Source organism: Streptomyces sp. NPDC094448 (assembly GCF_044763775.1).
Lineage (GTDB): Bacteria > Actinomycetota > Actinomycetes > Streptomycetales > Streptomycetaceae > Streptomyces.
Genome location: NZ_JBIWGU010000010.1, coordinates 46,629 through 104,299, shown reverse-complemented (window position 1 = coordinate 104,299; position 57,671 = coordinate 46,629). Strand labels below are relative to the sequence as shown.

The window sequence follows — 57,671 nt, the reverse complement described above, 5'->3', positions numbered from 1 at the left end:
CTCGGGTGCGTCCCGGACGTACCGCCACCAGGCGGCGATCTCCCACCAGCCGGGCGCCGAGAGCGACCCGCCGAACTCCTGCACGGAGAGCGCGGCCGTCAGCCCGGCGAAGGCCAGCCGGTCGGCGAGCGGCCAGCCCGCGAGCGTACCGGTCACAAAACCGGCCGTGAACACATCGCCCGCGCCCGTCGGGTCGAGGGCCTCCACGGCGATCGCGGGGACCTCGGCGCATTCACCGCTGCGGGCGTCGACCGCGTACGCCCCCTCGGCACCGAGGGTGACGACCGCCGTCGGCACGTAGCCGGTCAGGGCGTGCGCGGCGCGGCGCGGGCAGTCGGTGCGGGTGTAGCGCATGGCCTCCGCCGCATTGGGCAGGAACGCCTCGCAGTGCGCCAGGTCGGCGAGGCGGGAGGGGTCCCACCGGCCCGTCTCGTCCCAGCCGACGTCGGCGAAGATCCGGGTGCCCGCGGCGGCGGCCCCGGCGATCCACGGCGCCTGTCCGGGGCCCAGCGAGGCCACCGCGGCGCGGGCGGGCGGGCAGTCGGCCGCGACCTCCGGCGGGGGCGCCTCGTGGCCGTGGGAGACCATCGTGCGCTCTCCCTCGTAGGCCATGGAGACGGTCACCGGTGAGTGCCAGTTGGGCACGGTCCGCGACAGGCCGAGGTCGATGCCCTCGCCCTGTTCCAGCGCGTCCCAGCAGTAGTCGCCGTAGTGGTCGTCCCCGAAGGCCGCGGCCAGGGACGTCCGCAGGCCGAGCCGGGCCAGGGCGGTCGCCATGTTCGCGACCCCGCCGGGGCTCGACCCCATGCCGCGGGCCCAGGACTCGGTGCCGCGGACGGGCGCGGAGTCGAGTCCGGTGAGGATGATGTCGAGGAAGACCGTGCCGGTCAGATAGACGTCGCAGGGCGGGTCGCCGTCGGCCCGCAGCGCGGCGAGCGGGTCGAGCAGGCCCGGATGCCGCGCGGACGGGAGGCCGTCGCCGTGCATGGGCGGGTGCGGGGGGTGGGTGTGCTGCGCGCCGTGTCGGGTGGTCACCGTGCCGCTCCTGTGCGTGGTGCAGATCCGGCCAGTGTGCCAAATCCGGGCCGGGTCCGGTGTGATCACCGTAAGCCGGTACGGGGCCCGACGGGGCCGGCCGGGAGGGGTGCGGGCAGCCACCGGCTCCCGGACCCCTCGGGCGGCCCGGCGCTCAGTCCGTGAACTCGTACGCGTCCACCTCGGCGATCAGCTCCGCCCTGCGCTCCTCGTCGTCGTCGAGGAACGACGCCTCGAAGGAGTTGCGGGCCAGTTCGCGGAGCTGCTCGGGCCCCAGTCCCAGCGCCTCGCGAACCGCGTGGAAGGTGTCGCCGACGTATCCGCCGAAGTACGCGGGATCGTCGGAGTTCACCGTGCAGAGCAGCCCCGCGGCCATCATCCGCGGCAGCGGGTGCGCCTCCAGGATGTCGACGGCCCGCAGCCGGACGTTGGACAGCGGGCAGAGCGTCAGCGGCATCCGCTCCCGGACCAGACGGTCCACCAGTTCACCGTCCTCCAGACAGCGCAGCCCGTGGTCGATGCGCTCGACGCCCAGCACATCGAGGGCCTCCCGGATGTACGACGGCGGGCCCTCCTCGCCCGCGTGCGCGACCCGGCGCAGCCCGAGTGCCGCGGCCGCCTCGTAGACCTCCTTGAACTTGGCGGGCGGATGGCCCACTTCGGCCGAGTCGAGCCCGATGCCGGTGATCCGGTCCAGATACGGTTCGGCCGCCCGCAGGGTCTCCATCGCGGATTCGGCGGGCAGATCGCGCAGGAAGCACATGATCAGCCGGGTGGAGATGCCGTACCGCCCGGGTGCCGCGTCCAGGGCCCGGCCCAGCCCCTCGACGACGGTGCCCAGGGGGACACCGCGGGCGGTGTGCGCCTGCGGGTCGAAGAAGATCTCGGCGTGGCGGACGCCCTGGGCCGCGGCGCGGGCCAGATAGGCGTCGGTGAGTTCGGCGAAGTCGTCCTCGGTGCGCAGCACCGCCATCAGGCCGTAGTAGAGGTCCAGGAAGGACTGGAGGTCGTCGAAGAGATAGGCGCGGCGGAGTTCCTCGGTGTCCCGGTAGGGCAGGGCGACGCCGTTGCGGTCGGCGAGGGCGAAGGCGAGTTCGGGTTCGAGGGTGCCTTCGATATGGAGGTGGAGTTCGGCTTTGGGGAGCGGGAGCGGCACGGTCGGGTCTTTCCTGAGGTGGTACGGGTGGTACGGGTCGTGCGCGCGGTTCGGGCGCGGTGGTCAGGAGGCGCGTTTCGGTACGGGGATCCTCATCAGGTCCTTGGCGACGGTCAGTTCGCCCTCGTACCCGGCGGCGCGCGCCTGGCGTTCGAACTCCCCGGGGTCCGCGTACCGCTGGGAGAAATGGGTGAGGACCAGATGCCGTACGCCCGCGTCCCGCGCCACCCGGGCGGCCTGGCCCGCGGTCAGATGGCCGTGGTCGACGGCGAGCCGTTCGTCCTCGTCGAGGAAGGTGGACTCGATGACGAGCAGATCGCAGCCCTCGGCGAGGGCGTGGACGCCGTCGCAGAGCCGGGTGTCCATGACGAACGCGAACCGCTGTCCGCGCCGTTCCTCGCTGACCTCGGCGAGGGTGACACCGCGGACGCTGCCCTCGCGCTGGAGCCGGCCCACGTCCGGGCCGCGGATACCGTGTTCGGCGAGCCGCCCGGGCAGTATCCGGCGTCCGTCGGGTTCGGTCAGGCGGTAGCCGAAGGATTCGACGGGGTGGGACAGCCGACGGGCTTCCAGGGTGTACGCGGGGGTGGTGGCCAGCACTCCGTCACCGGCGACGGGCCCCTCCGCGAGGGAGACCGTCTCGCGGTAGGCGGTGGCGTACCGGAGCCGTTCGAAGAAGCGCCGGCCGCTCGCCGGGTAGTGGGCGGTGATCTCGTGCGGGACCCGGTCGAGGTTGATCCGCTGGATGACTCCGGCGAGCCCGAGGGAGTGGTCGCCGTGGAAGTGGGTGATGCAGATCCGGTTGATGTCATGGGCGGCGACCCCGGCGCGCAGCATCTGCCGCTGGGTGCCCTCGCCTGGGTCGAACAGCAGGCCTTCGGCGTCCCAGCGGAGCAGGTACCCGTTGTGGTTGCGGTGACGAGTGGGCACTTGGCTCGCCGTTCCGAGGACGACGAGTTCGCGTACGGACACGTTGTGCTGCCTGTTCTGTCGCTGCCGGGCGGAGGTTAACCAGGGGGCCAGGAGAGGCCGCGGCCGGCGAGCAGATGGGCGTGCGCGTGGAAGACGGTCTGCCCGGCGCCGGATCCGGTGTTGAAGACGATCCGGTAGCCGGAGCCGTCGGCCTTCTCGTCGGCGGCCACCTGTCCGGCCTCGGCAAGGACCTCGGCGGCGAGGTGGGGCGCGGCGGCGGCGAGGGACGCGGCGTCCGGGTAGTGCGCCTTGGGGATCACCAGGATGTGCGTCGGTGCCTGCGGGTTGATATCGCGGAACGCGACGACGTGCTCGGTCTCCCGGACGACGGTCGCGGGCACCTCACCCGCCACGATCTTGCAGAACAGGCAGTCCGCCTGCGGTTCTCCCGCCATGTCCGGGCTCCTCATCGACTTCTGGACGGTGATGGTCGTCAGCGCCTGCATCGTATCGACCATGGGCGGGTGGGCGCGGTCCGGTGCCCGGGCCCCGGCCTGCGCAGGAGGGCCGGGAGGGGCGCCGGGATCAGTTGCCGGGGGTCACGGTCCTGGTCTCGGTGACGGTGGCGGTGGCGGTGGCGGTGACCTCGACCGTCGTGGTGACGGCGGGGCGGGGCCGTTCGCCGGGGGTCCTGGTCGCCGGGGCGCGGGAGCGGCCCCTGTCGCACCGGCCGAGGTACTGGGCCTCGAAGACGAGCTTCCCGTCGACGCGGGCGTCGAGGTCGCCGCGGACGCAGGCGCCCGCGGTCTCGTCGGTGACCTTGCCCTTGAGGGCGACGGGCTGTCCGGTGCGGGTGCGGCCCTCGCAGGCGACGGTCGCCTGTCCGGGAGCGCCGGCGGGGACGGCCGAGGGGCCCGTACGGCCGCGTTCGCCCGGCACCGTGGCCGTACAGTCGAAACTGCGGATGTCGAAGCCGATCCGCTCCAGGGTGGAACGCGCGGTGTGTTCGGTGGTCATCGCCACGGACGACGAGGAGAGCGTCCGTTCCCGCGGTTCGCAGGCCGTGCCGGCCGCCGCGACCGCGGCGACCGCGACAGTGGCGGCGAGGGCCCGGAGCCGTACCGCCGCCGTACCGCCGGTGCCGCCCGTCGGGTGGGCGTGAGGGCGCCGCCGGCCCCGAAGTCCGTTCATGCAGGGAAGCGTGGCACCGCGAGGGCGGGAGGAAAAGACCGGTTGCGGCCAGGCTCACCCGTACGGGCAGGGCGCGGGCGAGCCGGGCCGGCGGGACCGGGGCCGGTCAGGACCAGCGGCCGGTGCGGGTCAGGAGCAGGGCCGTCGCCGCCGTACCCGCGGTGGAGGTACGGAGCACACTGCGGCCCAGCCGGTACGGACGGGCCCCGGCCGCCTCGAACAGGGCGATCTCCTCCGGCGACACCCCGCCCTCCGGTCCGACGACGACCACGACGGAGCCCGTGGCGGGCAGTCCGGCGGTGGCGAGGGGTTCCGCGCCCTCCTCGTGGAGGACGGCGGCGAAGTCGGCCTCGGCGAGGAGTTCGGCGACCCGGCGGGTGGTGGCCGGTTCGGTGATCTCGGGGAAGCGGAGGCGGCGCGACTGCTTGCCCGCCTCGCGTGCGGTGGCCCGCCACTTCGCCAGGGATTTGGCGCCCCGCTCGCCCCGCCACTGGGTGATGCAGCGCGCCGCGGACCAGGGGACGATCGCGTCGGTGCCGGTCTCCGTCATGGTCTCCACGGCGAGTTCGCCGCGATCGCCCTTGGGGAGCGCCTGGACGACGGTGATCCGGGGCGAAGGCTCGGGCTCATCGGGGAACGAGACCGGTTCGACGACCAGCCGGTCCTTGCCCTCGGTGCGCAGGACCCGGCCGGCGGCGCCGCGGCCGCGGCCGTCGGTGAGGACGACGTCCTCACCGGGCTGGAGCCGTTTCACGGAGACGGCGTGCCGGCCCTCGGGGCCGTCCAGGACGAGGGGGGAGCCGGGGGCGGCGCCGTCGAGGGAGTCGACGACGAACACGGGCGCGGTCATCAGGAGTCCGCCCGTCCGCCGGTGGAGCCGCCGACGGCAGCGGTACGGCCCGTTCCGCCGGGGCCGTCGTCGCCCGCCGGGTCCTCCGGGTCCGGCCGGCCGCCGTCCGGGCCCGGGGCGTGCTGTTCGGTGCCCTGCCAGACGGTGTGCTGCCATTCGGCGACGAGTGTGTCCACCAGTTCGGCGGCCGGGAGCGCACGGGCCATCCGGTGGCCCTGTCCGGCCCAGAGCGCCATGCCCTGCGGATCGCCCGCCTGCGCCGCGGCCTTCCGCAGCCCGGTCGTCAGATGGTGCACCTCGGGGTAGGCGGCCGGGGCGTACGGGCCGTGCTCGCGCAGGAAGCGGTTGACCAGACCGCGGGCGGGCCGGCCGGTGAAGGCGCGGGTCAGCTCGGTGCGGACGAACAGCGGATTGGTCATGGCCTGCTTGTGCAGCGGATTGGCCCCGGACTCGGGGCAGACCAGGAACGCCGTGCCGAGTTGGGCCGCGCTCGCCCCGGCCGCCAGCACGGCCGCGATCTGGCTGCCCCGCATCAGCCCGCCGGCGGCGATGACCGGCAGGTCGACGACGTCCCGGACGAGGGCGATCAGGGTCAGCAGCCCGATACCAGTACCGTCCGCCGCCGGATCGTCGCGGTGGGTGCCCTGGTGGCCGCCCGCCTCGATGCCCTGGACGCAGACCGCGTCGGCGCCCGCCCACTGCGCTGCCTGGGCCTCTTCGGGCGTAGTGACGGTGACGACGGTGTAGGTGCCCGTCCGGGCGAAGGACGCGAGGACGTCCGGGGCGGGGCAGCCGAAGGTGAAGGAGACCACCGGGACCGGATCGTCCCGCAGGATGGCCAGTTTGGCCTCGTAGCCGTCGTCGCGGCCGGACTCCGGATCGCCGAGCGGTGTCTCGTACCAGCTCGACTCGCCCGCGAGCTGCTGGCGGTAGACCTCGACGGCGCTCGGATCGGAGGTCCGGGGCTGCGGCATGAACAGGTTCACGCCGAACGGCCGTGAGGTGAGCCCCCGGATCTGCTTGATCTCCTGGTACATCCCGTCGGTGGTCTTGTACCCGGCGGCGAGGAATCCGAGGCCGCCCGCTTCGGAGACGGCGGCGGCGAGGCGCGGGCTGGACGCCCCTCCGGCCATCGGCGCGGCGATCACCGGTTGCCGGAGCAGATCGGAAAGGGCGGGGGAGCCGGAGGGCGCGGAGGACATGCAGGCATCGTGCCACCTGCGTACGTCCGTGACGAAACGGGCCCCGGGTACCTGCCCGCCGCAATGTCGTGCAAAGGGGTCCGGCGCGGCCCGGGGGCGGGACCCGTGGGGCCGGCGGCCGGCCCGGGGACGGGCCCCTTCGGGTCCGGCACCCGGAGCGGGGACCGGGCAGGAGGGTCCCCGAGGCGGCCGGGCGCCGCGGAGCCCCCCCCATGACCGGTCGGGCACGGTCTAACGGCCGTTGAAGGCGTCCTTCAGCCGGGAGAACAGGCCCTGCTGGCCGGGCTGGAACTGGCCCTGCGGCCGCTCTTCGCCGCGCAGCTTCGCCAGTTCCCGCATCAGCCGCTCCTGCTCGGGGTCGAGCTTCATCGGGGTCGTCACCTCGACATGGACGATGAGGTCACCGCGCCCGCCGCCGCGCAGATGCGTCACCCCGCGACCGTGCAGCGGGATCGACTGCCCGGACTGCGTACCGGGGCGGATGTCGACCTCCTCCAGACCGTCGAGGGTCTCCAGTGGCACCTTCGTACCGAGGGCGCCCGCCGTCATCGGAATGGTGACCGTGCAGTGCAGATCGTCGCCGCGGCGCTGGAACACCGGATGCGGCAGCTCGTGGATCTCGACGTACAGATCGCCGGCGGGGCCGCCGCCGGGGCCGACCTCGCCCTCCCCGGCCAGCTGGATACGGGTCCCGTTGTCGACGCCCGCGGGGATCTTGACCGTCAGCGTACGGCGGGAGCGGACCCGGCCGTCGCCCGCGCACTCGGGGCACGGGGTGGGCACGACCGTACCGAAACCCTGGCACTGCGGGCACGGCCGGGAGGTCATGACCTGGCCCAGGAAGGACCGCGTGACCTGGGAGACCTCACCGCGGCCGCGGCACATGTCGCAGGTCTGCGCCGAGGTACCGGGCGCGGCGCCCTCGCCGGAGCAGGTGGTGCAGACGACGGCCGTGTCGACCTGGATGTCCTTGGTGGTGCCGAAGGCCGCCTCGTTGAGTTCGATCTCCAGCCGGATCATCGCGTCCTGGCCGCGCCGGGTGCGCGAACGGGGGCCGCGCTGGGACGCCGTACCGAAGAAGGCGTCCATGATGTCCGAGAAGTTCCCGAAGCCGCCCGCGCCGAAGCCGCCGGCCCCGCCGCCGCCCGACTGGGACAGCGGATCGCCTCCGAGGTCGTAGACCTGCTTCTTCTGCGGGTCCGACAGCACCTCGTAAGCGGCGTTGATCTCCTTGAACCGCTCCTGGGTCTTCGGGTCCGGGTTCACGTCCGGGTGGAGTTCCCGGGCAAGTCTGCGGAACGCCTTCTTGATCTCGTCCTGGGAGGCGTCGCGGCGCACGCCGAGTACGGCGTAGTAGTCCGTGGCCACTTACGACTCCGCCAGGATCTGTCCGACGTAACGTGCCACTGCGCGTACCGCTCCCATCGTTCCGGGGTAGTCCATGCGGGTCGGTCCGACCACGCCGAGTTTGGCAACTGCCTCGTCGCCCGAACCGTAGCCCACGGTCACGACGGACGTTGCGTTGAGCCCCTCGTGGGCGTTCTCATGACCGATGCGCACGGTCACGCCCATGCCTCCGCCGGACTCCTTGGCCTCGCCGAGCAGCTTGAGGAGCACCACATGCTCCTCCAGCGCCTCCAGCACCGGCCGGATCATCAGGGGGAAGTCGTGTCCGAAGCGGGTGAGATTGGCGGTACCGCCGATCATCAGCCGCTCCTCGGTCTCCTCGACGAGGGTTTCGAGGAGGGTGGAGAGCACGGTGGTGACCGTGCCGCGGTCGTCCGGCTCGTCGAAGGAGTCGGGCAGGTCCTGCACCAGCGGCGGCACATCGGTGAACCGGCGGCCGACGACCCTGCTGTTGAGCCGGGCCCGCAGATCGGCGAGGGAGGCCTCGCCGAAGGGGGCGGGGCAGTCGATCATCCGCTGCTCGACCCGGCCGGTGTCGGTGATCAGGACCAGCATCAGCCGGGCGGGCGCCAGCGAGAGCAGTTCGACATGGCGGACCGTGGACCGGGTCAGCGAGGGGTACTGCACGATCGCGACCTGGCGGGTCAGCTGCGCCAGCAGCCGTACCGTACGGCCGACGACGTCGTCGAGATCGACCGCGCCGTCGAGGAAGCTCTGGATGGCGCGCCGCTCGGCCGCGGAGAGCGGCTTGACCCCGGCGAGCCGGTCGACGAAGAGGCGGTAGCCCTTGTCGGTGGGGATGCGCCCGGCGCTGGTGTGGGGCTGGGCGATGAAGCCCTCCTCCTCCAGCACGGCCATATCGTTGCGGACAGTGGCCGGGGAGACGCCGAGCTGATGGCGTTCGGTGAGCGCCTTGGAGCCGACGGGCTCCTCGGTGCCCACATAGTCCTGGACGATGGCGCGCAGCACCTCGAGTCTGCGTTCGCTGAGCATCCCGCGCACCTCCAACTGTTTCGTCCGACCGCTCTGTCCGCCCTCGGATCCCGGGGCGGACGGACGGTTCTCGGGATCGTTCCCCGGTGACCCATCTGGCACTCCACATGCGCGAGTGCCAAATCTTCCCCGTGCCAGTGTACGGCCGCCCGGTGCGGGCGGAGCAAGACGACCGGTCACGCTACCGTGCGCCCCGGCCGGGCGCTCCCCCGCCCGCCTCCGGTCCTTTCCGTCCGCCTCGTCCGTCCCATGCGCCCTGCCTGTCTCATGTCATGCGCCTTGTCCGTCTCATGTCATGCACCTTGTCCGTCGTATGCGCCTTGTCCGTCTTATGCGCCTCGTCCGTACCCGCCGGTCCGCTTCGCCGCGGTCCGCGGGTGGTCCCGCCGGCCGTCCACGGGTGCGGGGGCCGTGGCGATAGCGTCCCGGTATGGACATCGCTTGGGAAGACCACGGCTGGGAGCGGCTGGCCGAGGGGGTGGGCCGGTGCAGGCTGCCCGGGTGGGACGCGACCTGCGGGCTGATCGCCGGCCGGGACGGCGCGCTGCTGTACGACACGGGCTCGACGCTCGCGGAGGGTGCCGCGCTGCGGGCCGGGGCCGAGGCGCTGCTGGGCGGCCGCCGGGTGACGCATATCGCGCTCAGCCATCCGCACTTCGACCATGTGATGGGTACGGCGGCGTTTCCCGGTGCCGAGGTGTTCGGGGCGGTCGGCATGGACACGCTGCTGCGGCGGGACCGGGAGGAACTGCGGGCGGACGCGGTGCGGTTCGGGGTGCCGGAGGAGGAGGCGGCGCGGTCGGCGGAGTCGCTGGTGGCGCCGGGGCACACGGTCACCGGGGAGCGGATGCTGGACCTGGGCGGGCGCCGGGTGCTGCTGGCGAACGTCGGTCCCGGGCACACCGGGCACGATCTGGCGGTCCTGGTGCCCGGCGAGCCCGAGGTGGTGTTCTGCGGGGATCTGGTGGAGGAGTCGGGTGAACCGCAGGCGGGTCCGGACGCGGTCGGGGCCCGCTGGCCGGCCGCCCTGGACCGGCTGCTGGCGCTGGGCGGGGAGGACGCCGCCTATGTCCCGGGGCACGGGGCCGTGGTCGGCGCGGCGTTCGTCCGGGCGCAGCGCACTGCGCTGGCGGAGCGCTTCGCGGTGTCGTAGCGTCGGGCAAATGCGCAGCTACAGCCCTGATCTGACCCCGCCGTGGAAGAAGCGGGCGCCGGTGCCGGAGGTGCCCGCGGACCCCTCGGACCCCGATCTGGTGGTGGAGGAGGTCACCACGGGATTCTGCGGGGCAGTGGTGGGGTGCGAGGCGGGGACGGTGACGCTGGAGGACCGCTTCGGCAAGCACCGGGTGTTCCCGCTGGCGCCGCGGGGCTTTCTGCTGGACGGGCAGGTCGTGACGCTGGTACGCCCGGGGGCCGGGGCTCCGGCCCGCCCGGCGCGGACGGCGTCCGGTTCCCTCGCGGTGCCGGGGGCGCGGGCGCGGGTGGCGCGGGCGGGCCGGATCTATGTGGAGGGCCGCCACGACGCCGAGCTGGTGGAGAAGGTATGGGGCGACGATCTCCGCATCGAGGGCGTGGTGGTGGAGTATCTGGCGGGCATCGACGATCTGCCCGCGATCGTCGAGGAGTTCGCCCCCGGTCCGGACGCCCGGCTGGGGGTCCTGGTGGACCATCTGGTGCCGGGTTCCAAGGAATCCCGGATCGCGGCGTCGGTGACCGATCCGCAGGTGCTGGTGGTGGGGCATCCCTATATCGACGTATGGGGTGCGGTGAAACCGTCGTCGCTGGGCATCGCCGGATGGCCGCGGGTGCCCCGCGGCGAGGACTGGAAGACGGGCGTCTGCCGGGCCCTGGGCTGGCCCGCCAACACGGGCGCGGCCTGGCAGCACATCCTGTCCCGCGTCGGCTCCTACAAGGATCTGGAGCCGGAGCTGCTGGGCCGGGTGGAGGAGCTGATCGACTTCGTGACGGCCCCGGCGGCCCCGGGGTAGGGCCTTGTCTCCCGGACCGGGCCGGATCAGTGAGCGGAGGCCACTCCCCTCTCCCGCCGGAGGGCACTCCCCTCTCCCGGCCGCTGCCCGGTGGTACCCCCCCCCACCCGTGCCCGGAGGGCACAGAGGGAGGCAGCGGTGCCCGGGGCCCCGGGCGGTAGCCGGGGAAGGCAGGCAAGCCCGGCAGGATCCGAATGAGCGGCCGGACCGTCCCGGGCCCGCCCGCGGTTCGAGGCGTCCCGGTCCTCCGGGTGCGATTCCGGGGTCGGGCGGCCCGGTGCTCCGGGTCCGTCTCCGGGGTCGGGCGGCCCGATCGTCTGTCCCTCGCTTATCGGTCCGGGTCCCCGCTCCCCTGCCCTCCGCGGGGTGGCGGTTCAGTCGACCAGGTCCCGCACCACCCCGTCCGCCAGCAGTCTGCCGCGGAGCGTCAGCACCGCCAGCCCCTGCTCGTAGGCGCCGGGCTCCAGCAGCCCGTCCCGGAGGGAGCGTTCCGCGGCCCGCAGGCCCGCCGGGCGCAGCAGCGACAGCGGGGCGCCGTCGCGGAGGCGGAGTTCCAGCAGGATGCGTTCGATCCGGCGGTCGTCGGGGGTGAGGAGTTCCCGTCCGGCGCCGGGTGAGCGGCCCGCCGCGAGGGCCGAGGCGTAGGCCGCGGGGTGTTTCACGTTCCACCAGCGGACTCCGCCGATGTGGCTGTGTGCTCCGGGGCCCGCGCCCCACCAGTCCGCGCCACGCCAGTACAGCTCGTTGTGGTGGCAGCGGGCGGCGTCGGTGGTGGCCCAGTTCGACACCTCGTACCAGCTGAAGCCCGCGGCGGCCAGAAGCTCGTCGGCGATCAGATAGCGGTCGGCGTGGACGTCGTCGTCGGTCATCGGCACCTCGCCGCGCCGGATGCGGCGGGCCAGCTGCGTACCTTCCTCGACGATGAGCGCATAGGCCGACACATGGTCCGGCCCGGCGCCGACGGCCGCCTCCAGGGAGGCCCGCCAGTCGTCGTCGGACTCGCCGGGAGTGCCGTAGATGAGGTCCAGGTTCACATGGTCGAAGCCGGCGGCCCGCGCCTCGGCGACACAGGCCTCGGGGCGGCCGGGGGTGTGGCTGCGGTCGAGGACCTTGAGGACGTGCTGCCGGGCGCTCTGCATACCGAAGGAGATCCGGTTGAAGCCGCCTTCCCGCAGCTCCGCCAGATACTGCGGGCCGACCGATTCGGGATTCGCCTCGGTGGTGATCTCCGCGCCGTCCGCCAGCCCGAACTCGGTGCGCACGGTGTCCAGCATCGCCACCAGATCGGCGGCGGCGAGCAGGGTGGGCGTCCCGCCGCCGACGAAGACGGTCCGCACGGGCCGGGGGTCGTCGCCGAGGACCTTGCGGGCCAGCCGTATCTCCTCGGCGACGGTCGCCGCGTAGTGATCGCGGGAGGCCAGGACTCCGCCGGAGCCGCGCAGCTCGGTCGCCGTGTAGGTGTTGAAATCGCAGTAGCCGCAGCGGGTGGCGCAGTACGGCACATGGAGATAGAAGGCGAGGGGCCGCTCGGCGGCACCATCGAGGGCGGAGGCGGGGAGCGACCCGTCGTCGGGCACGGGCACGCCGTCGGGCAGTACGGAAGGCATACGCCCATTCTCCGGCACTCCGGGACATCCCGTGCCGCCCTGTGGATAACCTGGCCCGCCGGTACGGAAGGCCAGGTCGGAGGGGTTGGAGGGTGGCAGTGCGGGCCGGGGGGACACCGGGGGTCCGCCCGGTGGTGCGGGCCCGGGGGCCTTCGGCGGCCCGGTGCCGCACGCGGTCCGGGCGGCACCGGGCCGCCCGGACCCGTACCGTCATGCCTCGCGCTGGCCCTCGTACATCTCCTCGACGAGGTGCTGGAACTCGCGCTCGACCGCCGGGCGCTTCAGCTTCATGCTCGGAGTGAGATCGCCGTGCTCGACATCGAGGTCGCGCGGCAGCAGCCGGAACTTCTTCACCGTCTGCCAGCGCTGGAGCCCCTGGTTGAGCCGGTCCACATAGCCGGAGATCATCTCCCGGGTGGCGGGGGCGGCCAGCACCTCGGCATAGGTGCTGCCCTCCAGTCCGTGCTCGGCGGCCCAGCCGAGGACGGCGGGCTCGTCGAGGGCGATCAGCGCGGTGCAGTAGTTGCGGTCCGCTCCGATGACGACGACGTTGGAGACGAACGGGCAGATCGCCTTGAGCTGGATCTCGACCTCGGTCGGGGCGATGTACTTTCCGCCCGACGTTTTGATCAGGTCCTTCTTGCGGTCCGTGATGGTGAGGTAGCCGTCCGCGGAGAGTTCGCCCAGGTCTCCGGTGCGGAGCCAGCCGTCCTCCTCCAGTACCTCGGCGGTCTGTCCGGGCTGCCGGTGGTAGCCCTCCATGATCGCGGGGCCGCGGAGCAGGATCTCGCCGTCGTCCGCGATCCGCACCTCCAGACCGGGCAGCGGCTTGCCGACGGTGCCGGTGCGGTAGGAGCCGTGGCGGTTGACGAAGTTCACGGCGCTGGACTCGGTGAGGCCGTACCCCTCCAGGATGTGGATGCCCGCACCGGCGAAGAAGTAGCCGATCTCCGGGGAGAGCGCGGCCGAGCCGGAGACGGCGACCCTGAGCCGACCGCCGAAGGCCTCGCGGAGCTTGGCGTAGACGAGCCGGTCGGCGATCCGGTGCTGGGAGCGGAGCCCGAAGGGCGCGGTCGCCGATCCGGTGCGGCGGAAGTTGTCCTGGGTGGTCCGGGCGTACTCGCGGGCGACCTCCGCGGCCCACCGGAAGATCTTGTACTTGGCGGGGCCGCCGGCGCGCGCCTTGGCGGCGACACCGTTGTAGACCTTCTCGAAGATCCGCGGCACCGCGGCCATATAGGTGGGCCGGATGACCGGGAGGTTCTCCACGATCTTGTCGTGGCGGCCGTCAACGGCCGTGACATGGCCGACTTCGATCTGGCCGGAGATCAGGGCCTTGCCGAAGACATGTGCCAGCGGCAGCCACAGGTACTGGACGTCGTCCTTGTTGATCTGGCCGGTCCCGGCGATGGCCTTCGCCATGTACGACCAGTTGTCGTGCGGCAGCCGGACGCCCTTGGGACGGCCCGTGGTGCCCGAGGTGTAGATGAGGGTGGCGAGCTGGGTGGGCGTGATCGCGTGGATCCGCTCCTCGACGGCCGTGGGCCGGTCGTCGAGGAGCGCCCGGCCGCGCTTCTCCAGTTCGTCGAGGCCGAGCACGAAGCCGTCCGGCACGGAGCCGGTCGCAACATCGGCCACGGCATCGGTCACGGTCTCCGGCGCGGGGCCGGCCGGGTCGATGACCACGACATGGCGGAGTTCGGGCAGTTCCGCCCGCCGCTCCAGGACCTTCGCCAGCTGGGCCGCGTCCTCGGCTATGAGGATCCGGCTGCCGGAGTCGGTGAGGATGAACGCCGACTCCTCGGCGTTGGTGGAGGGGTAGATGGTGGTCGTGGCACCGCCCGCGCACATCACACCGAGGTCGGCCAGGATCCACTCGATGCGGGTCGAGGCCATCAGGGCGACCCGGTCCTCGGGGCGGATACCGAGACCGATCAGCCCGGCGGCGATCGCGTACACGCGCTCTGCCGTTCCGGCCCAGGTGAGCGACGACCAGACGGCCGGCGCGGGGGCGTCGTCCGCCGCGGCGGCTCCGCCGGGCGCACCGTCCGACGGCCCGGTGGACGGCTCCGCGGTCGCCGGACCCGGGGCGGTGGCACCGGCCGGTGCGAGGACCGGGTAGCGGAAGGCCTCGCCGTCCGGGGTCGCCGCCACCCGCTCGGTGAAGAGCATCGCCACCGAGGCCGGGCGGTTGTCGATCGTGGTCTGTGTGTCGCTCAAGACGTCCTCCGGGCCTGCGGCGGCGTACTGACCGTAAGGACGCCACTGAGCAGGCACTTTTCAACTGGCCGGGTACCCCCGGCCGGGCGCGATCAGCGTAGATCGCGTACCGCCGGTACGTAAGGGGCTTCCGCCCTCCGCTTCGATGCGTGCGGGTACGGACACGGACAGCGCCCGGCCGGTCCTGCCGGCCGGGCGCCCCGCGCAATCGCCCGCGGTTACTTCTTGGCCTTGCCGCCGCCGCTGTCGTCGCTGGAGAGGACGGCGATGAAGGCCTCCTGCGGGACCTCGACGCTGCCGACCATCTTCATCCGCTTCTTGCCTTCCTTCTGCTTCTCCAGCAGCTTCCGCTTCCGGGAGATGTCGCCGCCGTAGCACTTGGCGAGGACGTCCTTGCGGATGGCCCGGATGGTCTCGCGGGCGATGACCCGGGAGCCGATCGCGGCCTGGACCGGCACCTCGAAGGCCTGCCGGGGGATCAGCTCCTTCAGCTTGGCGACGAGCCGTACGCCGTACGCGTACGCCTGGTCCCGGTGCGTGATCGCGGAGAAGGCGTCGACCTTGTCGCCGTGGAGCAGGATGTCGACCTTGACCAGATGCGCGGACTGCTCGCCGGTGGGCTCGTAGTCCAGCGAGGCATAGCCGCGGGTCTTGGACTTCAGCTGGTCGAAGAAGTCGAAGACGATCTCCGCGAGGGGCAGGGTGTAGCGGATCTCCACCCGGTCCTCGGAGAGGTAGTCCATCCCGAGCAGCGTGCCGCGGCGGGTCTGGCAGAGTTCCATGATCGAGCCGATGAACTCGGTCGGCGCAAGGACGGTGGCGCGGACGACCGGCTCGAAGACCTCGCTGATCTTGCCCTCGGGGAACTCGCTGGGGTTGGTCACCGTGTGCTCGGCGCCGTCCTCCATGATCACCCGGTAGACCACGTTCGGCGCGGTGGCGATCAGGTCCAGGCCGAATTCGCGCTCCAGCCGCTCACGGATCACATCGAGGTGGAGCAGGCCGAGGAAGCCGACGCGGAAGCCGAAGCCCAGGGCCGCGGAGGTCTCCGGCTCGTACACCAGGGCGGCGTCGTTGAGCTGGAGCTTGTCCAGGGCGTCGCGCAGCTCGGGGTAGTCCGAGCCGTCCAGCGGGTAGAGGCCGGAGAACACCATCGGCTTGGGGTCCTTGTAGCCGCCGAGTGCCTCCGTGGCGCCCTTGACCTGCTGGGTGATGGTGTCGCCGACCTTGGACTGGCGGACGTCCTTCACACCGGTGATGAGATAGCCCACCTCGCCGACGCTCAGACCGTCGGCCGGGAGCATCTCGGGCGAGTTGGTGCCGATCTCCAGCAGCTCGTGGGTGGCGCCGGTGGACATCATCCGGATCCGCTCGCGCTTGCCGAGCTTGCCGTCGACGACCCGGACATAGGTGACGACGCCCCGGTAGGAGTCGTACACCGAGTCGAAGATCATCGCGCGGGCGGGGGCGTCGGCGACGCCTACCGGGGCGGGGACCTCGCGGACCACCCGGTCCAGCAGCGCTTCGACGCCGAGGCCGGTCTTCGCGGAGACCTTCAGGACGTCGTCGGGGTCGCAGCCGACGAGGTTCGCCAGCTCCTCGGCGAACTTCTCGGGCTGGGCAGCCGGAAGGTCGATCTTGTTGAGGACGGGGACGATCGCCAGGTCGTTCTCCATCGCGAGATAGAGGTTGGCAAGGGTCTGCGCCTCGATGCCCTGGGCCGCGTCGACCAGCAGGACCGTGCCCTCACAGGCCGCGAGGGAGCGGGAGACCTCATAGGTGAAGTCCACGTGCCCCGGGGTGTCGATCATGTTCAGGATATGGGTCCGGCCCTGGCCGGGCCCCTCGGTGGGGGCCCAGGGCAGCCGGACGGCCTGGGACTTGATCGTGATGCCGCGCTCGCGCTCGATGTCCATGCGGTCGAGGTACTGGGCGCGCATCTGCCGCTGCTCGACCACGCCGGTGAGCTGGAGCATCCGGTCGGCAAGGGTCGACTTGCCGTGGTCGATGTGGGCGATGATGCAGAAATTGCGGATCAGCGCCGGGTCGGTACGGCTCGGCTCTGGCACATGAGGAGGAGTCGCGGGCACGCAGGGTCCTGATTCTTGGGACGCTCCGGCGGCGCCGGACGTCCCGTCTGGAGGCGGTGACGGGTCTGTACGTAGCCCCTATCGTCCCACGCGTGAGGGACTGAGGCCGGTTTGGGCCGCCGGGAGCCCGGCTGGTACCGTGGCTGGCTGTGTGTCTCGCGCGCCTCCCCCGTGGGGGAATCCGCGCGGCAGGCACACCCATCACAGATCATCGAACCTGAGAAGGCTCTTTCGTGGCGAACATCAAGTCCCAGATCAAGCGGAACAAGACGAACGAGAAGGCGCGCCTGCGCAACAAGGCCGTCAAGTCGTCCCTGAAGACCGCGATCCGCAAGGCCCGCGAGGCCGTCGCCGCCGGCGACGTCGAGAAGGCCACCGTGGCGACCCGTGAGGCGACCCGCAAGCTCGACAAGGCCGTCTCGAAGGGCGTCATCCACAAGAACGCCGCCGCCAACAAGAAGTCGGCGCTCGCGGCGAAGGTCAACGCCCTCCAGGCCTGATCCACCCGGCACCGCATCCGGTGAGCCCCGTCACAGCGACGAGGCGGTCCACCGGACGAGGTGACCGCCGGGACGACGAGCGGGCCCTCTCTCATCCGCTCCCTTCCCGGCAGCTTCGGACACGCACTTGGTCCTGCGTTCGCCACGCGGGTGCGAGTCCACCGGCAGAACCTCCCGAAGGCCCCGGCCCTCCCGGCCGGGGCCTTCGGCATGCCCGCACAGCGGCATGCCCCCGGGCCCTGGGGCCCGGGGGCATCGCGGGAAGAGCGCCGTGGGCCCGGCCGGGTGCCGGAGCCGCAGGCCGTACGACGGGATCCGGCGGGGGCACGCGACCAACCGGGCTCGAACAGTCCGGGCAGACTTCCGGGGCCGTCACCGGACACGGCAGCGTGTACCGGGACGCACACCCCCGGCCGGGGGCAGCGCCCGGACCGGGGCCGCGGAGCGCGCCGACGGGTGGTCCGTGCCGTGCCCCGGCAGCCGCCGCATCCGATGCAGGAGGGCGGATGTCGGCGCCCTGCCCCCGCGCACAGTCGACGGGAGGTGCGAAGGGGGCCCGGGTCGACCGTGCCGCCGCCGGGTCACCGGCCTTCGGGCGCGGGTCAGCGCGGGGCGCGGCCCGAGCGGGCGGCGCGGGCGATGGTGACGACCGCCTTCTCCAGGGCGTACTCCGGGTCGTCGCCGCCGCCCTTCACCCCCGCGTCGGCCTCTGCCACGGCCCGTAGCGCCACGGACACACCGTCGGGAGTCCAGCCGCGCATCTGCTGCCGCACCCGGTCGATCTTCCAGGGCGGCATGCCCAGCTCGCGGGCGAGATCGGCGGGCCTGCCGCCGCGGGCCGACGACAGTTTGCCGATCGCCCGGACGCCCTGCGCCAGCGCACTGGTGATCATCACGGGGGCGACACCGGTGGAGAGCGACCAGCGCAGCGCCTCCAGTGCCTCCGCCGCCCGGCCCTCGACGGCACGGTCGGCGACGGTGAAGCTCGACGCTTCGGCCCGGCCGGTGTAGTACCGCCCGACGATCGCCACGTCGATGGCGCCCTCGACGTCCGCGGTGAGCTGGGACACTGCGGACGCCAGCTCCCGGAGATCGCTGCCGATGGAGTCCACCAGCGCCTCGCACGCCTCGGGCGTGGCGGATCTGCCGAGGGCCCGGAACTCCGAGCGGACGAACGTCAGCCGCTCGGCGGGCTTGGTCGTCTTGGGGCAGGCGACCTCCCGGGCCCCCGCCTTCCGCGCGGTGTCCAGGAGTCCCTTGCCCTTCGCGCCGCCGGGGTGGACGAGGACGAGGGTGATCTCCTCGACGGGCGCGGCGAGATACGCCTTGACGTCCTTGACGGTGTCGGCGGACAGATCCTGGGCGTTCCGGACGATCACCACCTTGCGCTCGGCGAAGAGGGAGGGGCTGGTCAGCTCGGCCAGGGTGCCCGGCTGGAGCTGGTCGGCGGTGAGATCGCGGACATCCGTATCGGCGTCGGCGGCCCGCGCGGCTGCGACCACCTGCTGGACGGCGCGGTCCAGGAGGAGGTCCTCCTGTCCCACGGCGAGCGTGACGGGGGCGAGCGGGTCGTCTGTCGAGTTCTTCCTGGTGGCCATCGTGAACCAGCATCCCACGCCCCACCGACACCCGGGCCCGGGGCGTGGTGCCGGTCCCGGTACCGGACAATGGCGGGGTGAGTGAGGGACGACATGTACTGGTGCTGCCGGACCGCGACGCCGCCGAGGAGGTGGCGGAGGAGCTGGCCGACCGCTTCGGAGTGACCGACGAGCCGCAGTTGGTCCGGGACGCGCTCGCGGGCGAGGACGATGCGGAGGACGCCCAGTGGCTGGTCGTCGTGGAGGATCCCGCGGACCGGCTCGACCCGGCCGCGCTCGACGCCTTCGCCGCCGAGTACGAGGGCTGGCTGGAGCCGCCCCGCTGAACCCCCGCCCGGACCCGCCCGCCCATGGCGCGGGGCCTACGGCACCCGGACCGGGGGGCACCCGGACTGCGGCACCCGGACGGGCTGCGACACCGGGACCGGGGGCACTCGGACCTGCGGCACGCGGATCGGGGGCGCAGCCGTCGGTCAGTTCCCGTCGCCGTCCTCGCCCCCGTCGCTCCGGCCGTCTTCACCGGCCCGGGGGTCGGTCGGGAGGCGGTCGAGCCGGATCCCGAAGTGGTCGCGGTAGGCGGCGAACACGGCCGGATCGTCGTGGAGGATCTCCTCGTGGCGCTCACCGCCCCGGGTGGTGACCAGCCGGCGGCCGCTGAGGGTGGTCCGGCCGTCGCCGCTGAGCCGGGAGCAGACCAGGGAGCGGGTGAAGCGGGACTCGGGCGAGGTGCTCTGCCACCAGGCACCGACCTGGAAGTCGGCCAGGTCCCGAGGCCGGGTTTCCAGCCGGAACTGCGGTTTGCCGTCCCGCAGCACATCGAGGTCCCCGTGGCCGTCCGCGTCCCCCGGGGCGTCCCGGCCGCCGGCGGGGACGATCCGGAACGTACCGGCCGGATCGTGCTGTTCCTCCCGCAGGTCGAAGGCGAGGGGGTGATGGCTGTGGTCGCCGAAGCCGACGTCCGCCAGCCACCGCCCGGCCCCGTCCTCCGTCTCGACGAGAAGGGCCAGATGGTCGTACGGGATGCCGAGGGTGCCGTCCGCGCCGAACACACGGGCCTGAAGCAGCTGGACCCGGAACCCGAGATCGCGCAGCAACGCGGCGAAGGCGCCGTTGAGTTCGTAGCAGATGCCGCCCCGGCCCGCCGATACGACCTTGTCCAGCAGCCGCTCCTCGTCCAGCACGATTCCCTCACCGAGATGCACGGCGAGGTTCTCGAAGGGCACGCTCCGCAGATGTCGTTCCTGTAGTTCCCGCAGGGCCGTGGCGTTCGCGTGCTCGGGCCTTTCGGCACCGATACGGCGGAGATAGGCGTCCATGGCCCCAGTGTGACCCGCTGCCGCGCCCCGGGGCACGGCCGTCGCACCGGCTTGGTCCCAAAGACCGACCCCGGTGGACCGTGCGGCCCGGGACCTGCGGCGGAGGCCGCTTCCCGGCCACGCGTACCACCCGGGGAACCCGTTTCCGACCGGACCGCCGGGGACCGGGAACCCGCTTCCGATCGGACCGCCGGGGACCGGGAACCCGCTTCCGGCCGGCCCGCCGGGGACCGGAGAGCGGCCAGTGGTGTGCCGGGCGGGCCATGGGACGCCCGTGGGAGCCCGGCCCGGCCCCGTGGCCGGAGGACCCGGTCCGGGATGGCGAGCCGTCTGCCCGGCGACAGCCGTCCCCAAGCGCGGCGGCGGCCGTCGCGGATCGCGGCGCGCAGCCCCTGTCCCGTGCCGGACACCGCGACCGGGCCGTCCTCGTCGGTGCGGAGCACCACGGCGCCCAGGCTCCGGAAAGCGGCGACGGTACGGGGCGCGGGGTGGCCGTACGGGTTGTCCCGGCCCGCGGAGATCAGTGCGAACGCGGGGCGCACCGCGCGCAGCAGCCCCGGGTCCTGGTGCGCGGACCCGTGGTGGGCCACCTTGACCACGTCCACCTCCCCCAGCGCGGGCCCGGTCCGCAGCAGGGCCCGCTGGGCCGGGGGCTCCAGATCGCCGAGCAGCAGCAGGGTGGGGCCTCCGGCGATCCGGACGAGCAGCGTCACGCTGGCATCGTTGGCATCGTCGGCGTGCAGCGGAGGGAAGGCCGCCCGGGGGCCGGTGTCCGGCCACAGGACCTGCCAGTCCAGCCGCCCGGCCCGCCGACGCTCACCCGGTCCCGCCCGGTGGAGGGGGACCCCTGCCGCGCCGGCGGTGCGGCGGACGAAGGCCGCCTGTGCGCGCGGCTCGTCGAGGACGGTGGTCTGCACGGCACCGACCGCCCGGCCGCGCAGCACACCGGGCAGCCCCCGGACATGGTCGGCGTGGAAGTGGGTGAGGACGACCATGGGCACCCGGGTGATCCCCAGTTCCCGCAGACAGCGGTCGGCGGCTTGCGGATCGGGGCCGGTGTCCACCACCACGGCGGTGCCCGGCCCTGTCGCCAGCACCATCGCATCGCCCTGGCCCACGTCGCACATCACCAGCGCCCACCCGGGCGGCGGCCACCCGGACAGCACCCGGGTCAGCGGAGCGGGCCGTACAACGGCGCAGAGCAGCACCACGGCACAGACCGCCGCCGCCCACGGACGGTGCGCCAGGCGGCGGATCAGGAGCACCACGAGCGCCCCGGCGGCGGCCAGCAGTATCCCGCCCCGCCATCCGCCCGGCCAGTCCGCCTGGGCGCCGGGCAGCGCCGACCCCGCACGGGCGACGGCCGCGATCCACCAGGTGAACCATCCGGCCGCGGTGGCCAGTGCGACGGCGACCGGCATGGCGACCCCGGCGGCGGCCAGCGCGGCGAAGCCGAGGACCGTGGCGGGCGCGGTCGCCAGCTCGACGGCCAGATTGCAGGGCACCGAGACCAGGCTGACCTTCGCGGTGAAGATCGCGACCACGGGTGCGGACACGGCCTGCGCCGCCGCCGACACGGCCAGTATCTCGGCGATCCTCGGCGGCATCCCCCGCCGTCGGAGCGCGGCGCTCCAGCCGGGGGCGATGAGCAGCAGGGCGCCGGTGGCGAGGACGGAGAGCAGGAATCCGTAGTTCCGGGCGAGCATCGGGTCGTACAGCACCAGCAGCAGTACGGCGGCGGCGAGTGCGGGCAGGAGTGAACGGCGGCGTCCGGTGCCGATGGCGAGGAGTGTGAGGGCGCCGCAGGCCGCTGCCCGCAGCACGCTCGGCTCGGGCCGGCACACCACGACGAACGCCAGGGTGAGCCCGCCCCCGGCCAGCGCCGTCCCCCGCAGGGTGATGCCCAGCCGGGGGGCGAGGCCGCCCCGCTCGGCGCGGCCGGCCCGGCCCGGGGGCCCGATCAGCAGTACCAGCACGATGGTGAGATTGCTGCCCGAGACGGCCAGCACATGGGTCAGATCGGTGACCTCGAAGGCATTCCGCAGCTCGGGGGTGAGCCGGGAGGTGTCTCCCACGGTGATCCCGGGCACCAGGGCCCGGGCGTCCGGCGGCAGGCTTTCGGTCGCCTCGCGCAGCCCGGCGCGGAGCCTCCCCGCCGTCCGCTGGACCCGGCTCGGAGCGCCGACCACCTCCGGCGCCCGGCCGGTGACCCGGAGGACGGCGGCGAACTTCTCGCCCCCGCTGACGGGCGGGGAGAGCCGCCCGGTGAGCCTGAGCCGGGTGGAGGGCAGCAGCCGCTGCCAGCCCGCCGCGCTCCGGGGCGCCGCCGCCGGGCGGACGATCACCAGGACCGGTGTCCGGGTCGCGGTGGTCCGGCCCTCGGGCCCGATGACCTTCACGGCCTCCGCGCCGATGACCACCACCCGGTTTCCGGTCCCGCCGCGCCCGGTGCGGGAGTCCGTGGTCCTGGGATCCGAGGTCACCGTGGCTTCGAGGGTCGTCGTGGCGTACCGCTCGGCGAGAGCGGGCAGCGGGCCGCGGCGCAGATCCGCGGAGTGCAGCCCGGCGGCGGAAGCACCCGCCGCCGCGCAGAGGAGAACCGCCGCGAGCGCCACGGCATGGGACCCGGGCCGCCGTCCCCCGGAGGCGGGTTCCGGGCGGCGGCGTCCGCCCGGGGCCGATGCGCTCCCCGGCGGGCGGGTGCCCCCGGCGGGGAGCGCCGTCGCTGCCCGGCCGCCCCGGTTCCGTATCCCTCGGACCGGGCCGGGCTCCCGCCCCCGCGCCCGTGGCAGGGCGCCGCTTGCGGCCCGCACCCGCCGGACCGCGCGGGCCTCCGGACCGGAACCCACCACCGTGCGCGCCGCGCGTCCCGCCCGCACCCTCCGGGCCGCGACCGGGGTCAGCAGCAGTGCCGCGGCCACCAGGCAGACCGTCACCGCGGCCGCAGTCCAGCGGCCCGGGACACCGACGGCGGCTGCGGCGGCCACCCAGGCAGCGGCGGCCGGTGCCACCAGCCGCAGATCGGCCGGGCCCTCCTGCCGTGGGTCGGCGGCCCCCAGCGGGTTGCCGGACGCGGCATGGACCGCCTGCCGTGCCCTTGTCTCCGTCATGGCCGCACCAGCGTCCGGAGTTCCGCGAACCGGCGCTCCCCGATGCCGTCGACCTCGCGCAGTTCGTCGACGGAGCGGAAACCACCGCTCCGGGTGCGGTAGTCCACGATGTGCCGGGCCAGCACGGGCCCGACGCCCGGCAGGGTGTCCAGCTCCTCCACGGTGGCCGTGTTCAGCCCGACCCGAGCGCCCGACCCACCGGAGCCGAGGCCAGGGCCGGGACCGGGACCGCCGGGAAGCGCGGTGGCCCCGGATCCGGGTGCGGCACCGTCCACCCCGACCACCACATGCTCCCCGTCCATCAGCACCCGCGCACGGTTCAGCCCGGTCAGATCGGTGCCCTCCTCCGCACCCCCGGCGGCCGTCAGCGCATCGGCGACCCGGGAGCCCGCGGGAAGCCTGAGCACCCCCGGCCGCCGCACCTTCCCGCTCACGTCCACCACCACCCGGCCCCGGGGCCCCGCCACGGCCCCGGGAGAGGGCACCGGCCCGGAAGCGAGGCCCTCCCCACCGGTCTCCCTCGGGGCCGCGCCCTGCCGCAGGGTCTCGGGCGGGCTCACGGTCTGCGGGCGGCCCGTCCAGAAGTGCAGCACGGCAAGAAGCCCCGCCGCCACCAGGACCACGGCGAGCGCGGCCAGAGTACGGGGTTCGAGACCGCACCGGAGCTGCAACCAGAGCGGCAGCCGCTCCCGCAAGGCCAGTCCGGCCCGCCGCAGCGAGCCGTCCCCCACCCCGGACTCCCCCGCCCCCGACTCCCCCATGCCGGACGCGGTCCCCGGACGGCCCGGACGCACACCGCCGGCGTTCAGCGCGGCGGCCACCCCGGCCGGGCCGCTCCTGCGCCCCCGGATTCCGCCCACCGGCAACTGCCCCGCCCCGAGGGCACCCACCGCGTCCGCTCGCGTCCGGACCCCGGCGGCACGGACAACGCCCCGCCCGGACCTGCTCCGCGCCGATCGCAGCGTCCGGCCCCCGGCCGTTGCGCCTCTGCCGGGCCCGGATCCCGCGCCCCCGCGCACCATCGGCGCCCCGGCCGCCCGCCGAACCGGGCGGGCACGGCTGTCGGATGCCGGGGCGCGGCCCGGCCCACTCGTCGCGGAACGTGATCGAAGAACCATGCCCTCGACCGTAGGCTCACCTCGGGGATCCCGCTCCAGCCGAGTAAGTTCCGTGGATAAAACCGCTGTTGTGGAAAACTCCCTCACTCCCAGGGGGTAACCCAGGGGGTAACAGTCCGCGACCGGACCCACTGGGATTGGGACAGCCGGTCCGCGGGCGCGGGATTCAGCGGGCCGAGACCACGGCCCCCAGCAGCCCCGGCCCCGTATGCGCTCCGATCACCGCGCCCACTTCGCTCACATGCAGCTCGCCCAGCCCCGGAACCCGTTCCCGCAGCTTCTCGGCCAGCGCCGACGCCCGCTCCGGCGCGGCCAGATGGTGTACGGCGATGTCCACCCCACCGGCGCCCGCGCATTCCACCGCCAGCTCCTCCAGCCGGGCGATCGCCTTGGAAGCCGTCCGCACCTTCTCCAGCATCTCGATGCGACCGCCCTCCAGTTGTAGCAGCGGCTTCACCGCCAGCGCCGAACCGAGCAGCGCCTGGGCCGCCCCGATCCGGCCACCGCGCCGCAGATAGTCCAGGGTGTCGACATAGAAGTAGGCGTGCGTCCCGGCGGCCCGCTTCTCGGCAGCGGCGACCGTCTCGTCGAGCGTGCCCCCGGCCCGTGCCGTTTCGGCCGCGGTCAGGGCGCAGAACCCGAGCGCCATCGCGATCATGCCGGTGTCCACCACGCGCACCGGCACCGGGGCGTCACGGGCGGCCAGCACGGCGGCGTCGTAGGTACCGGAGAGTTCGGCGGAGAGATGCAGGGAGACGATCCCCTGCGCACCGGCATCGGCGGCGGCGCGATAGGTTTCGGCGAAGATCTCCGGACTGGGCCGCGAGGTGGTCACCGAATGCCGCTTCTGCAGGGCCTGCGCCAGTGACCTGGCGGAGATCTCCGTGCCCTCCTCCAGCGCCTGATCGCCCAGGACGACCGTGAGCGGAACCGTCACGATGTTGTGCCGCTCCACCGCCGACCGGGGCAGATAGGCCGTTGAATCGGTGATGATCGCGACATGGCGGGACATGACCGGGAGGTTACCGGTCGCCGCCGGACGAGGGCAGCCCGGCCCGGTACACCCGCCGTTCGCACCCGTCAGTTCGTGGTCTCCGGACGCGCGCTCTTCTCCCAGGGGTACTGCGCCGTCCGCGGATCGCGCGCCGTGATCGCCCGCGGCCCCGCCTCGTCCGCCGGTCCGGCCGGCGCCCCCTCGCCCGCCGGCTGCCCCGCCGCACCTTCATAGGGGTGGGCCGCGGGCCGCTCGTACGGATGGGACGCCCCGGGGACGCCCGGCCCACCGGAACCAGCAGTGGCAGAAGGGGCCGCCGGGGCTTCTCCGGTCCCCGCGCTGTCCGTCCAGTGCCGCAGCGCACCGGCCTCCATGTCGATCTGCGCGCTCAGCGTGTCCAGATCGTCGTCCGCGAACCGCTGCGCCCGCTCGCGGGCCGCCCACCGCAGCGACTCCGCGGAGTGCACGATCTTCTCCACCCGCTCCCGGAGGTCCGGCAGTCCGGCCGAGACCGTCGCCCGGTCGGGCTCCCGCTCCAGACGGCGCAGTTCCGCGTCGAGTTCATGGCCGTGGGCGCTGAGCCGGTCGAAGAGTGCCAGGGACTCCGTCAGCGAGGCGTCCTCGGCGACCCCCGCCCGCAGGGCGTCCTGGGTGGCCCGCATGGACGTCCGCAGCGAGAGCCGGAGCTGCGCCAGCTCACCGGGAACTCCGAGCTGTCCCATGCTCTTGGCCCGCAGGGTGGTGTCCTCCACCGTACGGCGGGCCTGGGTGACCGTACGCTCCACGCCGCGTTTGGCGGCGCGTACGGCCTTGACGCCCGCATATGCCCCCAGGGCGACCAAGGCGACGAAAAGCAGCGCCAGCATCAGAATCGCGGCTTCCATGAGCAGCCCTTCGTCTTCGGCCTCGGAGGTGGTTCGCAGGTGCGGACGTCTCCACGGTCCCACGGTCGGTCGTCCGTCGTGACCCCACGCCCCACGCCGGATGGGTACCCGGTGTCTCCACGGTAAACGGAGCAGGCGGGTTGAGGGTTCCAGCGGAGCCCCCGACATGCCCGTAAGGGGAAACCCGGAGCCCCGGCCGACCGCCGACGGAGACCACGCGCCCCTTCACGACCGCCGACGAAGGCAGCGCGCCCTTTCACGTTCGGCGACGAAGGCAGCGCCCCGTTCACAGCCGCCGACGGAGGCCGTGAACGGGGCCTTTGTACGGTCGTACAAAGGCCCCGGGTCACCGAACATCGTCACGCGGTGACGATGTTCACCAGCTTCGGCGCCCGGACGATCACCTTCCGGATGCCCGCCCCGCCCAGAGCCGCCACCACGGCCGGATCGGCCAGGGCCAGCTTCTCCAGCTCCTCGTCGGAGATGGCCGGGGGCACCTCCAGCCGGGCCTTGACCTTGCCCTTGACCTGGACCACGCAGGTCACGGCCTCGTCCACCACATACGCCGGGTCGGCCACCGGGAACGCGCGGTGCACCACCGAGTCCTGGTGCCCCAGCTTGTGCCACAGCTCCTCCGCGATATGCGGCGCCAGCGGCGCGACCAGCAGCACCAGCGCCTCCGCGATATCGCGCGACAGCGGCCGGCCGGCCTTGGTCAGATGGTTGTTCACCTCGGTGATCTTGGCGATGGCGGTGTTGAACCGCAGCGCGGCCAGATCCTGGCCGACCCCGTCGACGGCCTTGTGCAGGGCGCGCAGCACGGTCTCGTCGGTCTCGGGCCCGTCGACGACCGTGACCTCGCCGGTCGCCTCGTCGACGATATTCCGCCAGAGCCGCTGCAGCAGCCGGTACTGGCCGATCACGGCCCGGGTGTCCCAGGGCCGTGAGACGTCCAGCGGCCCCATCGCCATCTCGTACAGGCGCAGGGTGTCGGCACCGTACTCGGCACAGATCTCGTCCGGAGTGACCGCATTCTTCAGGGACTTGCCCATCTTGCCCAGCTCGCGCTTGACCTGCTCGCCCTGGTACCAGAAACCGCCGTCGCGCTCCTCGACCTCGGCCGCGGGGACCGGGAAGCCGCGGCCGTCCCGGTAGACGTACGCCTGGATCATGCCCTGGTTGAACAGCCGGTGGAACGGCTCGGCCGAGGAGACATGGCCCAGGTCGAACAGCACCTTGGACCAGAAGCGCGCGTACAGCAGGTGCAGTACGGCGTGCTCAGCGCCGCCCACGTACAGGTCGACGCCGCCGTGCGGGATGCCCTCGCGCGGGCCCATCCAGTACTGCTCGACGGCCGGGTCGACCAGCTGCTGGTCATTGCGCGGATCCAGGTAGCGCAGCTCGTACCAGCAGGAACCGGCCCAGTTGGGCATGGTGTTGGTCTCGCGGCGGTAGCGGCGCGGCCCGTCGCCCAGGTCCAGGGTGACGTGCACCCAGTCCTCGTTGCGCGACAGCGGCGTCTCCGGCTCGGTGTCGGCGTCGTCCGGGTCGAAGGTGCGCGGCGAGTAGTCGTCGATCTCCGGCAGCTCCAGCGGCAGCATCGACTCCGGCAGCGCGTGCGCGACGCCGTCCTCGTCGTACACGATCGGGAACGGCTCGCCCCAGTAGCGCTGCCGGCTGAACAGCCAGTCGCGCAGCCGGAAGTTGATCGTCCCCTCGCCGATGCCCTCCTCGGCCAGCCAGGCGATCATGCGTGACTTGGCCTCGGCGACGTCCAGTCCGTCCAGGGAGATGCGGTCGTTGGCGGAGTTGATAGCCGGGCCCTGGCCGGTGTACGCCTCGCCCTCCCAGCCCTCGGGCGGCCGTACGGTCCGGATGATGGGCAGCTCGAAGGCCTCGGCGAACTCCCAGTCGCGCTCGTCCTGTCCGGGGACGGCCATGATGGCGCCCGTGCCGTACCCCATCAGGACGTAGTCGGCGACGAAGACCGGGACCCGGGTGCCGGTGACCGGGTTCACGGCGTACGCACCCGTGAAGACGCCGGTCTTGTCCTTGTGCTCGGTCTGCCGCTCGACGTCGCTCTTGCTCTGCGCCTGCTTGCGGTAGGCGGCCACGGCGTCGGCGGGCGTCGCCGCACCGCCGGTCCAGGCCTCCTTGACGCCCTGGGGCCACTCGGCGGGCAGGATGGAGTCGACCAGGCCGTGTTCGGGCGCCAGGACCATGTAGGTGGCGCCGAACAGCGTGTCGGGGCGGGTGGTGAAGACGGTGATCCGCTCACCGCGGCCCTCGACGGGGAAGTCCAGCCGGGCGCCCTCGGAGCGGCCGATCCAGTTCCGCTGCTGGAGCTTGATGGCCTCCGGCCAGTCCAGTCCGTCCAGATCGTTCAGCAGCCGGTCGGCGTAGGCGGTGATCCGCATGTTCCACTGGCGCAGCTTGGCCTTGAAGACCGGGAAGTTGCCGCGCTCGGACCGGCCGTCCGCGGTGACCTCCTCGTTGGCCAGGACCGTGCCCAGGCCGGGGCACCAGTTGACCGGGGACTCCGAGGCGTACGCCAGCCGGAAACCGCCCAGGACGTCGGCCCGCTCGACGGCGTTCAGCCCGGTCCAGGCGCGGTCCGTGCCGGGGACCTGGCGCCCGCCCTCGAACTCGGCGACCAGTTCGGCGATCGGACGGGCCCGGCCCGCCTTCTCGTCGTACCAGGAATTGAAGATCTGGAGGAAGATCCACTGGGTCCAGCGGTAGTACGCGGGGTCGATGGTGGCGACGGAACGGCGCTGGTCGTGGCCCAGGCCCAGCCGGCGCAGCTGCCGCTTCATATTGTCCATGGCCGCCTCGGTCGACACCCGGGGGTGGGTGCCGGTGGCGACGGCGTGCTGCTCGGCGGGCAGGCCGAAGGCGTCGAAGCCCAGGGTGTGCAGGACGTTGTGGCCGGTCATCCGCTGGTGGCGGGCGTAGACGTCGGTGGCGATGTACCCCAGGGGGTGGCCGACGTGCAGCCCCGCACCGGAGGGGTACGGGAACATGTCCATGACGAACTTCTTGGGCCGCGCGACGACGGCCGGGTCACCGGCCAGCTCGCCCACCGGGTTGGGGGCGTCGTAGGTGCCCTCGGCCTCCCAGGTGTCCTGCCAGCGTGCCTCGATATCGGCGGCGAGGGCGGCGGTGTAGCGGTGGGGTGCGGCCACGTCGCCGCCCGCCGGACCGGCGGGAACTGCGGGATTCGTCTCGCTCATGGTCTTCAAAGCTCCATCGATGTCTCTGCCCGGCGTTCGGAAAGGGCGCCCGGGCGGGGCACGGGCCCGCAAACAAAAGGACCCCTCGCACAGGAGGGGGAGCCGCGCCGATTCCGACCGGACTCTCATCCGTCGGGACTGATCAGCGCGGCCCGCTCAGCAGAAGGCGTACGGCACGCATGGCGTCAGGGTACCGCAGGGGGCATCGCGGCCGCGCGCGGCATCCGGGCCGCGCCGCGGGCGCCGGGGCGCGCGCCGGACCGCGGAAGGAAGCTCGGAGAGCGCGGAAAGAGGCGCCCGGGCGTCGAGACGAGCGGAAGCGGGCGCCGTATAGAACGGCATGAAGATCGTACGGCCGTCCGCGGCACGCCCCGGTGCGAGGGCGTCGTGGCTTCCCCGGGGCACGTCCCCGCGGAACCCGGCGGCCATGGCCGGCGGCCGGTTCACGGGCTCGCGCGCCCGACGCCGGAACCGCGAAAGTGCGGCACCGCCCGGCACGGGGCCACTTAGCATGCGTCAACGGGACCGCCTCCCCACCCTCGGAGTTGCCCCATGAAGCCACACCGCAAGAGCCGTTCGTCGGCGGTACCGGACCCCGGACCGGAGCGGGATCGCATGGTCCGGGGAGGGGCGGCCGCCGCGGTGGCGGCACTCCTCCCGCTGGCCGTCGTCGCCGGTGGCGACGGATTCCGCGCGGCGCTCGACTTCACCACCGGGGTCCTGTCCCTCCTCTCCCTGACCGCCGCGGTGGCCTGGGGGCTGATCGCCACCGACCGGCGGCTGCTCTCCCCCCGCCACCGGCTCGTCGCCCAGGCCGTGCACCGGGCGACCGCGGCGGCGGCGCTCGGATTCCTGGTGCTCCACGCGAGCGTGAAGCTGACGCTCGGCCATGTGGGGGCGGTCGCCGCACTGATCCCCTTCGGACGCGGATTCACCGGTACGGAGGGGCTGATCGGCTTCGGTGCGCTGGCCGGGGTGCTGATGGCGGTCGCGGGGGCCACGGGGGCGCTGCGCAGTTCGCTGGCGGGCCGGGTCCGGATCGCCGGGCGCTGGCGGGCCCTGCACATGCTGGCCTATCCCGCCTGGTGCGCGGCGCTGGTCCACGGGCTGTTCGCCGGGCGCCCGGCGGCGGGGTGGGTGGTCGGGATGTACTGCCTGGCGCTGCTGGCGGTCGGCGGCGCGGTCTCCCTGCGGCTGCTGCCCCGGCCCGTACAGCGGAAGCCGGCCGTCCGGATCGCCCGGCCGGCCTCGGACGGCAGGGCAGCCGCCGGTACCTCGGGCGATCCGTCGGGACGACCCGTACCGGAGGGTGTGCCCGGATCCGTACCGGAAGGGGGTACGGAGGCCGTCTCCGGAGGCCCCGCGCGCTCCGGGTCCGCGCCCTTCTTGCCGGGGCCGGTCCCCTCCGGCGCCGTCACCGGCCAGGACCGGCCGTGGACTCCGATGCTGACGCCGCCGTCGCCCCGGCTGTACGAGGCTCCGCCGCTGTACGGGGTTCCGCGGCGCCCGGACCCCGCGGCGCACACCGCCCGCGGTTTCGGGGACCCGGACTCGGACCCCGCGTACGCCCCGCCGGACACCGGTCACACCGTCACCACCCCCGGGGCAGGCACCGGGTTCGCCGCCGCGTACCACGCGGTCTCCCGCCCCGGCGGCCCCGGCCGCCCCGCACCACCCCGTACCGCGACCGGCTACCGAACCGGAACCGGAACCGGAAACCGAACCAAAAACCAAAGCGGAACCGGAGTACGGCCCGGGGAGGGAGCCGGAACCGGACCGATGAACGACAGCGGCCGGACCGTGCCGAACCTCTTCCCGCCGCGCTCCGGCGAACCCTGGAGCACGCCCGCAGGAGACAGAACGTGAACCTCCCCCTGCCCGAAGTCCCCGAGGTCCACGTCGTCGGCCTGCCCCAGCTCACCCAGGGGTTCGACCTCGTGGACCGGCTCGACCTGCCGATGCATCTGAAGGTGCACGGCCCGCTGGCCCCCGTCACGGGCGAACTGCTGGCCCGGCTCACCGAGGAGATCGCCCTGCGCGGCCGCGGCGGCGCGGGCTTCCCGTTCGCGCAGAAACTGCGCTCGGTCGCCCGGTCCGCGATCCGCCGGGGTGTGCGGCCCGTCGTCGTGGTCAACGGCAGCGAGGGGGAACCCGCCTGCCGCAAGGACAGCGTGCTGCTCAACCGGACGCCGCATCTGATCCTGGACGGCGCCCTGCTGGCCGCCGAGGCGCTCGGCGCCCGCACCCTGGTCACCGTCGTGACCCGCGACTCCACCGAGATCTCCGTACGAGCCGCCCTGGCCGAACGCGGCCTCACCGACCGGCGCGGGCAGGGGCTGCGCGCCCGGGTCGTCCGTACCCCCGAACGCATGGTCTCGGGCGAGGCGTCCGCGGTGATCCGCGCGATCAACGGCGGCCCCGCCCTGCCCCCGGGCCGCCGGGCCCGCGCGGCCGACACCGGAGTCGGCGGCGCGCCGACCCTGCTCTCCAACGCCGAAACGTTTGCGCAGCTCGCCGTGGCCGCCCGGCTCGGCGCCGCCCGTTGCCGCCGCTCCGGTACGGAATCGGAACCGGGCACGGTCCTGCTGACGGTCTCCGGCGCGGTGGCCCGCCCCATGGTGGTGGAGGTGCCCACGGGTGTGCCGCTGCGGTACGTCCTCCGGTCGGCGGGCGCGCCGCCACTGCCGCAGGGGGTGCTGACCGGTGGCTACCACGGGAATTGGATCGACGGGCCCGCGGTCGACCGGGCCGTGGTGGAGCGCGCTTCGCTGGCGGCCGTCGGCGGCTCCCTCGGCGCGGGGGCGATCCTGCCCCTGGGCCCGGAGAGCTGTCCGCTCGGGGAGGCGCTGCGGGTGGCGAACTGGCTGGCCGCCGAGACCGCCGGGCAGTGCGGCCCGTGCCGGCTCGGGCTGCCCGCGGCCGCCGGCGGACTGGCGGATGTGATCGGCGGCGGCGGGCCGGCCGCTCTGGAGGCGCTGCGCGAGGTCACCCGGGCCGTACGGGGCCGGGGCGCCTGCCGGCACCCCGACGGATCGGCCCGCTTCGTCACCTCCGCGCTGTCCGCCTTCACGGACGATCTGGCCGCCCATGTCCTGCGGGGCGGCTGCGGCCGGGAGACGACGGGGGTGCTGCCGCTCCCGCTGCCCGGCCACCGGGGGTCGGCGGAATCCGTTCCGAGCGGCGAGAAGGTGCTCGTCGACTGGACGCTGTGCCAGGGGCACGGGCTCTGCGCGGACGTCGTTCCCGAGTTGATCCGGATCGGTCCGGACGGCTATCCGGCGGTGGCCGACGCCGTCGTTCCGGTGCATCTGCGCGGCCGGGCCCAGCGGGCGGTACGGCGCTGTCCGGCGCTCGCCCTGCGTATCGAGCGGGCGGAGCTGCCGGCGCCGGGCACCGGGCGGTCCGCGCTGCCGTACCGCGGCGGGGGGCGGACGCCGGCCGGTGGCCGGGGCTGAACCGAACGGACGGCTCGGGCCCGGACTGCCTGCCTGTCTGCCGGTACGGCACCGGTCCCGGCGCAACACCGCGCCGCAGAGCCGGAGACAGCAGAAATCCCGCCGGACCGAAGGGTCCGACGGGATTCCGAAAGGAGTGGAGCTAAGGAGAATTGAACTCCTGACCTCCTGCATGCCATGCAGGCGCTCTACCAACTGAGCTATAGCCCCTTGTGAGATGCCGCCCGGTCGTTTTCTCTCCGTGTCCCGGCGACGTGGACAACATTAACGCCCTCGCGCCCGCATCACCAAATCCGTATCCGCCCCCGTCCGGAGACCGGCGGGGGCGGCGGAAACAGGCCCGCCGGCCGGGGCCACAAAGGAGCCGTGACCCGGCCGGGAGGGGGTCGGGGACAGGGGATGGGAACGGGTCCTACGCCGTGGCGAAGGAGTAGAAACGCTTCAGGGTGCAGTGTTCGTCGAGCAGACGGCCGTAGATCGGCTCGCCTTCGAGCTCGCGATACGTCTCGATCGGGTCGCCTTTTATGATCAACGCTCTTGCGCACTCCTCGCACCAGTACTGGTACTCGGGGTTGATCGGGTCCATGTCGCGGACGATGGGCGTACCACTGCCGCACCAGTCGCATTTACGCCTGTGTGCACCCATCAGTCAGTTCCAGTTGTGGCCGCAGGACGTGCACACGTAAGAGACTCCACCATTGTCGCCGAGGACCTGGGCGACATGCGCCGATCCGCAGGACGGGCAACTGAGGATCACACGGATGTCCGGAGCGGCGAGCTGGGTGCGGGGGTCCTGGCTCGTGCTGGTGGACATCGTGCTCCTTCCCGTACTGGCCGGTGTCCCCTCCGGCCGTCCGATTCTGCCACGACAGCACGAGCCGGGTCAGGAGCGTCTGCGGACGAGACCCGTCAGGGCTCCGGCGGCGGAAGCCGCGGCCAGGGCCGCGGCGACCCACCACCATGCCTCGGCGGAGCCCGTCGCGCCCGCGGCGCCGACCGGGCCGAACGCCTCCCTGCGGTCGAGGAAGAGCGCCCCGAAGGCCACGGCGGTGGGCAGGGACGTCAGTCCGGCGCGCAGGGCGCCGTATCCGAGGCCGCTCCGGAGGTGCGGGGTGAGGGCGAAGACACAGCCCGAGTTGATCGCCATGGCCAGGGCGATCCGGGCGACGGCCGTTCCGGTGCCGGGGGTCCGCAGCACCCGGGGGGCGATCAGCGGGGCGCCGCCGCGGCGGGCGAGCCGCGCCTCGTACACCAGGAAGGCCGCGAGGAGGACGGCCGCCGTGGCCGGGCCCAGCCAGGTCCAGGCCGGCCAGTCGTGCTCCTGCCCGAGGACCAGGGGCACGGTGAACAGCCCGACCACGGCGGCGAAGAGGACGAGACCCGGAAGGTCGAGGCCGCGGGGACGGCCAGCGGTGTAACCGGCGACGACGAGCTGCAACTCGGCGCCGGACGCCCCGGACTCCGCACGGATCGTGGGCGCGGCCACATGGACCACGAAGACGTCGAGGAGCGCCATGAACTGGGCCGCCGGCACCAGCGCCAGCAGCGCACCGGGGCGATTGTCGGTGCCGGGGTCTTTACTGGAAGCCGGGGAGCCGGACGGGGCCGGAGGCCGGGCGGAGGTCGCGGGCATGCCCCCGAGGCTCGTCCCGCCGGGATACGGGTAGTGAGAGCCCACCGATCCTGGTACCGGCACCACCTGGCAACAAGGGGCGTGGACACCGACGATGGGGTGTGACGGCGATGACGACCACGGGCGCGACGCCCTCCGCCGACTCTGACCGTCCGGTGCGACCGGGGCGGCGGAGACCGACGGAAAAGAGAGGGTGGAGCAGCAGAAACCCCGCCCTCTGAAGAAGGCGGGGTTTCCGGGCTGTGGAGCTAAGGAGAATTGAACTCCTGACCTCCTGCATGCCATGCAGGCGCTCTACCAACTGAGCTATAGCCCCGGGTGTTCTTCGCGCTCGGCGCTGCGAACAAGAAGAACTTTAGCCTGCGACCTGCCGGAAAGGGAAATCCGGGGGCGGGGCCGGGGGCGGCTCAGGTGTCGTCGCCGAGGACGGGCTCCGGGAGGGTGCCCGCGTTGTGCTCCAGCAGCCGCCAGCCGCGCGTGCCCTCGCCGAGGACCGACCAGCAGCAGTTGGAGAGGCCGCCGAGGCTCTCCCAGTGCCCGGACTCCAGACCGAGGAGCCGGCCGATGGTGGTGCGGATGGTGCCGCCGTGGCTGACCACGACCAGCGTGCCGTGTTCCGGGAGCTTCTCGGCGTGGTGGAGGACCACCGGGGCGGCCCGGTCGGCCACCTCGGTCTCCAGCTCGCCGCCGCCGCGGCGCACGGACTCGCCGCGCTTCCAGGCCGTGTACTGCTCGCCGTACCGCTCGATGATCTCCTGGTGGGTCAGCCCCTGCCAGACACCGGCGTAGGTCTCCCGCAGTCCCTCGTCGTAGGTGACGTCGAGGCCGGTGATCCCGGCCAGCTCGTCGGCGGTGGCGGCGGCCCGCTTCAGATCGGAGGCGATGATCGCGTCCGGCTTGAGGGAGGCCAGCAGCCGGGCGGCCCGCCGGGCCTGGGCGATCCCGGTCTCGGTGAGGGCGATATCCGTGGTGCCCTGGAAGCGGCGCTCCAGATTCCAGGAGGTCTGGCCGTGCCGCCACAGGACGAGGCGGCGGCCGGTGCGCTTGTAGGCGTCCTCGTTCAGTTCAGCTCACCGTCCGCACCGCCGGTCAGCTCCGCGTGCTCCTTGCCCTTGCCGCGGGTCTTGACCGCGTCCTCGGGGAGGGGCAGCTCGGGGCAGTCCTTCCAGAGCCGCTCCAGGGCGTAGAAGACCCGCTCCTCGCTGTGCTGGACGTGGACCACGATGTCGACGTAGTCGAGCAGGATCCAACGGGCGTCGCGGTCGCCCTCGCGGCGCACCGGCTTGGCGCCCAGCTCCTTGAGCAGCCGCTCTTCGATCTCGTCGACGATCGACTTGACCTGGCGGTCGTTGGGGGCGGAGGCGATCAGGAAGGCGTCCGTGATGGACAGCACATCGCTGACGTCGTAGGCGATGATGTCGTGTGCGAGCCGGTCGGCGGCCGCTTGGGCGGCGGCGTTGACAAGCTCGACGGAGCGCTCGGTTGCGGTCACTGGCTGGCTTTCGTCGGCGGTCGTGTACCAGACAAGGGTCTCACGGACGGCCGACATCCCTTTCCGGGTTTCCCGGGGCCGCGGTCTCCGTCCCGCCCCCGGGGCGGGACGGAGACCCTGCGTCCGGTCAGCCGGTCTTGTAGTCGCCGCCGAGGACCACGGTGATATCGGCGTTGGCGGCGGGTGAACCCTTCTTCACCGCGCCCGCGGGCAGCCCCAGGGTCTTGGCGATCTCGACGGCCTCCGCCTTGCGCGTATCGTCACCGTAGGTGATCGACGAGGTGTCCGCCGTATCCGCGCGACCGCCGTCGACGACCGTGTGGCCGCTGTTCACCAGGGAGACCCGGGCGGTCTCGGTCGCCGTGGGCTTTCCGGTGGCGTTCCTGATCCCGACCCGGGCCGCCGCGCCCTGCTCACCCTTGGTGACGGAGCCGCCGAGGACTTCCTTGACGACCTGGGTGATCGCCTGCTCGGTGGGCCGGCCGTCGGGCTGAACGGGCAGCAGCTCGGTGGCGTAGTCGCCGCCCTTGGCGTGGTCGGCGAGCTTGGCGAGGGATGCGCCGAGGTCCTTCTCGGAGAGCGAGGGGTCGAGGATCTGTCCCAGGGTCTCCACCGTGACGGTCGCGGACTCCGCGTCGCTCGGGAACTTCTTCAGCACGCCCTGCACGACCTGCCCGAAGCGCTGCAACTGCTTGGACTCGGGCTCCCCGGCGGCGAGATGGGTGGCGTAGGCGACGGCGGCCCGGCCGTTGAGGGTCTGGTTCTCGCCCTTCTTCACCAGGGGTGCGGCGCCCTTGGCCGGGCCGGGGACGTCGGTGTCGGTGGTGAGGTCGATCGTGCCGACGAGTTCGACGAGGTTCTCCAGGAAGGGGGTGTCGAGCCGCCAGGTGCCGCTGATCGGGGCGCCGAGGAGGGTGCCCACGGCGTCGCGGGTCCCGGCGGTGCCGTCGGCTTCGACGGATTGGCCGAGAGTGGTGCCGGCGCCGTCGTCGCCCGCGAAGGACAGGGCGTTGGGGAGCAGGACGGTGGTGCCCCGGCCGGTGGTCACGTTGTCGACGAGGAGGGCGGTCGAGGTGCCCTTCTTCTTCGTGTTGTGCAGATGCACCACGATCACATCGCGTTTCTGGGCCCCGGCGGAGACGCTCTTCGTCTTCTCGTCGTCCGACAGGAGCGCGGCCACTATCCAGCCGATGCCGGCCACCACGGCCAGCGCGACGACGACCCCGAGGGCGATCACACGGTGGCGTCCCCGGCGTTTGGCCTCCTCGCGCCGTTCCGAGCGGCTCTCGGTGAACTTCAGCCAGTCGATGACGTCTTCGGATTCCTCGTCGGGCTCCGCGATGAACGAGAACTGCTCGGTGCGGTAGTCGCGCTCCCCCGGCGGCTCGTCGCCGGAGCGCCGCTGCCCGGGGAGGGCGGCCTGTGCATCCGCTGCGCCGGGGGCTTCGGCGGGCTGCTGTTCGGCCTCGGGGGCGGGATGCTGCGCGGGGACGGTCCACTGCCGGGTCGAGTCGACGGCCGTGGGCAGGGTGCCGGTGTCGTAGCCGTACCCCTCCTGGCCGTGGGCACCGCCGTAGTCGTACGGCTGTTCCGCGCCGTGGGCGGCCTGTCCGCCGGGCGCGGTCTGGTCGTACGGGGGGTACGGCTCCGGGGCCCGGGCGTGGGGGTCGTAGCCGTAGTCCTGGTGGCCCGCGGTCCCGGTGGCCTGCTGGGCATAGGGGTCGTACGGCTGCTGGTACGGGGGCTCGTACCCCTGGCCGGGCTGCTGGTACGACGGATCGTACGGCTGCTGCGCTTCGTACTGCTGCTGCTCCTGGGGCTGTTGGGCCTCATGAGACAGCTGGGGCTGCTGGTAGACCGGCTGCCCGTACGCGTCGTAGCCGATGATCTGCGGCTGCGGCGGATAAGGGTCGTACGGATTCTGCTGGTCGTTCACCGGTGCCCCCTCTCCGGGCTCACTGACCGCGGTACAACTGGCGCTTGTCGATATAGCGCACGACGCCGTCGGGTACGAGATACCAGACCGGGTCCCCCTTGGCGACCCGCGCCCGGCAGTCGGTCGAAGAGATCGCCAGCGCCGGCACCTCCACCAGGGACACCTTGCCCTCCGGCAGCCCGTCGTCCGTCAGATCGTGGCCGGGGCGAGTGACCCCGATGAAGTGCGCGAGGGAGAACAACTCGGTCGCGTCCCGCCAGCCCAGGATCTGGGAGAGCGCGTCGGCACCGGTGATGAAGAAGAGATCGGTGCCCTCGTCGATGGCGGACAGGTCCCGGAGGGTGTCGATGGTGTACGTCTTCCCGGGGCGGTCGACGTCGATCCGGCTCACCGAGAACTGGGGATTGGAGGCCGTGGCGATCACCGTCATGAGGTAACGGTCCTCGGCCGGCGAAACGACCTTGTGGGTCTTCTGCCACGGCTGTCCCGTGGGGACGAAGACGACCTCGTCGAGATGGAACAGTGCGGCCACCTCGCTCGCGGCCACCAGGTGACCGTGGTGGATCGGGTCGAACGTCCCGCCCATGACACCGAGCCGCCGCCGGGCGGGACCGGCGCCCGGTTCCCCGGGCGCGGTGCCCGCCTGTTCTTCCTGCTGTCCCATGCGTGCAGAGCCTACTGGCACGTGCGTACGAGACGCCCGGCGAGACTCAGCGGTCGCGGTTGAAGCTGGTGGTGATGAAGAGCAGCAGCAGGAGCGCGGCCAGGGAGAGACCGCCGATGAGAAGGGGGCTGAGGCTTTCGTGGCCACCGCCTTCGGCCAGGGGGACCAGGGCGGCGGAGGTGCTGGTGAGGCTCATCTTCAGCGGACCTAACGATCGGGGGACAGGGCTGAGGGTCTTCGGGCACCCATCGTATGCGGGTGGGTCGGGCACGCTCACGCCGACTCGGACGTTGTGGTGGTCGCGGGGCCGTCGAAGTGGCGGCGGGTCGGTCGGCGGAGCCCGGGAAGTGCGGTGACGCGGACCGGAGTCGGGGTTGTCCACAGGCTCGGCCGCCTTGCGTCGCCGGCACCTACGCTGGGGACCGCGGGGCGAGCTGCCTCACCGCAGCGACGCACAGTTGCACCATCGGGCTATACGCACTCATTGGCTACGCAGGGGGCTGGAATGACCGAAAGCAGTCAGGAAAAAGTGCCGAGCAGGCAGCGCAAGCGGTTCCCCGGGATCTCGTCACGGGCGTACGAGCACCCGGCGGACCGTTCGGCGCTGGTCGCCCTGCGCAAGCTCAGCGGTTTCGACACCGTGTTCAAGGCACTGAGCGGACTGCTTCCCGAGCGCAGTCTGCGGCTTCTCTTCCTCTCCGACTCCGTCCGGGTGAGCGACGAGCAGTTCGCCCATCTGCACACGATGCTGCGGGACGCCTGTTACGTCCTGGACCTGGAGAAGGTCCCCGCGATGTACGTCACGCAGGACCCGCGGCCCAATGCCATGTGCATCGGCCTCGACGAGCCGATCATCGTGGTGACGACCGGTCTGGTGGAGCTGCTGGACGAGGAGGAGATGCGGGCCGTCGTGGGCCATGAGGTGGGCCATGCCCTCTCCGGCCACTCCGTCTACCGCACGATCCTGCTCTTCCTGACGAACCTGGCGCTGAAGATCGCGTGGGTGCCGCTGGGCAATGTGGCGATCATGGCGATCGTGACCGCGCTGCGGGAGTGGTTCCGCAAGTCGGAGCTGTCCGCGGACCGGGCGGGGCTGTTGGTGGGCCAGGACCTCCAGGCGTCCATGCGGGGCCTGATGAAGATCGCCGGTGGCAACCACCTCCACGAGATGAACGTGGACGCCTTCCTCCGCCAGGCCGAGGAGTACGAGGCGGGCGGCGATCTGCGGGACTCCGTCCTCAAGATCATAAATGTGCTGCCGCGTTCGCACCCGTTCACCACGGTCCGGGCGGCCGAGCTGAAGAAGTGGGCCGAGAGCCGCGACTACCAGCGGATCATGGACGGCCACTACCCCCGGCGGGACGAGGACAAGGACACCTCGGTGACCGGCTCCATCCGCGAGTCCGCCTCGCACTATGCGGACACCGTGCGCACCAGCAAGGATCCGCTGATGAAGCTGGTCGGCGACATCGCGGGCGGCGCGGGGGACCTGGGCGGCAAGCTCCGCGACAGGTTCACCGGCAGCGGCCGGGCCGACGGCAGCGGGTCCAAGGGCGGCAGCGCGGACGGCGGCAGCGGCGGGGCGGCGGCGTCCGGCGCCTGATCCGTTCGTACGGGAGCCCCCGCGGGCGGCCGGTCCGGCGGGGCAGTCCGGTGCCGTACCGGGCCGCGCCGTCCCACCAGGCGTCCGGGCCGGGGTCCCGCGTCCGGGCGGGGATCCGGCGTCCCGGGGATCCGGCGTCCGGGCGGGTCCGAGCGATGCGGTCGGGCGCCGGTCGGTCCGGTGGCGGGCCCCGCTGTCCGGTCGGCTGCCGGGCCGGCCGCGGTGTTGGCTGCACCGCCGGCCGCGACATTGACCGCGACATTGACCGAGGGTGACTACGGGGTCGGCAGGGCAGCCGGGGCGAGGGCGCCGCAGAGGCCCGCCGCCGGGGCCGTGGACGTGCTCAGGGCGTATGGATCGGTCCCCGCCGGGGCGCCCGGCGAGGCCCGTTCGCCCGCCAGCAGGGGCCGCAGGGCGCCGGTGGACTCGGAGCAGGACTGCGGTCCCGCCTGGAGGTGGCCGGCGACCACTTCGGTGCGGTGGCGCAGGATGTCCTCGTGGTCGAAGCGGAGCCGCAGCTCCCGGCGGGCGACGAAGAGGGACGCCGGATCCGTACGGGCCGGATCGACCGGCGCGGAGAGAGCCGAGGGCGGCCCGGAGGGACCCGGCGGGGCGGCGGGGCGGAGTGCGTAGGTGAAGGTGTGTCCCGCGGTGATCTCCAGGGTGTCGGCCCCGGATTCGGCGTAGCCCAGACTCCCCCGGACCCGTACAGCCGGATCCGCGAGGGCGACCCGCGCCGGGTCGAACCGGATCAGCCAGCCGCCGGACGCCGTCGTCCGCGCCCCGGCCCGGAAGCCGACGTCCCGGTCGAAAGCGCCGAGCTGCGCCGGGTCCAGCAGGACCCGTACGGGACGGACCGTGCTGCCGGTGAGCACCTCCGGATTCAGCGACGACATCACCAGATACTCCTTGGCCACCGCGAGCGCGGTCCGTACTTCGCTCTCGGTGAAGGCGGAGGTCCGCCGGATCGCGGGCAGGGTGATCCCGGCGGCGGCGATGCGATGACGGGCGGCCGGGCTGCGGTGGTAGAGATCGGCGGGCTCCCCGCCGGGGACGGCTCCGGAGGGCGCCAGCGGGATCACGGTCATCCGCAGCGGCTCGGCCCGCGGGGCGGCGGCCGGGTCGGCCGGGGAGCGGCGCAGCCCCATGTGGATCGCGGTGGCGAGGGAGAACGCCAGCAGCAGGGCCAGACCCATCACCACCCAGGCGCCGACGTTGCCGCTGCGGGCGCGCAGCACGGGCGGCGGCAGGGTGCGGACGGCCCGTGCGTCGGGTCCCGTCCGCTCCAGGGCCGAATACTCCTGCAGCCGGGCAGCACGGACGAACGATTCGTCGAAGACGACGGCTCCGTACTCGTCCTCTCCGCCGCCGGGGAGCCCCTCGGAAGTCCCTTCGGGCGGGTCGCCACGCCCAGCCATACTCTGAGGGTTGGTCCGCGGGGCCTCCGGTAAACGCGTACCGGGGCCCGAAAGTCCGCCGGGGTGCCGGAGATGCACCCGTACGGCGCCGGGTCGCCTCCGGCGGGGCCGGGGGAAGCGGTCCGGGTGCCCGCCGGGCCCTCCCTTCCCTCCCGGGTCACCGATGCCGCCGTCGGCCTCGCGGCCCCGGAGCGGCCCGCCGGTCCCGTTGCCCGTCTCCCGGCCGGGGCTCCGCGACACCGTGGCGCCGCCGGACCGGTGGCCAGTGCCGCGGCCGGGCGCGGGGTCTCCGGTGGATACGGCGGGCCTGCGGGCCCCGGCCGCGCGCGCTGCGAACGAGGCTCCTGCTGGAATCGGCCGGACGGTGCTCCGCGCCCGCCGGCCCCGGGGCCGGCGGCGCCCGGGCCGGGAGACCCTTCGCGGCCCGGGCACCGGTGGGACGTCCGTACAGGGAAGCGTTCCCGCAGGGGCGTTCAGGTGCGGGTGGGGTCCGGGGACGGGACCCGGTGGCGGAGGGTGTCCGGGGGTGCGACGCCTGCCGGGGCCGTCGGGGACCGGTCCACGCCCGCCGTCGCGGGCGGCGGGATCCGGTCCTGGCGGCTGCCCGCGGCACCCCGGTAGACCGCGGTGAAGGCGAGGGCGACCATGCCGATGCCCATCAGCAGCGCCAGTGCCCAGGCCACCGGGCGGTGCCAGCGCGCGGTGCCGCGATAGGGGCGCAGCGAGCCGCCGTGCGCGCCGTAGGGGTCGGACCAGTCGGCGTGGGAGCCGTGGAGGCCATGGGGGTCGCGGTCGGTGTCGTAGCCGCCGTACACCCCGCCGTAGGGGTCGTCATCGGGTCCCCCGGGGCCCCGCCCGGCGGCTCGGGCCGCCTCGGCCTCCGCGCGGGCCTCGGCGGCGGCCAGCAGCCGCTCCACCGCGGTGGGTTCGTGGAAGGTGGCCGCATGGACGAAGTCCTCGTCGAACACCACGGGGGCGAAGTCCTCGTCCGCGCCTCCGCGGTCGTCGTCGGGCTCCCAGCCGTCCGGGAACGGCCTGCCCCCCACGTCGTCCGGCACGTCTTTCAGAGTAGACCCGGGCGGTGCTTTTGGGCAGACGGAGGCGGCAACCTCCCCACCGGACCCGGCGGGACGGCCGGTTTCCGCCTCCGGGCCCGCCGGTCCGGGACTACCGGATGTGGCCGTCGCCGGTGAGGATGTACTTGGTCGAGGTCAGCTCGGGCAGCCCCATCGGTCCGCGGGCGTGCAGCTTCTGCGTGGAGATGCCGATCTCGGCGCCGAAGCCGAACTGGCCGCCGTCGGTGAACCGGGTCGAGGCGTTCACGGCGACCGTCGTCGAGTCCACCAGTCGGGTGAAGCGGCGGGCCGCGGCCTGCGAGGTGGTGACGATGGCCTCGGTGTGCCCGGACGACCAGCGCCGGATGTGCGCCACCGCGTCGTCGAGCGAATCCACCACGGCCGCGGCGATGTCGTAGGAGAGGTACTCGGTCTCCCAGTCCTCGTCGGTGGCCGCGACGACCGTCGCCTTGCTGTCGTCCCCGTACGCCGCCACGGCCTCGTCGCCGTGGACGGTGACCCCGGCCTCGGCGAGCGCGTCGAGGGCCCGGGGCAGGAACGCGGCCGCGATGTCCCGGTGGACCAGGAGCGTCTCGGCGCTGTTGCAGACGCTGGGCCGCTGGGCCTTGGAGTTGATCAGTACGGAGACGGCCATGTCGAGATCGGCCTCGGCGTCCACGTACACATGGCAGTTGCCGGTACCGGTCTCGATGACGGGGACGATGGACTGCTCCACGACGGTACGGATCAGCCCGGCGCCGCCGCGCGGGATCAGGACGTCGACGAGACCGCGGGCGCGCATCAGCTCCTGGACCGACTCCCGGGACTCCCCGGGCACCAACTGGACGGCGTCCGCGGGGAGCCCGGCCCCGGCGACGGCATCGCGGATCACCCGTACGAGAGCGGTGTTGGAGGCGTAGGCGGAGGAGGAGCCGCGCAGCAGCACGGCGTTGCCGGACTTGAGACAGAGCGCGGCGGCGTCGGCGGTGACGTTCGGCCGGGCCTCGTAGACGATGCCGACGACGCCGAGGGGCACCCGGACCTGGCGCAGGTCGAGGCCGTTGGGGAGGGTGGAGCCGCGTACCACCTCGCCGACCGGGTCGGGCAGCGCGACGACGTCACGGACATCGGCCGCGATGGCGCGGACGCGCTCCGGGGTGAGCGTCAGCCGGTCGACGATCGACTCGCTCGTACCGTTCTCGCGGGCCCGTGCGACGTCCTCGGCGTTGGCGCGGACGATCTCGTCCGTCCGGGCCTCCAGCGCATCGGCGACGGCGAGCAGGGCCGCGTCCTTGGCCGCGCGCGGCAGGGGGGCGAGCTGCTCGGCGGCGCTCCGGGCGAGCCGGGCGGCCCGGCCGACGGGGCTGGGGGACTCCTGCGGGGAGGGCGACGTCGTCATACCCGCAGGGTAATGCGCCCGGGAAGGTGTCTCATGCGCCGTTCCGCACTCCGAGACACACCGGATGCGGGGCCTGGGCCGGGGCTTTCCGCGCCCCCTGGGGGGCCTTACCCACGCCCCGGCGGCTCGCCGCATACCCCGGGGCCCGCGCCGCGTGCCCGGGAAGCCTCCTCCGCGGGCCCCGGGGCTTTCCGCGCGCGCCCCGCATGCCGTGGAGCCTGCGCCGCCGGCACCGGAACTCCGCCCCGCGTACCCCGCGTACGCCGGAACCCCGCGCGGGCCCCGGGGACCCGCGTACCTCAGAAGGGGTGGACGCCGACCCTGGCGGCCGGCGGCGGGCCGTAGCCCTCGGCCAGGCGCTGGTGGTAGGTCTGCCGGTCGATGACCTCCAGGCCGACGATCGTCCACGGCGGCAGCTTCGCCGTCGCCCGGTGCTCGCCCCAGAGCCGCAGCGCGACGGCCGCCGCGTCATGGAGGTCGCGGGCCTCCTCCCAGTAGCGGATCTCGGCGTGGTCGTTGGCGTAGCGGCTGGTCAGCAGGAAGGGATGGTCGTGGGCGAGCTGCTCCAGACCTCGGCGGACCTCCGCCAGCGGGGCCTCGGCGCCCGAGACGCTCAGCGTGATGTGCCAGAGCTTGGACGCGGCGGACTGGACCCGGTCCTCCGCAGGCGCCGGGGCCCGGTCGCCGACGCTCGTCAGGGTCCGTTCGGCCCGTACGGTGCGTCCGGCCGCCGGTGCGGGCCGCTCGGTGCCCGTCGCCGCGTGTACGCAGCGGACGCCGTTGTTCCCTCGGGGGGTGTCCCCCGGGCGCGCGATGGTCACAGGCGGCCTCCCGATTGCGTATGTCGTGGTGCTGCGCCCCCCGCAGTGCCCCGCAACAAAGTTGACCAGCCCCGGACCGGACGTGGGGCGGTTTTGGTAAAGGTCCCTGTTGGTTGACGGTGGTTTCAGCCGTTTCAGGGGTGCATCACCACGAGATCGTCCCTGTGTACGACCTCCCTCTCGTATTCCGGACCGAGTTCCCGGGCGAGTTCCCGGGTGGACCGGCCCAGCAGCGGGGGGAGTTCACGGGCGTCGTAGTTGACCAGGCCGCGGGCGACGGCCCGGCCCGCGGTATCGCGGAGTTCGACGGGGTCGCCCGCGGTGAAGTCGCCGTCGACGGCCGCGATCCCGGCCGGGAGCAGGGATTTACGGCCCTGGACGACCGCTCGGACCGCTCCGTCGTCGAGGACCAGGGCGCCGCGGGGGGTGGAGGCGTGCGCCAGCCAGAGCAGCCGTCCCGCGGCGCGGCGCCCGGTGCGGTGGAAGAAGGTTCCGGTGGCCCGGCCCGCGAGGGCGTCCGCGGCGCTCACCGCCGAGGTGAGGACGACCGGGACTCCGGCCTCCGTGGCGATCCTGGCCGCTTCGACCTTGGTGACCATGCCGCCGGTGCCCACGCCCGCCCGCCCGGCGCTGCCGATCTGCACATGCGCGATATCGGCCGGGCCGCGCACCTCGTCGATCCTGGTGGTGCCGGGGCGGGCCGGGTCGCCGTCGTACAGCCCGTCGACGTCCGAGAGGAGCACCAGCAGATCGGCCCGGACCAGATGGGCGACGAGGGCCGCGAGCCGGTCGTTGTCGCCGAAGCGGATCTCGTCGGTGGCGACGGTGTCGTTCTCGTTGATGACCGGTACGGCGCCCATGGCGAGCAGCTGGTCGAGGGTGCGGTAGGCGTTGCGGTAGTGGGCGCGGCGGCTGGTGTCGTCGGCGGTCAGCAGTACCTGGCCGACCCGGACGCCGTGCCGGGCGAAAGAGGCGGTGTAGCGGGCCACGAGCAGCCCCTGGCCGACGCTGGCGGCGGCCTGCTGCCGGGCGAGGTCCTTGGGCCTGCGGGCGAGGCCGAGCGGGGCGAGTCCGGCGGCGATGGCTCCCGACGAGACCAGCACGATCTCCTTCTCGCCGCCGCTGCGGACCTTGGCGAGTACGTCCACGAGGGCGTCGACCCGGTCGGCGTCGATCCCCCCCGCCGCGGTGGTCAGGGAGGACGAGCCCACCTTGACGACGATCCTGCGGGCCTGCGTCACGTGCTGTCTTGCCTCTGTCACGGACCGAATCTATGTCAGGGTGCGGCTTTCGTGCCGGGACTTCTCACCGGCTGGACAGCCGTGCGGACCGGGCGGGAGCGGCGGAAAGCGACGGCGGGGGCGGTACGGCTCGTTGCCGTACCGCCCCCGCCGTTCCGTTCCCCGCGGCCGGTTCACCGCCGTTCCCGTGCCCGGTCCGGCGGCGCTCCGTCGCCGTGGTCCGGTCCGCCGGCCGTCGCTCCGGCCGGTCCCCCGCCGGGCCGGGCGCCGCGGTCAGCCCGCGACGGGCGCCTCGGACCCGTTGGTCTCCTCGGCCACGGCGGACTCCTCCGCCGGGTCGTCGACCGGTACGGCGGCGGGCCGGGGCTCGGCGGGCTGCTCACCGGTCCGCTGTGCCACGCCCCGGTTCCGGGCCTCGGCGACGGCCTGGAGGGTGCGGACGGCCGAGTTGAACCGCTCCATGGAGGTGGGGCGGTCGGGGCCGAGGAGGTATTGCTTCAGTTCGCGGCGGGCGCCCGCCAGCTGGTCGTCCTCGGGCGAGGCGACGGCGGCCAGCAGCTCGTCCAGCTCGACCGCGCTGTTGCTGAGGACGGTCGCGGCCCGCGCGGCGGTGTTCTGCCGCTGGAACTCGTCGGCGCCGAGGGCGGCCGAGTCGGTGACCGCGTACGGCTTACCGCTGGCCATGTAGTCGGAGACCACGCTGGAGATGTCCGAGACCATCGCGTCGGACTCGTTGAAGCAGTCGTAGAGCCGGGGCTCGCTGCCGGTGACGACCCGGTGCTCCCACCAGCCGACGGAGGTCCAGTACGCCTCGTTCCACTCGGCCCGCAGCCGGGCGGCCCGGGCCAGGCGCACCGGGTCGGAGACGGAGTCGCGGGACCGCTCGGCCTCGTCGCCGCCGGTCCGGCCGGGCTTGAGCAGTCCGGCCAGCTCGGCCCCGACGGCCGCCATCCGGGCCGTCGCCTGCTCGCGCGCGGCCTTGCCCGCGGCGCTCTCGGCGGCCCAGCGGGGGTCGGTGCGGCGTTCGGCGGCGGCGGTCTTCAGCAGGGCGGTGATGCGCTCGTGGACGGCCTTCGCCTTCTTGTTGCGGATACCGGTGAAGGGGTGCGGCTTGTAGACGACGCGGACCGGGCGCTCGGCGTCGAGGAGCCTGCGGATGATGTTCTCGCCGGCCAGCAGCAGGGAGGTGTTGCCGGGGTTGTCGTCCCAGCCCTCCCAGGTGGGGGCGTACAGGATGGTCGGGATCGGGTTCCGGGTGCGGCCCGTCGCGGTGGTGATGGGCGCGAGCTGGGGGCGGCCGACCTCGACGATGTCCTCGTCGAGGACGCCGACGTCGGCCAGGGCGTAGCGGTCGCGGCCGGCCCGGCCCGCGGTCCACACCTCGTCGTAGACCTTGCTGAAGGGGTTGACGGAGGCGAGCTTGTCGCTGTCGCCGTGGCCGATGAAGACGTGCTTCATGGCGGGCTGGCGCAGGATGTGGATGTTCTTGCCGACGTTGGCGGAGTAGAGCGCGACCCGGACCGTGGAGAGGTCGAGGTTCATGGTGTGGGTGCCGCCGGGCACGCAGAGCACCGGGACCGCGGTCTCGGTCAGCTTCGGCATCAGCTCCCGTTCCCGCATCACGATCAGCGGGCGGCCGTCGATCTGCTCCATCGTCTCCAGCCACATATTGACCTGGTACGCCGAGGATGCGCCGCCGGAGAAGTAGAGGACGACGGTCGGGCGGTACTCGCGGAGCCACTGGTTGACGGCCTGGAGGACCTTGGCGGCCGGGGGGACCCGGCGGCTGCGCAGATAGGGCACCAGAACCGCGGTGTAGAGCAGTCCGAGGGCGACGGTGGCCGCGACACCGGCGTAGCCGATCGCGTCCTCGCCGGTGGCGGCGGCGACCAGCACACCGGCGACGGCGGGCAGGTCGAGGTGGAGCATCTTCTCGGCGGCGCGGCGCAGCAGCGGCCGCGGCGGGGCGTCCGGGATGCGCACGGTGTGCAGGTCGACGTTGCGGGTGACGACCGGCAGGGTACGGCGCAGCTTGATGAGGGTGGTGAGGGCGCCGTGCGGGGCCTGGAGGCCGTAGAAGACCAGGAAACCGGCGACCGCGGTGTAGAAGAGCGGGGTCTCGGCGAGCCCTTCCCTGGCGAGCAGCACCACCAGCAGGAGCTGGCGGAGCAGGAAGCGGATGGAGAGGCCGACCCGGACCTTGCTCAGCCGGTTGAGCAGATAGCTGCCCTTCTGGTGGAGATACCAGTCGGCGAGGTAGGTGACGGCGGCGGCGGCCACGAAGAAGGGGATGCTCGGCAGCAGCGCGGCGAGCAGCACGCACGGATAGCCGAGTCCGATGAGCGCCGCGGCGGCCAGCTCGGACCGGCTGCCGACGCGTACCAGACGGATGGCGGTCGAAATCACGGGGAACCTGCTCCAAACGGTACCGGGCGGTGGCGCTTCAGCGCGGGCGGCGGAAAGGGGCGGGGGGCGGGCGGTGCGCCCGCGGGGGCGCGGCCGGGGCGGGGGCCCGGCGGCCTGGTCGCGGCGGGGGCGGCCCCGGTCACACGTCGCCCTGCCGGTCGAGGAGCGCGGCCAGTGCCTGCTCGAAGCCGGAGGCCTCGGTCGCGTCCCGGGTGGGGTCCTGCTGGCGTACGTCGACGACATGGCCGGTCAGCTCGGAGAGCAGCACGTCCAGGGAGGTGCGGGCGACGGCCTCGGAGGAGAGCAGGCTGCCTGCGGGCTCGGTGCCGAAGGCCTTGGTCCGCATGGGGGTGGCGGTGCGCTCGGGGTTGACGCAGTTGACCCGGATCCCGTCGGCCGCCCACTCGTCCGCGAGGGCCTGGGTCAGATTGACCATGGCCGCCTTGGTGGAGGAGTACAGGCTGTACTCGGCACGGCCGCGGGTGTAGCTGGAGGAGGTGTAGAGCAGGAGCTGCCCCTTGGTCTCGGCCAGGTACTTGTAGGCGGCGCGGGCGATCTGGACCGGGGCCAGATAGTTGACGTGCAGCGCTTCGAGGATGGTGCTGTTGTCGGTTTCGGCGAGCTTGCCGATCCGCAGCACTCCGGCGGTGTTGATCACGTAGTCGATGCGTCCGGTCTCCGCGTAGGCGCGGGAGAGCGCGTCGTCGACGTGCTCCGGGTTCTCGACGTGGGTGCCGGTGGTGGAGCGGCCCAGCGCGTACACCCGGGCGCCGTAGCGCTCGGCGAGTGCCGCGATGTCGGCGCCGATGCCGTACGAGCCGCCGAAGACGACGAGGGTACGGCCGGCCAGCAGCTCGCGGTAGGCGGCCTCGTCGGCCTGGGCGGGGGCGGCGGTGGAGGCGAGCTGGAAGAGCTTGTCGGCGAGGAAGACGTCGACCGGCTGGGTGACCTTCATGTTGTACTCGTCGCCCGCGACGACATGGATCGGGACGTCGGGCAGGTACTTCAGGACCACGGTGCAGTCGTCGGTGGCCTGGAAGTTCGGGTCGCCCGCGGCGATCTCGTAGGCGCGGCGGATCGTGGAGAGCTTGAAGGCCTGCGGGGTCTGGCCGCGGCGGAGCCGGGAGCGGTCGGGGACGTCGGTGATGAACTCGCCGTCCTCGCCGTGGGTGCGGGTCACGATGATGGTGTCGGCGGAGGGGATGGCCACGTCGACGGCCTGGTAGCGGTCGAGGGCGTCGACGCAGTCCTGGATCACTCGCTGTGACAGAAGCGGTCGGACGGCATCGTGGAAGAGGACGTTGACGTCCTCGTCGGGGGCCAGTCCGTCGCCGAGGGCGGCGATGGCCCGCTCGGTGGTCTCGTTCCGGGTGGCGCCCCCCTCGATGACCCGCCTCACCTTGGTCAGACCCGCTCTGATGATGATCTTCTCGACGTCGGGGACGAAGCCCGGTGCCATGAGAACGATCACGTCATCAATGGCATCGGCCTGTTCGAAGATCGTCAGCGTGTGCTCGATGACGGCCTTGCCCGCGATCTTCAGCAACTGCTTCGGGATCGACAGACCCACCCGTTGCCCGGTGCCCCCCGCGAGCACGACGGCCGTGGTTCGGGGCTTGGCTACATGTGGTGCGGACACAGACGGACCTAACCTTGATTCGGGTGGGGGACGGAGCGATGGTCGCACTCTGCGTGACCGTCTAGCAAGGCGGGCATTTCCCCCAGCACACCGCCGGGACACGCCCCGTTCACCCTTTGGCCAGGGGCGTTGGGGGTGCCGTAAAGACCCTGTGAAGTGACGGAGTGCACAGAGTGGGGGGATATGTCGGGGACGGTCATCGGTCCCTCACATGGAGGACGAGCCGGTTTCCGTCGTCGAAGGCCAGTTTCAGCACCACCAGGCGCTGGTCACGGCCCCGGATCCGGCGCAGCACCCGGCGGGCCAGCAGCAGGGAGCGCTGTTTGTGGAGCAGGACGTCGGGATAGGTCCGGACATCACTCTTCCGGAGCACATCGTCAAGGAGACGACCCACCGCTACCGGGTCCTGTTCGGGGTGGTAGCGCAACCACAGGTGCCACACGCCCTCTTCCGGTCCTTCCCCTTCAGGCCCTTCGGGCCCGTCCTGCTCCCAGCGGTCGGCGACGGTCTCGCAGTCGAGGGTGACGGAGAAGCCCCGGGTGCCCTCGCGGGTGCCGTGGAAGACCATCTCGTCGGCGGGGTCGTCGCCGCGGCGCAGGACGAGGGTGGGTTCGCCCGCGGGTTCGTCCGGGCCGTGGATCCGCCCCGTGAGGGTGAGCCGGTGTTCGTCGGCGGTGATGTCTCCGGACTCGACGTGCAGTCTGCGGACCCAGGAGCGGAGTGTCAGCCGGTGGCTGTCGGGGTCGCGGAACGGTACGAGGTGGTGGACGGGGGCGTCCCTGGCGAACCGTCCGGCGGCGCGCAGCAGCCCACGCTGGTCGACCGTGCGGGCCGTCAGCCCGGACCGGCGGCCGGTGCGGGGGTCCTCGGTGTGGCAGGTCCACTCTCCGTCGGCGAGCGCGGCGCCCGCCGGTATCACGGCGGTGCCGTCCGGGTCGAAGGGGAAGACGTGTTCGGTGCGGTCGGGGGCGGTGCCGGTCCTGCCGCGCCGGGTGCCGCCCCTGGCGCCCTTGCGGCCGCCCGCCCTGGTCTTCCCCCTGGCGGCGGGGCCGGTTCCGGGGGCGGGGCCGTCGGTGCCGCCCACGGTACGGGTGCAGACCAGCCGCAGCCCCGGATACTGCATGGCGGCGGCCGCGGGGGCCACGATCCGTACGGTCAGCGAGCCGTCGTCCCCGGTGGTGCAGTCCGCGACCGGGGCGAAGGGGCGGGCAGCGGCCACCGGGGTGCGGTCCGGGCGGGTGCGGTGGAGCGGGCCGGCGCCCAGGGCGGCGAACAGCTCCTCGTACTGCTTGGCGGTCACCGCCGGGTCGAAGCGGGCCGCGGAGATACGGGCCGCGGCGCCGAGCCTGCGGCGCAGCGGCTCGTCCTCGATCAGGCGGCGCAGGGCGCCGGCGACCGCGCCGCTGTCGCCGACGGGGACCAGCAGTCCGTCCTCGCCGTCGGTAATGATCGTGCGGGGGCCGTGGTCGCAGTCGGTGCTGACCACCGGCAGTCCGCAGCGCATCGCCTCGACGAGGGTGAGGCCGAAGGACTCGTGGCGGGAGGTGGAGACCGCGACGGACCCCTTGACCCACTCGGCCTCCATGGGCACCACGGACCCCATCAGCTCGACGCTGTTGTGCAGTCCCAGGCGGTGGACGATCCGGCGGACGCGTTCCCGGTCGGGGCCCCAGCCGTAGATCCGCAGTCGCCAGCCGGGGTGGGCGGCGACGACCCGGGCGAAGGCATGCAGCAGGGTGTCGTACTGCTTGGCGCGGGAGGTCCGCCCGGCCGCCACGATCAGCTTCTCCGTCAGGGCGGCGGGGGCGGGGCCCGGTTCGGGGACGCCGTTGGGCACGGCGAGCACCCGGGTGTCGGGCTGGGGCAGCCGGCCGCGCCAGGCCGCCGCGTCCGCCTCGGAGACGGTGACCAGGGCGTCGAGCACGTCCAGTTGCGGCAGCAGCTCGGCCACCAGCTCCGGCCCGTGGTAGCCGAGGCTCATATGCTCCTGGCCGATGAGCACCGCGTTCTGGGGGGCGGACCGGGCCAGGCAGGGCACCAGCGCGGGGCGGGTGGCGATGACGACATCGGCGTCCGACGCCTCGTAGTGGGCGGCTATCCGTTCGTCGGTGAGGGCGCTGTACTCGCGGTAGCGGCTCTCGCGGCGGGGCATCAGCGCGGACGGTTCGAGGTGTGCGCCCTCGTCCGGTCCGGCCTCCGGGGCGCCGGGGCGGGTGTCGACCAGACCCACCAGCGCGATCCGCGGGTCGGCGTGGAACAGCGGGACGTCGCGGTGCCGGAAGACCGACACGATCTCCACCTCATGCCGGTCCGCCAGCTCGTTCGCCAGATTCAGCGTGCTGCGGATGGTGCCGCCGATGCCGTAGATCGTATGAATGAGGAAGGAAATCTTCATCAGGGCTCCGTTCACTGTTCCGGGACGGGGTGGCAGTGGCTCACGACCGGCCCGGAATCACGACGTCCGCCGTCGGTGGGGTTCCGTCGGCCAAAGACGTTCCGACGGGGGTGGGAGGTTGCGAGACCCGGCCCATTCTTCCGAATCCGGAGGGGTGCCCGCGAACCCCGGGGTGCGCCGACGCCCCCTGGCCGGCAAAGCGGCGAGGGGGCGCCCGGTGGCGCTCCGGCAAGGAGCGCGGCGGCTACTGGAACGGGTCGAATTCGTCGTACGCGCGCTCCGCCTCGTCCCGTTCGGCGTCGCGGTCGCGGCGGCGCTGAGCGGCCGGGCGCGGAGCCTCCAGACGGTGGTCCTCGCCACGGCGGCCGAGCATTTCGGCACCCGCCATGACCGTGGGCTCCCAGTCGAAGACGACGGCGTTCTCCTCGGGGCCGATGGCGACGCCGTCGCCCGCGCGGGCACCGGCCTTCATCAGCTTCTCCTCGACGCCGAGGCGGCTGAGCCGGTCGGCGAGGTACCCGACGGCCTCGTCGTTGTTGAAGTCGGTCTGGCGCACCCAGCGCTCCGGCTTCTCGCCGCGCACCCGGTACAGGCCGTCCTCCTCGCGGACCACGGTGAATCCCGCGTCGTCGACGGCCTTGGGCCGGATGACGATCCGGGTCGCCTCCTCCTTCGGCTTCGCGGCGCGCGCTTCGGCGACGATGCCCGCGAGGGCAAACGACAGCTCCTTGAGACCGGTACGGGAGACCGCGGAAGCCTCGAAGACGCGGTAGCCGCGGGACTCCAGGTCGCTCCGGACCATCTCGGCGAGGTCGTGGCCGTCCGGGATGTCGATCTTGTTGAGGACGACGACGCGGGGCCGGTCGTCCAGCCCGCCGTACTGCTTCAGCTCCTCCTCGATGACATCGAGGTCGGAGAGCGGGTCACGGTCCGACTCCAGGGTGGCGGTGTCGAGGACGTGGACGAGGACCGAGCAGCGTTCGACATGGCGGAGGAACTCCAGACCGAGCCCCTTGCCCTGGCTGGCGCCGGGGATCAGACCGGGGACGTCGGCGATGGTGTAGACCGTGGAGCCCGCGGTGACCACGCCCAGATTCGGCACCAGGGTGGTGAAGGGATAGTCCGCGATCTTGGGCTTGGCGGCGGAGAGCACCGAGATCAGCGACGACTTCCCGGCCGAGGGATAGCCCACCAGGGCCACGTCCGCGACGGTCTTCAGCTCCATGACGACGTCGCGGCTCTCACCGGGCTCGCCGAGGAGGGCGAAGCCGGGGGCCTTGCGGCGGGCGGAGGCCAGCGCGGCGTTGCCGAGGCCGCCGCGGCCGCCCTGTCCGGCGACGAAGCTGGTGCCGTGGCCGACGAGGTCGGCGAGGACGTTGCCCTGCTTGTCCAGGACGACCGTGCCGTCCGGGACCGGGAGGATCAGGTCCTTGCCGTCCTTGCCGGAGCGATTGCCGCCCTCGCCGGGCTGGCCGTTGGTGGCCTTGCGGTGGGGGCTGTGGTGGTAGTCGAGGAGGGTGGTGACCGACTGATCGACGACGAGGATCACATCGCCGCCGCGTCCGCCGTTCCCACCGTCGGGGCCGCCGAGAGGCTTGAACTTCTCGCGGTGGACGGAGGCACAGCCGTGGCCTCCGTTACCCGCGGCGGCATGCAGCTCGACGCGGTCCACGAAGGTGGTCATGGGAGGTCCTCCAGAAAGTCACTGCGTATCCGGCCGGGGTCGGGACGACGACGGCCGCTTCGGTACGGCGGACACCGCCCGCTGCACGGGGGGTGCGCCGCTCTCCTCAACTGCTAACACGCAAAGGGCGGACCCGCTTCCCCGTACGGGCCCCGGAAAACCGGGACTCCGCCGGGGAGCTGGTCCGCCCCTCGCGAAAACGTGCTCCGGGTGCCTGGGATCAGGCGACCGGAACGATGTTCACGACCTTGCGGCCACGGTGACGGCCGAACTCGACCGCACCGGCCTGCAGCGCGAACAGCGTGTCGTCGCCGCCACGGCCGACGCCCGCGCCGGGGTGGAAGTGGGTGCCGCGCTGGCGGACCAGGATCTCACCGGCGTTGACGACCTGACCGCCGAAGCGCTTCACGCCGAGCCGCTGAGCATTGGAGTCGCGACCGTTCCGGGTGGACGATGCGCCCTTCTTATGTGCCATGTCTCCTCAGTCCCTTACTTCGCAGCCGTGGGGATGCCGGTGACCTTGATCGCCGTGTACTGCTGACGGTGACCCTGGCGACGGCGGTAGCCGGTCTTGTTCTTGTAGCGAAGGATGTCGATCTTGGCGCCCTTGTGGTGGTCCACGACCTCGGCCTGGACCTTGATGCCGGCCAGCACCCACGGGTCGCTGGTCACGGCGTCGCCGTCGACAACGAGCAGGGTAGAGAGCTCTACCGTGTCGCCAACCTTGGCGGTGGGGATCTTGTCAACCTCGACGATGTCACCGACAGCAACCTTGTGCTGACGGCCACCGCTGCGCACGATGGCGTACACGCGGATCTCTCTTTCGCTCGGAACGGAAACCCCTGATGCCAGCCGCTCGCACGGCCCGGGGGCCGTGACGCTTCCGGATGGATGAGCGGCCTCTCCGGGCGGTGGGTGTCCACCGCCGCCGGAGGGAGGTGCTCAGGGGCTGGCGTGCAACAGAGCACGCCGACGGTCAAGGGTACGGGTCGGCCGCGCGGGGGGTCAAACCGGGTCCCGCGGGACGGAACCGGGGCCTGCTCGATGGCGTGTCCCTGTCGGGGACGTATGCTCGCCCCTCGGAGCCGGGCCCGCCCCCGGCCGCCCGGGACCCGGGCGGCACCGGGACACCAACGGGTCGCCCACCGTTCCGGCCGCGCCCCGCGCACGGCCGCGGCGGCCGCGGCACGTCCGCCGTACCGCCCGACCGTCCCACTCCACCCGGAAGGCTTTCCACAGTGAACTACAGGGTCCAGCCCACCGCCCAGGTCGCCGAGTCCGCCGAGGTCGGCGCGGGCAGCAGCGTCTGGGAGCTAGCGCAGATCCGGGAGGACGCCAAGCTGGGCGAGGGCTGTGTCATCGGGCGCGGCGCGTACGTGGGCACCGGCGTGCGCATGGGCGACAACTGCAAGCTGCAGAACTACGCGCTGGTGTACGAGCCCGCGGAGCTGGGCAACGGCGTCTTCATCGGCCCCGCCGTGGTCCTCACCAACGACCACTACCCGCGCTCGGTCGACCCGGACTTCCAGCAGAAGCGCGGCGGCGACTGGGAGGCCGTCGGCGTCAGGATCTCCGACGGGGCTTCGATCGGTGCCCGCGCGGTCTGTGTGGCGCCGCTGACCATCGGCCGCTGGGCGATGGTCGCCGCCGGTGCAGTGGTGACCAAGGACGTCCCGGACTTCGCGCTGGTCGTCGGCGTACCGGCCCGGCAGATCGGCTGGGTCGGCCACGAGGGCGTCAAGCTGGTGGAGCGCGCGGGCGAGCCCGCGGTCTGGGAGTGCCCGAAGTCGGGCCGCCTCTACCGCGAGACCGAGACCGGGACCGGCACCGTCCTCACCGAAGCCTGAGACCGGGCCCGGGCCGGAACCGGCCGGAGTCCGCAGCACCCTCCCGGAGCGTGAGCAATCCCCCCAAGGCTCCGGACCCGGGGCCACCGGTCCCGCACCGGCCCGGCGCCCCGGCTTCCGGCCCGCGGCCGGACGGGCCCGGGGCCGCCCCCACCGGCCCCCGTATTTCCTGGTACGCAAGTAATTTCCTGGTACGCAAGGAGCGCCCGCCCGTTTCGGGCGCTCCCATCGAGCGACAAGGCCGACAGATGTCCCTGAGCGATCTCCAGGCCCCGGGTCAGCCGGGGAGCACCACGACGAGCAGCCCCGGCGCCCCGGGCAAGCCCCCCAGGGCCGCCGGCCCGCCCCGGCTGTACGCGCTCGACGCGCTGCGGGTCGTCGCCGCGCTGGCGGTACTGCTCTTCCACTACACCGGCATTGACGCGGCCACGGATGCCAACTGGGGGGTGAACCAGAAGAACCTCTTCCCTTCCATCTTCCCGGTGACCTCCTACGGCTCCTACGGCGTCCAGCTGTTCTTCATCATCAGCGGCTTCGTGATCTGCATGTCGGCCTGGGACCGCACTCCGGGCCACTTCGTCCGGGCCCGGTTCGTCCGGCTGTTCCCCGCCTACTGGTTCTCCATCGTCGTCGCCGTGCTGATCTGGCGGGGCATACCCGACGGGCAGCGCAAGGTGCCCAGCGTCAGCGACTCGCTGACCAACATCACCATGCTCCAGGTGCCGCTCTCGGCCCAGCACCTGGTCGGCGCCTACTGGACCCTCTGGGTCGAGCTGACCTTCTACCTCATCTTCCTCGTGGTGCTCTGGAAGGGACTGGACTACCTCCGGGTCACGATCTTCTGCTGGCTGTGGCTGCTCGCCGGGGTCCTCGTCCAGCAGGACACCGACATCCCGCTGCTGGGGATTTTCGCCCAGCCGCTGAACACCGCCCTGTTCGTCTCCGGCATCACGATGTACCTGATGTACCGCTTCGGCCCCGACCTCAAGCTGTGGCTGCTGCTGGCGGCGAGCTGGCTGGTGATGCAGACCGACCTCGTCCAGCACGCCGACAGCCTGAAGGCGAAGGGCATGGACCGCGATCCCTACGTGGCCCTCGCCCTGGTGACCGTGTTCTATCTGCTGGTGCTGGTGATCGCGCTGCGGAAGGCGGACTGGGTCCGCTGGAAGTGGCTGGCCACCGCGGGCGCCCTGGTCTACCCGCTGTACCTGCTCCACGAGGAGCTGGGCTGGGCGATGATCCGCGAGCTGTACGGCCCGCTGGGCGCCTGGGAGACCCTGGCCGTCACCACCGCCGCCATGATCCTGCTGTCCTGGCTGGTGTACCGGCTGGTCGAGAAGCCGTCGCAGCAGTGGCTGCGCAAGCGGCTCGCCAAGGAGGCCGCGTACCCCACGGAGCACCGGAACCCGGCACACCGGTACTAGGCCCTAGCCGGTCCCCACAGCTTCAGCGGACCGTCTCCGAGGGGCGGGGGGGGCGGGGGGGGGGCGGGCCCCCCCCCCCGGGGGCCCCCCCCCCCCCCGGGGGGCGCCCCCCGATATGGGCGCGCCACCCCCAGCGCCCAAAAACAACACCACAA

46 protein-coding genes, 2 tRNA genes and 1 pseudogene (1 of these 49 only partly in view) are annotated in these 57,671 nt (G+C 72.9%); 9 read left to right on the top strand and 40 right to left on the bottom strand.

Annotated features, from left to right (window positions below; genetic code table 11):
* The 9 genes from ACIQ9E_RS20555 to hrcA all read right to left on the bottom strand — a co-directional run.
* Positions 1-987 carry the 5' portion of a PfkB family carbohydrate kinase gene (locus tag ACIQ9E_RS20555; protein ID WP_403709373.1) on the bottom strand. It extends 117 nt beyond the left edge of the window, so 987 of the gene's 1,104 nt are visible here — the first part of the coding sequence; the start codon lies at positions 985-987; the stop codon falls past the left edge of the window.
* Positions 988-1,189: 202 nt separating this feature from the next.
* Positions 1,190-2,191, bottom strand: a complete 1,002-nt coding sequence (locus ACIQ9E_RS20550; protein WP_403708988.1) for an adenosine deaminase — start codon at positions 2,189-2,191, stop codon at positions 1,190-1,192.
* A 63-nt stretch (positions 2,192-2,254) separates the two neighbouring features.
* Positions 2,255-3,163: a ribonuclease Z gene (locus ACIQ9E_RS20545; RefSeq protein ID WP_403708986.1), complete on the bottom strand. Its 909-nt coding sequence runs from the start codon at positions 3,161-3,163 to the stop codon at positions 2,255-2,257.
* Between the two features lie 35 nt (positions 3,164-3,198).
* Entirely contained in the window at positions 3,199-3,558 is a 360-nt protein-coding gene (locus tag ACIQ9E_RS20540; protein ID WP_403709371.1) for a histidine triad nucleotide-binding protein, read from the bottom strand.
* A gap of 130 nt (positions 3,559-3,688) precedes the next feature.
* Positions 3,689-4,294 carry a hypothetical protein gene (locus ACIQ9E_RS20535; protein WP_403708984.1) on the bottom strand — a complete coding sequence of 202 codons (606 nt, stop codon included), beginning with the start codon at positions 4,292-4,294 and terminating at the stop codon, positions 3,689-3,691.
* A 106-nt stretch (positions 4,295-4,400) separates the two neighbouring features.
* Entirely contained in the window at positions 4,401-5,144 is a 744-nt protein-coding gene (locus ACIQ9E_RS20530) for a 16S rRNA (uracil(1498)-N(3))-methyltransferase (RefSeq protein WP_403708982.1), read from the bottom strand.
* Positions 5,144-6,346, bottom strand: a complete 1,203-nt coding sequence (locus ACIQ9E_RS20525) for a nitronate monooxygenase (protein WP_403708980.1) — start codon at positions 6,344-6,346, stop codon at positions 5,144-5,146. Before ACIQ9E_RS20525 ends, ACIQ9E_RS20530 begins: the two co-directional genes overlap by 1 nt.
* A gap of 231 nt (positions 6,347-6,577) precedes the next feature.
* A complete protein-coding gene (gene dnaJ / locus ACIQ9E_RS20520; protein WP_403708978.1) occupies positions 6,578-7,714 on the bottom strand; it encodes a molecular chaperone DnaJ in 1,137 nt (378 codons plus the stop codon).
* On the bottom strand, positions 7,715-8,746 hold the full coding sequence (gene hrcA, locus ACIQ9E_RS20515) for a heat-inducible transcriptional repressor HrcA (RefSeq protein WP_403708976.1): 1,032 nt from the start codon (positions 8,744-8,746) through the stop codon (positions 7,715-7,717). It lies immediately after the preceding gene.
* A 430-nt stretch (positions 8,747-9,176) separates the two neighbouring features.
* Between hrcA and ACIQ9E_RS20510 the strand changes: the two genes are divergently transcribed.
* Positions 9,177-9,899: an MBL fold metallo-hydrolase gene (locus ACIQ9E_RS20510; protein WP_403708974.1), complete on the top strand. Its 723-nt coding sequence runs from the start codon at positions 9,177-9,179 to the stop codon at positions 9,897-9,899.
* Between the two features lie 10 nt (positions 9,900-9,909).
* Positions 9,910-10,734 (top strand): DUF3097 domain-containing protein, encoded by an 825-nt coding sequence (locus tag ACIQ9E_RS20505; protein WP_403708972.1) that lies wholly within the window; start codon positions 9,910-9,912, stop codon positions 10,732-10,734.
* A 374-nt stretch (positions 10,735-11,108) separates the two neighbouring features.
* Here ACIQ9E_RS20505 and hemW read toward each other — a convergent pair whose 3' ends face one another.
* The 3 genes from hemW to lepA all read right to left on the bottom strand — a co-directional run bounded on the left by hemW (position 11,109) and on the right by lepA (position 16,651).
* Positions 11,109-12,341, bottom strand: coding sequence for a radical SAM family heme chaperone HemW (hemW, locus tag ACIQ9E_RS20500; RefSeq protein ID WP_403708970.1), 1,233 nt, complete (start codon positions 12,339-12,341; stop codon positions 11,109-11,111).
* A 210-nt stretch (positions 12,342-12,551) separates the two neighbouring features.
* Entirely contained in the window at positions 12,552-14,561 is a 2,010-nt protein-coding gene (locus ACIQ9E_RS20495) for an AMP-dependent synthetase/ligase (RefSeq protein ID WP_403708968.1), read from the bottom strand.
* Between the two features lie 218 nt (positions 14,562-14,779).
* Positions 14,780-16,651, bottom strand: coding sequence for a translation elongation factor 4 (lepA, locus tag ACIQ9E_RS20490; RefSeq protein ID WP_403708966.1), 1,872 nt, complete (start codon positions 16,649-16,651; stop codon positions 14,780-14,782).
* Positions 16,652-16,884: 233 nt separating this feature from the next.
* On the opposite strand from lepA, the gene rpsT reads away from it, so the two are divergent.
* Positions 16,885-17,151, top strand: coding sequence for a 30S ribosomal protein S20 (gene rpsT, locus ACIQ9E_RS20485; protein WP_006349371.1), 267 nt, complete (start codon positions 16,885-16,887; stop codon positions 17,149-17,151).
* 602 nt (positions 17,152-17,753) lie between these two features.
* Here rpsT and holA read toward each other — a convergent pair.
* Positions 17,754-18,749: a DNA polymerase III subunit delta gene (holA, locus tag ACIQ9E_RS20480; RefSeq protein WP_403708963.1), complete on the bottom strand. Its 996-nt coding sequence runs from the start codon at positions 18,747-18,749 to the stop codon at positions 17,754-17,756.
* 77 nt (positions 18,750-18,826) lie between these two features.
* On the opposite strand from holA, the gene ACIQ9E_RS20475 reads away from it, so the two are divergent.
* Complete coding sequence (locus ACIQ9E_RS20475; protein ID WP_366255853.1) at positions 18,827-19,075, top strand: hypothetical protein; 249 nt, start codon at positions 18,827-18,829, stop codon at positions 19,073-19,075.
* A 147-nt stretch (positions 19,076-19,222) separates the two neighbouring features.
* Here the strand turns inward: ACIQ9E_RS20475 and ACIQ9E_RS20470 are convergent, their stop codons facing one another.
* The 6 genes and pseudogenes from ACIQ9E_RS20470 to leuS form a co-directional block, all read right to left on the bottom strand.
* Entirely contained in the window at positions 19,223-20,065 is an 843-nt protein-coding gene (locus ACIQ9E_RS20470) for an arylamine N-acetyltransferase (protein WP_403708961.1), read from the bottom strand.
* 371 nt (positions 20,066-20,436) lie between these two features.
* Positions 20,437-23,175 (bottom strand): annotated as a pseudogene (locus ACIQ9E_RS20465) (ComEC/Rec2 family competence protein); the annotation flags it as partial.
* Positions 23,172-23,936: a helix-hairpin-helix domain-containing protein gene (locus ACIQ9E_RS20460; RefSeq protein WP_403708959.1), complete on the bottom strand. Its 765-nt coding sequence runs from the start codon at positions 23,934-23,936 to the stop codon at positions 23,172-23,174. The gene ACIQ9E_RS20460 and the pseudogene ACIQ9E_RS20465, both read right to left, overlap by 4 nt.
* Positions 23,937-24,459: 523 nt before the next feature.
* On the bottom strand, positions 24,460-25,305 hold the full coding sequence (locus ACIQ9E_RS20455; protein ID WP_403708957.1) for a DegV family protein: 846 nt from the start codon (positions 25,303-25,305) through the stop codon (positions 24,460-24,462).
* A 68-nt stretch (positions 25,306-25,373) separates the two neighbouring features.
* Positions 25,374-26,171 (bottom strand): hypothetical protein, encoded by a 798-nt coding sequence (locus ACIQ9E_RS20450; protein ID WP_403708955.1) that lies wholly within the window; start codon positions 26,169-26,171, stop codon positions 25,374-25,376.
* 359 nt (positions 26,172-26,530) lie between these two features.
* On the bottom strand, positions 26,531-29,404 hold the full coding sequence (gene leuS, locus ACIQ9E_RS20445; RefSeq protein WP_403708953.1) for a leucine--tRNA ligase: 2,874 nt from the start codon (positions 29,402-29,404) through the stop codon (positions 26,531-26,533).
* Between the two features lie 552 nt (positions 29,405-29,956).
* Here leuS and ACIQ9E_RS20440 point away from each other — a divergent pair.
* Positions 29,957-31,270 carry a hypothetical protein gene (locus ACIQ9E_RS20440; protein WP_403708951.1) on the top strand — a complete coding sequence of 438 codons (1,314 nt, stop codon included), beginning with the start codon at positions 29,957-29,959 and terminating at the stop codon, positions 31,268-31,270.
* A complete protein-coding gene (locus tag ACIQ9E_RS20435; RefSeq protein WP_403708950.1) occupies positions 31,267-32,859 on the top strand; it encodes an NADH-ubiquinone oxidoreductase-F iron-sulfur binding region domain-containing protein in 1,593 nt (530 codons plus the stop codon). Before ACIQ9E_RS20440 ends, ACIQ9E_RS20435 begins: the two co-directional genes overlap by 4 nt.
* A gap of 137 nt (positions 32,860-32,996) precedes the next feature.
* Here ACIQ9E_RS20435 and ACIQ9E_RS20430 read toward each other — a convergent pair.
* From ACIQ9E_RS20430 to ACIQ9E_RS20385, 10 genes are all read right to left on the bottom strand, one after another.
* Positions 32,997-33,069, bottom strand: a tRNA-Ala gene (locus tag ACIQ9E_RS20430).
* Positions 33,070-33,271: 202 nt separating this feature from the next.
* Positions 33,272-33,505 carry a hypothetical protein gene (locus ACIQ9E_RS20425; RefSeq protein ID WP_040916346.1) on the bottom strand — a complete coding sequence of 78 codons (234 nt, stop codon included), beginning with the start codon at positions 33,503-33,505 and terminating at the stop codon, positions 33,272-33,274.
* A 3-nt stretch (positions 33,506-33,508) separates the two neighbouring features.
* Positions 33,509-33,673 (bottom strand): hypothetical protein, encoded by a 165-nt coding sequence (locus tag ACIQ9E_RS20420; RefSeq protein WP_403708947.1) that lies wholly within the window; start codon positions 33,671-33,673, stop codon positions 33,509-33,511.
* Between the two features lie 69 nt (positions 33,674-33,742).
* Positions 33,743-34,492, bottom strand: a complete 750-nt coding sequence (locus ACIQ9E_RS20415) for a hypothetical protein (RefSeq protein ID WP_403708945.1) — start codon at positions 34,490-34,492, stop codon at positions 33,743-33,745.
* A gap of 243 nt (positions 34,493-34,735) precedes the next feature.
* Positions 34,736-34,808: transfer RNA gene (locus ACIQ9E_RS20410), tRNA-Ala, on the bottom strand.
* Positions 34,809-34,899: 91 nt separating this feature from the next.
* Positions 34,900-35,556, bottom strand: coding sequence for a histidine phosphatase family protein (locus ACIQ9E_RS20405; protein WP_403709369.1), 657 nt, complete (start codon positions 35,554-35,556; stop codon positions 34,900-34,902).
* The gene (gene rsfS, locus ACIQ9E_RS20400) at positions 35,553-35,984 is read right to left on the bottom strand and encodes a ribosome silencing factor (protein ID WP_403708943.1); all 432 of its coding nucleotides are present in this window, start codon (positions 35,982-35,984) and stop codon (positions 35,553-35,555) included. Before rsfS ends, ACIQ9E_RS20405 begins: the two co-directional genes overlap by 4 nt.
* Before the next feature lie 127 nt (positions 35,985-36,111).
* Positions 36,112-37,920 carry a LytR C-terminal domain-containing protein gene (locus ACIQ9E_RS20395; RefSeq protein WP_403708941.1) on the bottom strand — a complete coding sequence of 603 codons (1,809 nt, stop codon included), beginning with the start codon at positions 37,918-37,920 and terminating at the stop codon, positions 36,112-36,114.
* A gap of 19 nt (positions 37,921-37,939) precedes the next feature.
* Positions 37,940-38,584 (bottom strand): nicotinate-nucleotide adenylyltransferase, encoded by a 645-nt coding sequence (nadD, locus tag ACIQ9E_RS20390; RefSeq protein ID WP_403708939.1) that lies wholly within the window; start codon positions 38,582-38,584, stop codon positions 37,940-37,942.
* Positions 38,585-38,630: 46 nt separating this feature from the next.
* A complete protein-coding gene (locus ACIQ9E_RS20385) occupies positions 38,631-38,780 on the bottom strand; it encodes a hypothetical protein (RefSeq protein ID WP_366255435.1) in 150 nt (49 codons plus the stop codon).
* A gap of 309 nt (positions 38,781-39,089) precedes the next feature.
* Between ACIQ9E_RS20385 and ACIQ9E_RS20380 the strand changes: the two genes are divergently transcribed.
* On the top strand, positions 39,090-40,187 hold the full coding sequence (locus tag ACIQ9E_RS20380) for a M48 family metallopeptidase (protein WP_403708936.1): 1,098 nt from the start codon (positions 39,090-39,092) through the stop codon (positions 40,185-40,187).
* A 275-nt stretch (positions 40,188-40,462) separates the two neighbouring features.
* Here the strand turns inward: ACIQ9E_RS20380 and ACIQ9E_RS20375 are convergent, their stop codons facing one another.
* The 11 genes from ACIQ9E_RS20375 to rplU form a co-directional block, all read right to left on the bottom strand.
* A complete protein-coding gene (locus ACIQ9E_RS20375) occupies positions 40,463-41,605 on the bottom strand; it encodes a hypothetical protein (RefSeq protein ID WP_403708934.1) in 1,143 nt (380 codons plus the stop codon).
* A gap of 473 nt (positions 41,606-42,078) precedes the next feature.
* Entirely contained in the window at positions 42,079-42,663 is a 585-nt protein-coding gene (locus ACIQ9E_RS20370) for a hypothetical protein (RefSeq protein WP_403708932.1), read from the bottom strand.
* Between the two features lie 109 nt (positions 42,664-42,772).
* Entirely contained in the window at positions 42,773-44,059 is a 1,287-nt protein-coding gene (locus ACIQ9E_RS20365) for a glutamate-5-semialdehyde dehydrogenase (protein WP_403708930.1), read from the bottom strand.
* Positions 44,060-44,358: 299 nt separating this feature from the next.
* Positions 44,359-44,757 (bottom strand): hypothetical protein, encoded by a 399-nt coding sequence (locus ACIQ9E_RS20360; protein WP_403709367.1) that lies wholly within the window; start codon positions 44,755-44,757, stop codon positions 44,359-44,361.
* A gap of 257 nt (positions 44,758-45,014) precedes the next feature.
* Positions 45,015-46,142 carry a glutamate 5-kinase gene (gene proB, locus ACIQ9E_RS20355; RefSeq protein WP_403708928.1) on the bottom strand — a complete coding sequence of 376 codons (1,128 nt, stop codon included), beginning with the start codon at positions 46,140-46,142 and terminating at the stop codon, positions 45,015-45,017.
* Between the two features lie 252 nt (positions 46,143-46,394).
* Positions 46,395-48,527, bottom strand: coding sequence for a hypothetical protein (locus ACIQ9E_RS20350; RefSeq protein WP_403708926.1), 2,133 nt, complete (start codon positions 48,525-48,527; stop codon positions 46,395-46,397).
* Between the two features lie 139 nt (positions 48,528-48,666).
* A complete protein-coding gene (locus ACIQ9E_RS20345; RefSeq protein ID WP_403708924.1) occupies positions 48,667-50,166 on the bottom strand; it encodes an SDR family NAD(P)-dependent oxidoreductase in 1,500 nt (499 codons plus the stop codon).
* Positions 50,167-50,362: 196 nt separating this feature from the next.
* Complete coding sequence (locus ACIQ9E_RS20340; RefSeq protein WP_403708922.1) at positions 50,363-52,561, bottom strand: glycosyltransferase family 4 protein; 2,199 nt, start codon at positions 52,559-52,561, stop codon at positions 50,363-50,365.
* Positions 52,562-52,805: 244 nt separating this feature from the next.
* Positions 52,806-54,245, bottom strand: coding sequence for a GTPase ObgE (gene obgE, locus ACIQ9E_RS20335; protein ID WP_403708920.1), 1,440 nt, complete (start codon positions 54,243-54,245; stop codon positions 52,806-52,808).
* A gap of 220 nt (positions 54,246-54,465) precedes the next feature.
* A complete protein-coding gene (gene rpmA, locus ACIQ9E_RS20330; RefSeq protein ID WP_006349338.1) occupies positions 54,466-54,720 on the bottom strand; it encodes a 50S ribosomal protein L27 in 255 nt (84 codons plus the stop codon).
* 14 nt (positions 54,721-54,734) lie between these two features.
* Positions 54,735-55,055 carry a 50S ribosomal protein L21 gene (gene rplU, locus ACIQ9E_RS20325; protein ID WP_403708918.1) on the bottom strand — a complete coding sequence of 107 codons (321 nt, stop codon included), beginning with the start codon at positions 55,053-55,055 and terminating at the stop codon, positions 54,735-54,737.
* 428 nt (positions 55,056-55,483) lie between these two features.
* On the opposite strand from rplU, the gene ACIQ9E_RS20320 reads away from it, so the two are divergent.
* Complete coding sequence (locus ACIQ9E_RS20320) at positions 55,484-56,092, top strand: acyltransferase (protein WP_403708916.1); 609 nt, start codon at positions 55,484-55,486, stop codon at positions 56,090-56,092.
* A gap of 248 nt (positions 56,093-56,340) precedes the next feature.
* Complete coding sequence (locus tag ACIQ9E_RS20315) at positions 56,341-57,516, top strand: acyltransferase family protein (RefSeq protein ID WP_403708914.1); 1,176 nt, start codon at positions 56,341-56,343, stop codon at positions 57,514-57,516.
* Positions 57,517-57,671: the final 155 nt, after the last annotated feature.

Coding starts and splice junctions, on each gene's coding strand:
- ACIQ9E_RS20510 (WP_403708974.1), top strand. CDS start 9,177: ATGGACATCGCTTGGGAAGACCACGGCTGGGAGCGGCTGGCCGAGGGG.
- ACIQ9E_RS20460 (WP_403708959.1), bottom strand. CDS start 23,936: ATGGGGGAGTCGGGGGCGGGGGAGTCCGGGGTGGGGGACGGCTCGCTG.
- ACIQ9E_RS20535 (WP_403708984.1), bottom strand. CDS start 4,294: ATGAACGGACTTCGGGGCCGGCGGCGCCCTCACGCCCACCCGACGGGC.
- holA (WP_403708963.1), bottom strand. CDS start 18,749: ATGGCCACCAGGAAGAACTCGACAGACGACCCGCTCGCCCCCGTCACG.
- ACIQ9E_RS20340 (WP_403708922.1), bottom strand. CDS start 52,561: ATGAAGATTTCCTTCCTCATTCATACGATCTACGGCATCGGCGGCACC.
- hemW (WP_403708970.1), bottom strand. CDS start 12,341: ATGCCTTCCGTACTGCCCGACGGCGTGCCCGTGCCCGACGACGGGTCG.
- ACIQ9E_RS20505 (WP_403708972.1), top strand. CDS start 9,910: ATGCGCAGCTACAGCCCTGATCTGACCCCGCCGTGGAAGAAGCGGGCG.
- ACIQ9E_RS20455 (WP_403708957.1), bottom strand. CDS start 25,305: ATGTCCCGCCATGTCGCGATCATCACCGATTCAACGGCCTATCTGCCC.
- ACIQ9E_RS20525 (WP_403708980.1), bottom strand. CDS start 6,346: ATGTCCTCCGCGCCCTCCGGCTCCCCCGCCCTTTCCGATCTGCTCCGG.
- ACIQ9E_RS20425 (WP_040916346.1), bottom strand. CDS start 33,505: ATGGGTGCACACAGGCGTAAATGCGACTGGTGCGGCAGTGGTACGCCC.
- ACIQ9E_RS20420 (WP_403708947.1), bottom strand. CDS start 33,673: ATGTCCACCAGCACGAGCCAGGACCCCCGCACCCAGCTCGCCGCTCCG.
- leuS (WP_403708953.1), bottom strand. CDS start 29,404: ATGAGCGAGACGAATCCCGCAGTTCCCGCCGGTCCGGCGGGCGGCGAC.
- ACIQ9E_RS20415 (WP_403708945.1), bottom strand. CDS start 34,492: ATGCCCGCGACCTCCGCCCGGCCTCCGGCCCCGTCCGGCTCCCCGGCT.
- ACIQ9E_RS20315 (WP_403708914.1), top strand. CDS start 56,341: ATGTCCCTGAGCGATCTCCAGGCCCCGGGTCAGCCGGGGAGCACCACG.
- ACIQ9E_RS20375 (WP_403708934.1), bottom strand. CDS start 41,605: ATGGCTGGGCGTGGCGACCCGCCCGAAGGGACTTCCGAGGGGCTCCCC.
- ACIQ9E_RS20450 (WP_403708955.1), bottom strand. CDS start 26,171: ATGGAAGCCGCGATTCTGATGCTGGCGCTGCTTTTCGTCGCCTTGGTC.
- hrcA (WP_403708976.1), bottom strand. CDS start 8,746: ATGCTCAGCGAACGCAGACTCGAGGTGCTGCGCGCCATCGTCCAGGAC.
- nadD (WP_403708939.1), bottom strand. CDS start 38,584: ATGGGACAGCAGGAAGAACAGGCGGGCACCGCGCCCGGGGAACCGGGC.
- ACIQ9E_RS20380 (WP_403708936.1), top strand. CDS start 39,090: ATGACCGAAAGCAGTCAGGAAAAAGTGCCGAGCAGGCAGCGCAAGCGG.
- ACIQ9E_RS20385 (WP_366255435.1), bottom strand. CDS start 38,780: ATGAGCCTCACCAGCACCTCCGCCGCCCTGGTCCCCCTGGCCGAAGGC.
- ACIQ9E_RS20440 (WP_403708951.1), top strand. CDS start 29,957: ATGAAGCCACACCGCAAGAGCCGTTCGTCGGCGGTACCGGACCCCGGA.
- rpmA (WP_006349338.1), bottom strand. CDS start 54,720: ATGGCACATAAGAAGGGCGCATCGTCCACCCGGAACGGTCGCGACTCC.
- ACIQ9E_RS20470 (WP_403708961.1), bottom strand. CDS start 20,065: ATGGACGCCTATCTCCGCCGTATCGGTGCCGAAAGGCCCGAGCACGCG.
- obgE (WP_403708920.1), bottom strand. CDS start 54,245: ATGACCACCTTCGTGGACCGCGTCGAGCTGCATGCCGCCGCGGGTAAC.
- ACIQ9E_RS20530 (WP_403708982.1), bottom strand. CDS start 5,144: ATGACCGCGCCCGTGTTCGTCGTCGACTCCCTCGACGGCGCCGCCCCC.
- ACIQ9E_RS20365 (WP_403708930.1), bottom strand. CDS start 44,059: ATGACGACGTCGCCCTCCCCGCAGGAGTCCCCCAGCCCCGTCGGCCGG.
- ACIQ9E_RS20540 (WP_403709371.1), bottom strand. CDS start 3,558: ATGGCGGGAGAACCGCAGGCGGACTGCCTGTTCTGCAAGATCGTGGCG.